Raw genomic sequence first — 56705 nt, 5'->3', positions numbered from 1 at the left:
GACCGGGCCGAGGCCCGACGGCTGGCCGCCGAGTTCGAGGCCCGCGGCCACAAGCAGATGTACTGGGTGGAAGCGGACGGGACGGCCCGGCCGGAGACGGCGGACGGGACGGTCCGCAACGCCTGAGCCCGTAGGGTCGGGCCCATGGACGCGACCGACGCCACCGGCACCACCCCCGCCGCCCACCCCGGGCCCGCCGCCCACCCCGGGCCCGCCGCCCCCGCCGCTCCCCGGATCGTCGTCGGCGGCGCCCTGGTCCGCCGCGGCCGGGTGCTCGCCGCCCGGCGCAGCGCGCCCGAGTCGGTGGCCGGGCGGTGGGAGTTCCCCGGCGGGAAGGCCGAGCCCGGCGAGACCGAGGCGCAGGCGCTGGAGCGGGAGCTGCTGGAGGAGCTCGGCGTACGGGCGCGCGCGCTGACCCGGCTGCCGGGCGCGTGGGCCGTGCGCCCCGGACTGGAGCTGCGCTTCTGGGCCGCCGAATTGCTGGACGGTGAGCCGCGCGCGCTCCAGGACCACGACGCGCTGCGCTGGCTGGGCCCGGACGAGCTGGACACGGTGGACTGGATCGACCACGACCGTGACGTGCTGCCGCACGTCGCCGGACTGCTGCTCACGGCGCGGCAGCCGACGCCCGTCGAGGGCGGGCAGGCCTCCGGCGGCACACCTCCCCCGGGCGACGCGCCGTCCGCCGAGTAGGTCAATCGGACAAGACGACCCGGCCGCCGGGATAGCCTGGATGCTGCTGGGTATGTCACTTTTCGGCACTATTCGTCACCATCGGTGAGCCGTCCCCAGCCGGCGACGCCGATCCCGACCAGAGCCGGAGGCCCAGTCGGTGTCGAGTACCGGGAACGGCGGCGGGGGAGAGCGGCGGGCGGGTTCCGCGGGGAGCGCCGCCGCCCGCGCCCGACTGCGCCACGCCGCCCGTCCGGCCGCCCCCCAGCCGCCGGCCGGCCGTCGTCGCGGCGGCGCCGTCGAGGCTCCCGACGCCGTACGGCCCGCCCAGCCGGCGCCGACCCTGGCGGTGTCCCAGCCGGGCCCCCGGTCCGACGGCGGCCCCCCGCCGGCGCCGGAGCACCGGTCGGAGGCGGGCCCCCGGGCCGGTCTGCGCGCCCGCCCCGGCAGACCGTTCCCCGGCGGGCCCGCCGACACCCCCGTGGGCCCCGGCAGGCCCACCGGCGGCAGCCTGCTGGACCTGCTCAAGGTCGCCATCGCGATCCTGGACACCGCGGGCCGGGTGGTGCTCTGGAGCCCGGCCGCCGAGGAACTGCTCGGCTGGCCGAACGAGCTGCTGGTCGGCCGCCGGATCGACGAGCTGATCCCCGACCCGGAGCAGGTCGCCCGGATCCGGGCCGCCATCCAGGACACCCTGCGGCACGGCCGCTGGGCCGGCCCCGCCGAGCTGCTCGACCGGGACGGCGCACCGGTCTCGGTGGACGCCCGGATCTCCCTCCTGGTGGACGGTGACGGCACCCCGTTCCTCCAGGTCAACATGGCCGAGGCGGCCGCCGTCCGAGCGGTCGAGCGGGACCTCGCGGTGCGCGACGCGCTGTTCGAGCAGTCCCCGCTGGGCATCGCCATCATGGACACCGAGCTGCGCTACACCGCCGTCAACCAGACCCTCGCCGAGATGAACGGCGTCGCCCTGGAGGACCACGTCGGCCGCACCACCGGCGAGACCCTGCCGGAGCGGGCCGCCGACGAGATCACCGCCATCCAGCGCCAGGTGCTGGCCACCGGCGAGCCGGTCATCGACGTCACCCTGGCCTCCCCGGTCACCACCCGGGCCGGCTACCGCTCGATCTCCTACAGCCGGATGACCGACCGCGCCGGCCGGGTGCTCGGCATCTCCGGCACCGTGATGGACGTGACCGAGCGCTACCGGGCCGTCGCCAAGGTCGAGCACGCCCGGCGCCGGCTCTCGCTGCTCAACGAGTTCGGCTCCCGGGTCGGCGACCTGCTGGACGCCTCCCGGATCGCCCAGGAACTCGCCAGCTCCGTCGTCCCCCGGCTGACCGACCACTCGGCGGTGGTCCTGCTCCAGGCGGTCGCGCACGGTGACGACCTGCCCCGGCACGGCCACGACCGGCGCACCTCGCTGCTCCAGCTCGGCACCGCCTCCGTCCAGGACGGCCCCGAGGTGGAGGTGATGCTGCGCCGCGGCGCGCGGATCACCTTCGCCGAGGACTCCGCCTGCGGCCGGGTGCTGCGCACCGGCGTGCCCGAGCTGCTCTCCGGCGCCGACCAGCTGGACGACGTCACCTACCCGGGCGACCCGAAGATGCAGGCCGCCCGGGACCTCGGCGTGCACTCGCTGCTGGTGGTGCCGCTGCGCGCCCGCGGCATCGTGATCGGCCTGCTGCTGGTCAGCCGGGCCGGCTACCGCGAGGGCTTCGACCGGGACGACCTGGCCTTCACCGTCGAGCTGGCCGACCGGGCGGGCAGCTCGCTGGACAACGCCCGTCTCTACGCCCGCGAGCGCACCGCCGCGCTCACCCTCCAGCGCACCCTGCTCCCGCAGCAGGTCCCGCAGCCCACCGGCGTCGAGGTCGCCTACCGGTACGTGCCGGGCAGCAGCGGCACCGAGGTCGGCGGCGACTGGTTCGACGTCATCCCGCTGCCCGGCGACCGCACCGCGCTGGTGGTCGGCGACGTGATGGGCCACGGCCTGCGGGCCGCCGCCACGATGGGACGGCTGCGCACCGCCGTCCGGGTGCTGGCCGCCCTCGACCTGCCGCCGGACGTCCTGCTGCGGCACGTCCACGAGCTGGCCGACGACCTCGCCCAGGGGCCGGACGAGGCGTTGCTGGCCACCTGCGTCTACGCGGTGTTCGACCCGGGGACGGCCCGGCTGACCGTCGCCAAGGCCGGGCACATCCCGCCGGTGCTGGTGGTGCCGGGCGGGCAGGCCCCGGAGCCCACCCACGAGGGCGGCCCGCTGCCCGGCGGCGCCGGCCGGATCCTCGACCTGCCCTCCGGGGCCCCGCTGGGCGTGGGCGGGGTCCCGTTCGAATCGGTCGAACTGAAGATCCCGGAGGGCAGCCTGCTGGCGCTGTGCACCGACGGCCTGGTCGAGTCCCGGGACAAGGACCTGGACGTCGGCCTCGGCCGGCTGGTCAGCGTGCTCCAGGAGCCGCACGCCTCCATCCAGGCCGCCTGCGAGGCGGTGCTGGACACCATGGAGCAGGGCCGGGAGCCGGACGACGTCGCCCTGCTGCTGGCCAGGCTCGGCCACGGCCGGGCCGGCACCCCGACGGCGGGCTGGACCCTGCCGGCCGAGCCCACCGCCGTCTCCCGGGCCCGCCGGCTGGTCCGCGCCACGCTCGTCGAGTGGGGCGTCGAGGAGCTCACCGACACCGCCGAGCTGCTGGTCAGCGAGCTGGTCACGAACGCCGTCCGGTACGCCAGCGCCCCCATCGGGGTCCGGCTGACGCTCGGTGAGACGCTGCTGGTGGAGATCTCCGACCCGCTCCCCGACCCGCCCCGGGAGCGGCACGCGGCCGAGGCCGACGAGGGCGGGCGCGGTCTGGAACTGGTCCACCGGCTGGCGCTGCGCTGGGGCGCCCGGGCCGAGGGCATCGGCAAGGTGGTCTGGTTCGAACAGGCGCTGCCGGGTAATGAGCCCGACGGATCGTGATCACAGCGGACAGCAGGAGAGCGGGGCCGTACATGCCGACAGGCGCTCAAGGGGAGCGCGCGCTCCGGCAGGGGGCGCGAGCGTGGCATTGTGGTTGCGCGGGCGGTAGGACAAAAACCTTCGCCCGATCTGATGTTGTGATGTTGAGGGCGTGTGAACGTACCCCTCGATGATGAATACTCGGTCTTCTCGACATCCGGACGGTCGCGGGTTGGAGGGGTCGGTCCGTTGAACAGCACTCCGGCGCGGAGCGCGCGTAGCAGCAGCGGTCATGCCGCCGTGCCCGGGCAGGCCGGTTCCCCCCACCTGCCCGTGAGGGACGGCGGGGCCGGCAGCCGCGGCCACCACCCGGCCGCCGCCGAGGAGCGGTCGTGGAGCGGCGGCGACCCCGGCACGATCTACGACTACATCCGGGTCGCCACCTTCGCGATCGGCCCCGACGGGCGGATCAGCCAGTGGAGCGAGCGCGCCGCCGACTTCTTCGGCATCCCGGCCGCCGAGGCCGTCGGCGCCGACCCGATCACCACCTTCGTGCCCCGCGAGCTCTGGCGGCGCGGCCGGTCCCGGCTGGAGCGCACCCTGGCGGGCGAGGAGTGGGTCGGCACCACCCCGTACCGGGACGCCACCGGCGGCGAGGGCCTCGCCGAGCTCTACCTGATGCCCGACAGCTCACTGCCCGCGTCGGGCGCCACCTGCCTGGCCGTCGACCTCGGCCGGCTGCGCCGGATCGAGACCGACCTGGCCGCCTCCGAGGCCGTCTTCGGGCAGACGCCGACCGGTTTCGTGCTGTTCGACGACCGGCTGCGGCTGCGGCGGGTCAACGACGCCTTCGCCTCCGGCATGGGACTGGTCCCCGCCGACCTGGAGGGCCTCACCCCGCACGACCTCTTCCCGCCGTCCGAGGCGGACCGGCTCAGCGCCGCCCTGCGCAAGGTCCTGGCCACCGGGGAGCCCGTCTTCGACCTGCGCTTCCACGGCGCCGTCCCCACCCGCGAGGGCAACCGGCTCTGGGCCGTCTCGCTGTACCGGCTGAACGGCTCCGCCGGGCAGACCACGGGCGTGGCCGGGCAGGTCTCCGACGTCACCAGCCGGCACGTCGCCGAGCGCGAGGCCGACGGCGTGCGCCGCAACCTCGCGCTGCTCAACGAGGCCAGCGCGCACATCGGCTCCACGCTCGACCTGGAGACCACCGCCAAGGAACTGCTGGACGTCGTCGTCCCGCCGTTCTGCGACCTCGCCACCGTCGACCTGTACACCGCGCTGCTCTCCGGCGAGACGGTGCCCAGCGCCGGCCGGCTCGGCGACACCGTGCTCACCGACGGCAGCGGCGAACTGCGCCGGGTCGCCGTCTCCAGCGTGGTCGGCGGCGCCTCCTCGGTGCTCGGCTCGGTCACCGGCCTGCCGATCGCCGAGGCCGGCGGCACCCTCTGTTACCCGCGCCGCTCCCCGCACGCCCGGGCGCTGCGCACCGGCCGCAGCGTCGTCCCCGAGCCCGGACCCGACCCGTTGCTGCGCTCCACCCTGATCGTCCCGCTGGTCGCCCGCGACCAGGTGCTCGGCCTCGTCCAGCTCTCCCGGGCGATCGGCAGCGAGCCCTTCGACGCCCGCGACGTCGCGATCGCCGAGGAACTGGTCGCCCGCGCCGCCGTCTGCATCGACAACGCCCGGCTCTACCGGCGCGAGCACGAGCGCGCGCTGATCCTTCAGCGCAGCCTGCTGCCCCCGGGCAACCCGGCCGCCAGCGGCCTGGAGATCGCCTGCCGCTACCTGCCCAGCAACAACAACACCGAGGTCGGCGGCGACTGGTTCGACGTCATCCCGCTGCCCGGCAACCGCACCGCGCTGGTCATCGGCGACGTGATGGGCCGCGGCCTGCGTGCCGCCGTCGCGATGGGCCAGCTGCGCACCGCCGTCCGCACCCTGGCGATGCTCGACCTCGACCCGGCCGAGGTGCTCACCGCCCTCGACGAGATCGCCCGCGGGCTCGGCGGCGACACGGTGCCGGCCGGCCCGCCCACCCCGTACGGGCGGCTCACCTCGACGGCCGACGAGGAGGCCCGCGAGGTCTACCTGGCGACCTGCGTCTACGCGGTCTACGACGCCGTCACCCGCCGTTGCGTCTTCGCCAACGCCGGCCACCTGCCGCCCGTCCTGCTCAGCCCCGGCGAGAGCGCCCGGATGCTCGACGTGCCGCCCGGGCTGCCGCTCGGCGTCGGCGGCGAGCCCTTCGAGGAGGTCGAGCTGACCCTCCCGGACGGCGCCGTGCTCGCCCTCTACACCGACGGCCTGGTGGAGAGCCGCAAGCACCAGCTGGACGAGGGCCTGCACGCCTTCCGCACCGCGCTCTCCGGCGAGGGGAAGGGCCTGGAGGACCTCTGCGACCACGTGCTCGGTGAGCTCAACCCGCACCACGGCGAGGACGACATCGCCCTGCTGATGGCCAAGGTGCACGCCTTCCCCGAGGACGCCGTCGGCAACTGGTTCCTGCCGCCCGAGCCCACCTCGGTGGCCAAGGCCCGTGAGCTGGCCTGCAGCTGGCTGCTCTCCCGGGGGCTGGAGGAGCTGGTCGACACCACCGAGCTGCTGGTCAGCGAGCTGGTCACCAACGCGCTCAAGCACGGCCGGGGCGAGATCCGGCTGCGGCTGCTGCGCGAGCGCGGCCTGGTCTGCGAGGTCTGGGACGACGGCTACGCGCAGCCCCGGCAGCGGCGCGCCCAGGAGACCGACGAGGGCGGGCGCGGCCTCCAGCTGGTCAGCCTGCTGGCCGAGCGCTGGGGCAGCCGGCGCACGCCGAAGGGCAAGATCGTCTGGTTCGAGCTGGCGCTGTAGCAGCCGGAGGCGGTGGGCCGGACGGGTGCAGTCGCCCGGCGGCCCGCCGTGTCGGGGCGGGTCGGAGCCCGGGGCGGCGTTCGATGGCCGCCATGCGCGTCCGCCAGCTCACCACCGCAGCCGTCGCGCTGCTGCTCGCCGCCGGCCTCGGCGGCTGCTCCGACGACCCGGGCCCCGCCCGCGCCCCCGCCCCCGCGCCCGCCACGGCCGATCCCACCGTCGGCACCGGGGACGTCCGGCCCGTCGACCGGGCCGGCGTCCGGGACGGCGGCACGCTGCGCTGGGCGCTGGACGGCGTCCCGGCCACGCTGAACGTCTACCAGGGCGCGGCGAGCGCCGACTCGGCGCTGCTCGCCCACGCGCTGTACCCCTCGCTGTTCCGGCCCGACGAGCACGGCCGGCTCGTCCCCGACCCGGACTACCTGGAGGACGCCGAGACCACCCCGCCCGGGCAGCAGCCCCAGGTGGTCACCTACCGGCTCAACCCGCAAGCCGTCTGGAGCGACGGCACCCCGCTCTCGGCCGCCGACCTCGACGCGCAGCGGGCCGCGCTGTCCGGCCGGGACCCGGCCTACCGCGGCGCCCGCCCGGCCGGGTACGACGCCGTCGAGTCGATCACCCAGGGCGCCGACCCGCACGAGGTGCGGGTGGTCTTCCGGCGGCCGTACGCCGAGTGGCGCTCGCTGTTCGGGCCGCTCTACCCGGCCGCCGAGACGGCCACCCCGGCCGCCTTCGCCGGGGCGCTGACCGACGAGGGCCGGCCGAGCGCCGGGCCGTACGTCCTCTCCCGGTACGACGCCGAGCGCGGGAAGGTCACCGTGGAGCGCAACCCGCTCTGGTGGGGCGACCCGGCGAAGGCCGACCGGATCGACTTCCTCGCCGTGGCACCCGAGCGGCGGCTGGACGCGCTGGACCAGGACCGGCTGGACGTCGCCACGCTCACCGCGGCGGTGGACCGGGCACAGCCGGTGCCCGGCGCGTCCGCCCCGGCGCCGCCGCCGCCCGCGGCCCCACCCGAGGCGGTACCGGAGGCCGCCCCCGAGGCGGCCGCGACGGAGCTGCGGCGGGCCGAGTCGCTGCCCGGCGTCACCGTGCACCGGGCCGCCGCGGCCTCGCTCACCCAGCTCACCCTCAACGCCACGCGCGGGCCGCTGACCGACCCGCTGGTGCGCCGCGCCCTCACCCGGGCCGTCGACCGGCGGCGGATCGCCGACGCGGCGCTCACCCCGCTGGGCCTGCCCGCCGCGCCGCTGGGCAGCCACCTGCTCGCGGGCGACCAGGAGGGCTACCGGGACAACAGCGGCGCGGCCGGCCCGGCGGACGCGGGGAGGCTGCTGGACGAGGCGGGCTGGATGCGGCCCGCCGACGGGGGCACCCGGGCCAAGGGCAGCACGCCGCTCGCCCTCTCCCTGCTCGTCCCGGCCGGTTCGGCGACCGCCAAGCGCACCGCCGACGCGCTCACCGCCGGCCTCGCGGAGTCCGGGATCGCGGTGCAGCAGGTGGCCGCGCCCGCCGAGTCCTTCGTCGGGGACCGCCTGACGGCCGGGGACTACGACCTCGCGCTCTTCTCCTGGCCGGCCGGGCCCAGCCCGGCGAGCGAGCAGCGCCCCGCGTACGCCAAGCCCCGTCCGGACGCCGACGGCACGCCCGAAGCGGGCAGCAACTTCGGCCGCGGCGGCACCGAGGAGATCGACCGGCTGTTCGACCGGGCGGCCGCCGAGCTGGACCCGGTCGCCCGGCTGGACCTGCTCCAGGAGACGGACGTGCGGATCTGGCAGCTCGGGCACTCGGTGCCGCTCTACCAGCGGCCGGAGCTGGTCGGTGTCCGGGCCGGGGTGGTCGGCGCGGGGGCGTACGGCTTCGGCTGGCCGCGCTTCCAGGACGTGGGCTGGAGCGGCTAGGGAAGCCGGACAGGACCCAGGGAAACCGGGCCGGGACGGCCGGGGAAGCCGGGCGGGCGCGGCGTCGTCGGATCACGAACGGACGGGGTCGGGAACGCGGCCGCCGGGTGAAGGGTGTGTGACCCACCTGTGATCTTGATCCCGCCCGACCTGCTCGTTTCCGCCCACCTCGGCGCTTCCCCGTACGATAGGAGGAAGCCGAGGCATGGCCATGTGCCCGGCGGGTGGACCGGTAGTAGCAGGCGGAACGGGCGGCGGCGATCGAATGGGATCGCAAGTGCGCGTCACGCAGCCGGGCGCCGTAACCCACGATTCCGGGAGAATCCGCTAGGCATGCCCACGCGCAACGACATCCGTAACGTCGCCATCGTCGCCCACGTCGACCACGGCAAGACCACCCTGGTCGACGCCATGCTGAAGCAGGCCGGCGCCTTCGCCGCCCACCAGCACCTCGACGACCGGATGATGGACTCCAACGACCTGGAGCGCGAGAAGGGCATCACCATTCTCGCGAAGAACACCGCCGTCAAGTACCACCCCAAGGACGGTGGCGCGCCGATCACCATCAACATCATCGACACCCCGGGCCACGCCGACTTCGGTGGCGAGGTCGAGCGCGGTCTGTCGATGGTGGACGCGGTCGTCCTGCTGGTCGACGCCTCCGAAGGCCCGCTGCCGCAGACCCGCTTCGTGCTGCGCAAGGCGCTCACCGCCCGCCTGCCCGTCATCCTCTGCATCAACAAGACCGACCGTCCGGACTCCCGGATCGACGAGGTCATCAACGAGACCTACGACCTGTTCCTGGACCTGGACGCGGACGAGGACCAGATCGAGTTCCCGATCGTCTACGCCTGCGCCCGTGACGGCGTCGCCTCGCTGACCAAGCCGGAGAACGGCACCGTCCCGGCCGACAGCACCAGCCTGGAGCCGTTCTTCTCCACCCTGCTGGAGCACGTCCCGGCCCCCAGCTACGACGAGGCCGCGCCGCTCCAGGCCCACGTCACCAACCTGGACGCCGACAACTTCCTCGGCCGCATCGCGCTGCTGCGCGTCGAGCAGGGCGAGCTGCGCAAGGGCCAGACCGTGGCCTGGATCAAGCGTGACGGCTCGATCCAGAACGTCCGCATCTCCGAGCTGCTGATGACGGAGGCGCTCACCCGCAAGCCGGCCGAGGTGGCGGGCCCCGGTGACATCTGCGCCGTCGCCGGCATCGGCGAGATCATGATCGGCGAGACCCTGGCCGACCCGGAGAACCCGATCGCGCTGCCGCTGATCACGGTGGACGAGCCGGCCATCTCGATGACCATCGGCACCAACACCTCCCCGCTGGTCGGCCGTGGCGGCAGCGGCAAGGGCGCGGACGCCAAGGCCGCCGGCAAGGTGGACCGCAAGGTCACCGCCCGCCAGGTGAAGGACCGCCTGGACCGCGAGCTGATCGGTAACGTCTCGCTGCGCGTGCTGGACACCGAGCGTCCGGACGCCTGGGAGGTGCAGGGTCGCGGTGAGCTGGCGCTGGCCATCCTGATCGAGACCATGCGTCGCGAGGGCTTCGAGCTGACCGTCGGCAAGCCGCAGGTGGTCACCAAGCAGGTCAACGGCAAGACCCACGAGCCGGTCGAGCGCCTCACCGTGGACGTGCCGGAGGAGCACATGGGCGCGGTCACGCAGCTCATGGGCATCCGCAAGGGCCGGATGGACAACATGTCCAACCACGGCTCGGGCTGGGTCCGGATGGAGTTCGTCGTGCCGTCCCGCGGCCTGATCGGCTTCCGCACCGAGTTCCTCACCAACACCCGCGGCACCGGCATCGCGCACTCGATCCACGAGGGCCACGAGCCGTGGTTCGGCAACCTGACCACCCGGAACAACGGCTCGCTGGTCGCCGACCGGGCCGGTGTGGTCACCGCCTTCGCGATGACCAACCTCCAGGAGCGCGGCGTGCTCTTCTGCGAGCCGGGCACCGAGGTGTACGAGGGCATGATCGTCGGCGAGAACTCGCGCGCCGACGACATGGACGTGAACATCACCAAGGAGAAGAAGCTCACCAACATGCGGTCGGCGAACGCCGACGTGGCCGAGTCGATCGTCCCGCCGCGCAAGCTCTCGCTGGAGCAGTCGCTGGAGTTCTGCCGCGAGGACGAGTGCATCGAGGTGACCCCGGAGACGGTTCGCATCCGTAAGGTCGTCCTTGACCAGAAGGACCGCGGCCGCACCGCCTCGCGCGCCAAGAAGGCGTGATCCGGACGCGCTGAACGGCCATTGGCCGGAATGATTCGCCCCCCTTTCCCATGGAGAGGGGGGCGAACTTTTTCAACTACTCCAAGTTGTCGGGGCCGCTATTCACGGAATAGCGCTCATCACACCCGAGTGTCCGCTGAGCGGACGTGACAGTTCGTCATCCGTGACGACTGTCCGTTTGGTGCCTGTCTGGCTATGTCTCAAATGTCCGGTTTTCGAAACTTACCGACTGTTCATGTGACCTAATTGAGATCGTCACTGGTCACTTTCGTGTCCGTGCGTGACGGATAGTGGGTGCAGTCAGGCTCGGGTCAAGGGTGAACGCGCAGGGGTGCGCGCCGAAACCACGAGCGCGGACGGCACAGCGGGCCCGGTGGCAACCGTTCCGCAGTGCCCTCCTCGTTGCAACGTCGAATTCAGGAGGCACACCGATGCGCGGTGCGAGCCAGGCCAAGTGGGTTGTCGCAGCTGTTGCGGTCGCCCTCGCCGCGACTGCGTGCAGCAGCAGCAGCGACACCTCCGGGGGCAGCTCCGGCAACGGTGAAGTCAACGCCGGGGCCACCTTCAGCTACCAGAGCGGTGAGCCGCAGCGCCCGCTCCAGCCGGCCAACGCCAACGAGAACATCGGCGGCCGTATCGTCAAGGAGCTCTTCAAGGGCCTCGTCGACTACGACCCCGCGACCGGCGCGCTGCGCAACCAGGTGGCCGACAAGATCGAGACCACCGACGCCAAGAACTACACCGTCACGCTGAAGTCCGGCTGGACGTTCCACGACGGCACCCCGGTCACCGCGGCGTCCTTCGTGAAGGCCTGGAACTGGTCGGCCAACACGAAGAACAACCAGATCAACTCCTCCTGGTTCTCCGACATCGTCGGCTACTCCGATGTCCACCCGGAGAAGGGCGACCCGACGGCGACCGAGATGTCCGGTCTGAAGATCGTCGACGACACCCACTTCACCGTGCAGCTGACCGACCCGGTCTCGTACTTCACGTACAAGCTCGGCTACGCGGCCTTCTCCCCGCTGCCCGAGGGCTTCTTCAAGGACCCGGAGGGCTACGGCCAGAAGCCGGTCGGCAACGGCCCCTACCAGTTCGTCTCGTGGGAGCACAACAAGGCCGTCACCGTCAAGGCGTTCGACAAGTACGCCGGCACTGACAAGCCGAAGAACGGCGGCATCGTCTTCCGGAACTACAGCACCGGTGAGGCCGCGTACAAGGACCTGATGTCCGACACCCTGGACGTCCTGGACCAGGTCGACTCGACCGACCTGCCGAAGTACAAGGACGACCTGGGCAAGCGCGCCGTCGACCAGGCGCAGGGTGCCATCCAGAACGTCGGCTTCGCGCTGTACCAGGGTGACTGGAACGCCCCGGAGAAGGCCAAGGTCCGCCAGGGCATCTCGATGGCGATCGACCGCGACACCATCACCAAGACCGTCCTGAACGGCAACCGCATCCCCGCCGACTCGTGGGTCGCCCCCGGCGTCATGGGCTACAAGGCCGACACCTGCGGCGAGTACTGCAAGTACAACCCGGAGAAGGCCAAGCAGCTGATCACCGAGGGCGGCGGCGTCCCCGGCAACAAGCTCACCATCCTGTACAACGCCGACGGCAGCCACAAGGAGTGGGTGGACGCGGTCTGCAACTCCATCCGCCAGGCGACCAGCATCGACTGCACCGGTGACCCGAAGCCGGACTTCAAGACCGTGCGTGACGTCGTCACCAACAAGCAGGTCCAGAGCATGATGCGTACCGGCTGGGTGCAGGACTACCCGCTGAACGCCAACTTCCTGCGTGACGTCTACGGCACCGGCGCCTCGTCGAACGACAACCAGTACTCCAGCCCGGAGTTCGACAAGCTGGCCAAGGAGGCGGACGCCGCCACCTCGGTCGAGAAGACCGCCGAGCTGTACCAGCAGGCCGAGGCCCAGCTGGCGAAGGACATGCCGTCCATCCCGCTCTGGTACTACAAGACCAGCTCCGGCTACTCCAAGAACGTCCAGAACGTGAAGTTCGACTCCTTCGGCGACCCGGTCTTCACCGACGTCGAGGTCAAGAAGAAGTAATCGGTCGGCACCGCCTGACCCGGTGACAACGGCCGGTGCCCGTCCATCCCCACAAGGGCGAGGACTGGCACCGGCCGTTGGCACGCCGACTTATCTCTTGCCGGGTTGACGGGCCCGGCAGAGCCATACATGGAGGCACGATGGGGCGCTTTGTCGCGAGGCGACTGCTCCAGATGATCCCGGTCTTCTTCGGAACGACCCTGCTCATCTTTTTGATGGTGCACGCGCTGCCGGGTGACCCGGTGGCCGCGATGTGGGGCGACAAGGCGCCGGACCCGGCGCAGGTCGCGGCCCTGAAGCACACGATGGGTCTCGACAAGCCGATGCTTCAGCAGTACCTCGACTACATGGGGAACCTGCTGACCGGTGACTTCGGAAAGACCCTGGCCCAGCGACCGGTGCGCGACGTGATCACCGAGGCGCTGCCGGTCACGGTTCGGCTGGCACTGCTCGCGTTCCTCATCGAGATCGTGCTGGGCATCGGCATCGGCCTGCTCGCCGGTCTGCGCCGCGGCAAGGCGTTCGACAAGGGCGCCCTGGTCTTCACCCTGCTGCTGATCTCGATCCCGATCCCGGTCCTCGGCTTCATCTTCCAGACGATCTTCGCGGACAACCTGCACTGGGTCACGCCGACCGTCCAGGACTCGAACGACATCACCCAGCTGATGCTGCCGGCCATCGTGCTCGGCTCGGTGTCGCTGGCCTACGTGGCGCGCCTCACCCGTACCTCCATCGCCGAGAACATCAAGGCCGACTACGTCCGCACCGCGACGGCCAAGGGCCTGCCGCGGCGCAAGGTGATCGGCACCCACCTGCTGCGCAACTCGCTGATCCCGGTGGTCACCTTCCTCGGCACCGACCTGGGCGCCCTGATGGGCGGCGCGATCGTCACCGAAGGCATCTTCAACGTCAAGGGTGTCGGCAACGCGCTCTTCCACGCGATCAACCTGAAGGAGGGCTCGACGGTCTCCGGCTTCGTGGCCTTCCTGGTGATCGTGTACCTGGTTGCTGGCCTGCTCGTCGACCTGCTTTACGCGGTCCTGGACCCGAGGATCCGTTATGCCTGACCTGACCGAGAAGAAGACGGCCGAGGAGATCCCGGCCCAGGCCGCCACCGCGGCCGCCAAGCCGGAGAAGGCCCGCAGCCTCGGCTCCGACGCCTGGCACGACCTGCGCCGCAAGCCGATCTTCGTGCTCTCCGCGCTGCTCATCGTGCTGCTGGTCGTCATCGCGATCGCACCGGGCCTGTTCACCTCGGTGGACCCGCGGGCGGGCGACCTGCGAGCGCACTACCTGACGAAGCCGAACTACAGCCACCTCTTCCAGCCGGACTGGTTCGGTTACGACCTCCAGGGCCGCAGCATCTACGCGCGCGTCATCTACGGCGCCCGGGCCTCGGTCGTGGTCGGCATCTGCGTCACCGTCGGCGTGACCGTCCTCGGCGGCATCGCCGGCATGGTCGCCGGCTACTTCGGGGGCTGGGTCGACACGATCATCTCCCGCGTCACCGACATCTTCTTCGGCATCCCGCTGCTGCTCGGCTCGCTGGTGGTCCTCAACGCCTTCACCACCCGCACCGTCTGGAGCGTGGTCTTCGCGCTGTCGGCCCTGGGCTGGACCCAGATGACCCGTGTCATGCGCGGCTCGGTGATCACGGTCAAGCAGGCCGACTTCGTGACGGCGGCCAAGGCCCTGGGGGCCAGCACCAACCGGATCATGTTCAAGCACATCCTGCCGAACGCGGTCGCCCCGGTGATCGTCGTCGCGACCATCGCGCTCGGCGGTTACATCGCCACCGAGGCCACGCTGAGCTTCCTCGGCATCGGTCTGCAGGACCCGACCATCTCCTGGGGTATCGACATCAACTCGGCCCAGAAGGTGATCCGTACGGCGCCGTTCGCCCTGTTCTTCCCCGCCGGCATGCTGAGCCTCACCGTGCTGGCCTTCATCATGCTCGGCGACGCGGTGCGCGACGCCCTCGACCCGAAGCTCCGTTGAGAGAAGAGGTGACGACCCGATGACCACCGTGATCGAGAACAGCCAGAAGAACGAACGTCTCGAAGTTGGCACCCCTCTCCTGGAGGTGAAGGACCTCCACGTGGAGTTCCACACCCGGGACGGGATCGCCAAGGCCGTGAACGGCGTCAACTACTCCGTCGCGGCCGGCGAGACGCTCGCCGTGCTCGGCGAGTCCGGCTCCGGCAAGTCCGTGACGGCGCAGACCATCATGGGCATCCTGGACATGCCCCCGGGCAAGGTGACCCAGGGCGAGATCCTGTACCGCGGCCAGGACATGCTCAAGATGAGCAACGAGCAGCGGCGGCAGATCCGCGGCCGGAAGATCGCGATGATCTTCCAGGACGCGCTGTCCGCGCTGAACCCGGTGCTCAGCGTCGGCTACCAGCTCGGCGAGATGTTCCGGGTGCACCAGGGCGCCTCCAAGAAGGAGGCGAAGGAGAAGGCCATCGAGCTGATGGAGCGGGTGCGCATCCCCGCGGCCAGGCAGCGGGTGAACGACTTCCCGCACCAGTTCTCCGGCGGCATGCGCCAGCGCATCATGATCGCCATGGCGCTGTCGCTCCAGCCCGACCTGATCATCGCCGACGAGCCCACCACCGCCCTGGACGTGACCGTCCAGGCCCAGGTGATGGACCTGCTCGCCGAGCTCCAGGCCGAGTACAACATGGGTCTGATCCTGATCACCCACGACCTCGGCGTGGTCGCCGACGTCGCGGACAAGATCGCCGTGATGTACGCGGGCCGGATCGTGGAGACCGCCCCGGTGCACGACCTGTACGCGAACCCCGCGCACCCGTACACCAAGGGCCTGCTCCGTTCCATCCCGCGCCTGGACCAGAAGGGCCAGGAGCTGTACGCGATCAAGGGCCTGCCCCCGAACCTGCTGAAGGTTCCGGCCGGCTGCGCGTTCAACCCCCGCTGCGACGTCGCCACCGACCTGTGCCGCACCGAGACCCCGGCGCTGCACCACGTGACGGACAAGGACGGCAAGGAGCTCACCGGCCGCCGCAGCGCGTGCCACCTCTGGAAGGAGACCCTCCATGGCTGAGACCATCCTGGAGGTCAAGGACCTGGTCAAGCACTACCCGCTGACCCAGGGCATCCTCTTCAAGAAGCAGGTCGGCGCGGTCAAGGCCGTCGACGGCATCTCCTTCGAGCTGAAGAAGGGTGAGACGCTCGGCATCGTCGGCGAGTCCGGCTGTGGCAAGTCCACGCTGGCCAAGGTGCTGATGAACCTGGAGCGTGCCACCTCCGGCCAGGTGCTGTTCAAGGGCGAGGACATCTCCACGCTGCAGGGTTCGGCCCTCAAGGCCGTCCGCCGCAACATCCAGATGGTGTTCCAGGACCCGTACACCTCGCTCAACCCGCGGATGACGGTCGGCGACATCATCGGCGAGCCGTTCGAGATCCACCCCGAGGTGGCGCCCAAGGGCGACCGCCGCAAGGCCGTCCAGGACCTGCTGGACGTCGTGGGTCTGAACCCGGAGTACATCAACCGGTACCCGCACCAGTTCTCCGGCGGCCAGCGCCAGCGCATCGGCATCGCCCGCGGTCTCGCGCTCAAGCCGGAGATCATCATCTGCGACGAGCCGGTCTCGGCGCTGGACGTGTCCGTCCAGGCGCAGGTGATCAACCTGCTGGAGCAGCTCCAGGGCGAGTTCGGCCTCTCCTACATGTTCATCGCCCACGACCTCTCCATCGTCCGGCACATCTCCGACCGGGTCGGCGTGATGTACCTGGGCAAGATGGTCGAGATCGGCTCGGACGAGGAGATCTACGAGAACGCCACCCACCCGTACACCCAGGCGCTGCTCTCCGCGGTGCCGGTGCCGGACCCGACGGCGCGCGAGACCCGGGACCGGATCGTGCTCGCCGGCGACATCCCCTCGCCGGCCAACCCGCCGTCCGGCTGCCGCTTCCGCACCCGCTGCTGGAAGGCGGAGGAGCGGTGCTCCCAGGAGATCCCGCTGCTCGCGGTGCCCTCGGTGCTGGAGGGCCCGGCCGCGCACGAGTCGGCCTGCCACTTCCCCGAGGTCCGGGAGCAGGCCGCGGCCTGATCCCCGGTGGTTCCAGGAAGGGCCCGCGGCGTTCGCGCCGCGGGCCCTTCCCGTGTTTCGGCCGGTCCGCACCGGTCCGGCGCCCCGTCAACTCCGGGCGAGGTCCACGCACCCGTCCGAGTGCACTTGACGCGCGCCGTCGCCGGGCCGCGCTTCTCATGGGGTGTGATGCGACACACACCCTGAGGAGGGACCTCCATGCCCGTAGCCGTCCGTGCCCGTTGGGTCCTCGCCGCCGCGACGTCCGTGGTCCTGGTGGCCACCGGATGCGGCGACAGCGGGGGAGGGAGCAGTAGCAGTTCGTCGGACGCGAGCAAGACGTTCAGCTACCAGAGCAACGAGCCGCAGAACCCGCTGCAGCCCGCCAACGCGAACGAGGTCGGCGGCGGCCGCATCATCCAGAACCTCTTCAAGGGGCTCGTGGACTACGACCCGAGCAACGCCAAGATCCGGATGCAGGTCGCGGACAAGATCGACACCAGCGACTCGCAGACCTTCGACATCACGCTGAAGGACGGCTGGAAGTTCCACGACGGCACCCCGGTGCACGCCCAGAACTTCGTCGACGCCTGGAACTGGGGCGCCAACCCCGCCAACAACCAGATCAACAGCTCCTGGTTCTCCGACATCGAGGGCTACCAGGACGTCCACCCGGCCTCCGGCTCGGCGAGCACGGACAAGATGTCCGGGCTGACCGTCACCGACGACCTCCACTTCACCGTCAAGCTGATCCACAAGGTCTCGTACTTCGAGTACAAGCTCGGCTACATCGCCTTCTCGCCGCTGCCCGAGGGCTTCTACAAGGACCCGGCCGGATACGGGCAGAAGCCGGTGGGCAACGGCCCGTACGAGTTCGTCAGCTGGGCGCACAACAGCCAGGTGGTGACCAAGAGCTTCCCGGACTACCAGGGCGCGGACAAGCCGAAGAACGGCGGCATCGTCTTCAAGATGTACACCACGGCCGAGGCCGCGTACGCGGACCTCCAGTCCAACAACCTGGACGTGGCGGACCAGGTGCCGCCGTCCGCGCTGGCCACGTACAAGAGCGACCTCGGCGACCGCGCGGTGGACGAGCCGCAGGGCGCCATCCAGAACATCGGCTTCACGCTCTACCAGGGCGACTGGTCCGGGCCGGAGAAGGCCAAGGTGCGCCAGGGCCTGTCGATGGCGATCGACCGCGACACCATCACCAAGACGGTGCTCCAGGGCTCCCGCAAGCCCGCCACCGCCTGGGTCGCCGAGGGCGTCGAGGGCTACAAGGACGGCACCTGCGGCGACAACTGCAAGTTCGATCCGGCCAAGGCCAAGCAGCTGATCGAGGAGGGCGGCGGCGTCCCCGGCAACAAGCTGATGATCACCTACAACGCGGACGGCGGCCACAAGGAGTGGGTCGACGCGGTCTGCAACTCGATCCGGCAGAGCACCGGGGTCGACTGTCTGGGCGACCCGAAGCCCGACTTCAAGACGGCGCGGGCCGCGATCACCGGGCACCAGATCAACGGCGCCTTCCGCACCGGCTGGGTGCAGGACTACCCGCTGAACGCCAACTTCCTGGCGGACGTGTACCGCACCGGCGCCGCGTCCAACGACTTCGGCTACAGCGACCCGAAGTTCGACGAAGCCGCCACCAAGGCCGACGAGGCGGGCAGCGTCGCCGACACGGTGACCGGCTACCAGCAGGCCGAGGCGGTGCTGCCGAGCGGCATGCCGGCCATCCCGCTCTGGTACTACCGCACCAACTCCGGCTACTCGACCAAGGTGCAGAACGTGAAGTTCGACTCCTTCGGGAACCCGGCCTGGACCCAGGTCGAGGTCAAGGGCTGAGCCCCGCCCCCTCGCGCCGGCCCCGCCCTCCCCGCGCGGAGGGCGGGGCCCGGTCTCGCGGCCGACGGCCGGCCGGAACCCGGCCGGACACCTAGGAAGGAGGCCCGGATGGGCAGTTACGTGCTGCGGCGGGTGCTGCAGATGATCCCGGTGTTCTTCGGCGCCACACTGCTGATCTTCCTGATGGTCTACACGCTGCCGGGCGATCCGGTGGCGGCACTGTTCGGCGAGAAGGCCGCCGACCCGGCCGTGGTCGCCAGCATCAAGCACACGTACTACCTGGACCAGCCGATCTGGAAGCAGTACCTGCACTACATGGGGAACCTCTTCCAGGGGGACTTCGGCACCAGCTTCACCGGCCGGCCGGTCACCGACATCATGGCGGGCGCCTTCCCGGTCACCATCCGGCTCGCCCTGCTGGCCTTCGTCTTCGAGATGGTCGCCGGCCTCGCCCTCGGCCTGGTCTCCGGCCTGTGGCGCGGCAGCATCGCGGACACCCTGGTGCTGATCCTCACCCTGGTGGTGATCTCGATCCCGGTCTTCGTACTGGCCTACATCGCGCAGACGGTGTTCGCCACCAACCTGGGCTGGGTCACTCCGACCGTCCAGGACAGCTACGACCTGACCCAGCTGGTGCTGCCGGCCATCGTGCTGGGCTCGCTCTCGCTCGCGTACGTCGCCCGGCTCGCCCGGACCTCGATCGGCGAGAACCTGCGGGCCGACTACATCCGCACCGCGGTCGCCAAGGGCCTGCCGCGACGGACCGTCATCACCCGCCACCTGCTGCGCAACTCGCTGATCCCGGTGGTGACCTTCCTCGGCACCGACCTCGGCGCGCTGATGGGCGGGGCGATCGTCACCGAGGGCATCTTCAACGTGCAGGGCATCGGCAACGTCCTGTACCGGGCGATCAACCAGAAGGAGGGCCCCACCGTGGTCGGCATCGTGACCGTCCTGGTGATCGTCTACCTGGTCGCCAGCCTGCTCGTCGACCTGCTCTACGCGGTCCTGGACCCGAGGATCCGCTATGCCTGACATCCACGACGAGGACTCGTACGAGCCGCACCCCAAGCCGGGGGTGTCACGCCTCGACTACGCGGGGGAGCAGGGCATGGCGGTCGAGCAGGAGACCTTGGTCGAACCGGACGTGGTGAAGCGCGAGGAGGCCCGCAGCCTCTGGGCGGACGCCTGGCGGGACCTGCGCCGGCGGCCGATCTTCCTGATCTCGGCGGTGCTCATCCTGCTGCTGGTGGTGATGGCGGTCTTCCCCTGGGCGTTCACCGGCGCCGACCCGCGCCACGCCGACCTGGTGAACAACTACCTCAGACGGCCCAGCTGGGGCGACGTCTTCGGGGCCGGCTGGTTCGGCTACGACGCCCAGGGCCGGTCCATCTACGCCCGGGTGGTGTACGGGGCCCGGGCCTCGATCACCGTCGGCATCTTCGTCACCGCCGCCGTCACCGTGCTCGGCGGACTGACCGGGATGGTGGCCGGCTACTTCGGCGGCTGGATCGACGCGGTGCTCTCCCGGATCACGGACATCTTCTTCGGCATCCCGCTGCTGCTCGGCGCGCTGGTGCTGCTGAACGCCTTCGCCACCCGCACGGTGTGGAGCGTGGTCATCGCGCTGGGCGTGCTCGGCTGGACCCAGATCGCCCGGGTGATGCGCGGCGCGGTGCTGACCGTCAAACAGTCCGACTACGTGGTGGCCGGGCGGGCGCTCGGCGCCGGCACCGGCCGGCTGATGTTCCGGCACATCCTGCCGAACGCGCTCGCGCCGGTGATCGTGGTGGCGACGATCGCGCTCGGCGGCTACATCGCCACCGAGGCGACGCTGAGCTTCCTCGGCATCGGACTCCAGGACCCGACCATCTCCTGGGGCATCGACATCTCCTCCGCGCAGAAGGTGATCCGGACCGCGCCGTACGTGCTGTTCTTCCCGGCCGCGGCACTCTCGATCACGGTGCTGGCCTTCATCATGCTGGGCGACGCGGTGCGCGACGCCCTCGATCCGAAGCTTCGCTGAGCGAGGGGAGCGCGTCGTGAGCACAGCGCTGGACACCACCGGGCACGAGCGGGAGGCGCCGTTCCCGGGGCCGCTGCTCGACGTCCGGGACCTGCACGTCGAGTTCGTCACCCGGGACGGCGTCGCCCGGGCCGTGAACGGCGTCGACTACTCCGTCTCGGCCGGGGAGACGCTGGCGGTGCTGGGGGAGTCCGGCTCCGGCAAGTCGGTCACGGCGCAGGCGATCATGGGCATCCTGGACATGCCGCCGGCCCGGATCCCGCGCGGCGAGATCCTCTACCGCGGCCAGGACATGCTCACGATGGGCAAGGACGAGCGGCGGCGGATCCGCGGCCGGAAGATCGCGATGATCTTCCAGGACTCGCTGTCCGCGCTGAACCCGGTGCTCAGCGTCGGCTACCAGCTCGGCGAGATGTTCCGGGCCCACCGGGGGACCTCCCACAAGGAGGCGCGGGAGAAGGCCGTCGAGCTGATGGAGCGGGTCCGCATCCCCGCCGCCAGGCAGCGGGTGGGCGACTTCCCGCACCAGTTCTCCGGCGGGATGCGCCAGCGCATCATGATCGCGATGGCGCTGGCCCTGGAGCCCGATCTGATCATCGCGGACGAGCCGACCACCGCGCTGGACGTGACCGTCCAGGCCCAGGTGATGGACCTGCTCGCCGAACTCCAGGCCGAGTACAACATGGGCCTGATCCTGATCACCCACGACCTGGGCGTGGTCGCGGACGTCGCGGACAAGATCGCCGTGATGTACGCGGGCCGGATCGTCGAGACCGCCCCGGTCCACCAGCTGTACGCCCGCCCCGCGCACCCGTACACCCGGGGGCTGCTGGACTCGATCCCCCGGCTGGACCAGAAGGGCCAGGAACTCTACGCCATCAAGGGCCTGCCGCCCAACCTGCTGCGCGTCCCCGAGGGCTGCGCCTTCAACCCGCGCTGCCCGCGCGCCCAGGACGTCTGCCGGGCCGAGGTGCCGGAGCTGTTCCCGGTCGCCGAGGAGGACGGGGCGCCGACGGAGGGACGCGGCAGCGCCTGTTTCTTCTGGAAGGAGACCCTCCATGGCCGCTAACGGGTCCAGCGCCCTGGGCGCGGCGGTGCCGGAGGAGGCCGTCCTCGCGCGGGAGGTGCCGCGCGGCGAGCCGATCCTCGAAGTCCGGGACCTGGTCAAGCACTTCCCGCTGACCAAGGGCGTCCTCCTCAAGCGGCAGGTCGGCGCGGTCAAGGCGGTGGACGGGGTCACCTTCGACCTGATGCAGGGCGAGACGCTCGGCATCGTCGGCGAGTCCGGCTGCGGGAAGTCCACACTGGCCAAGGTGCTGATGAACCTGGAGCCCGCCACCGGGGGATCGGTCCGCTACAAGGGGGAGGAGATCTCCCGGCTCTCCGGCGGGGCGCTGAAGGCCGTCCGCCGGAACATCCAGATGGTGTTCCAGGACCCGTACACCTCGCTCAACCCGCGGATGACGGTCGGCGACATCATCGGCGAGCCGTTCGAGATCCACCCCGAGGTGGCGCCCAAGGGCGACCGCCGCAAGGCCGTCCAGGACCTGCTGGACGTGGTCGGACTCAACCCCGAGTACATCAACCGGTACCCGCACCAGTTCTCCGGCGGCCAGCGCCAGCGCATCGGCATCGCACGGGGGTTGGCGCTCAAGCCGGAGGTCATCATCTGCGACGAGCCGGTCTCGGCACTGGACGTCTCGGTACAGGCACAGGTGATCAACCTGCTGGACAAGCTGCAGGGCGAGTTCAACCTGTCGTACATGTTCATCGCGCACGACCTCTCGATCGTCCGGCACATCTCGGACCGGGTCGGCGTGATGTACCTGGGGAAGATGGTCGAGATCGGCTCGGACGAGGAGATCTACGACCACGCGACGCACCCGTACACCCAGGCGCTGCTCTCCGCGGTGCCGGTGCCGGACCCGACGGCGCGCGAGACCCGGGACCGGATCGTGCTCACCGGCGACGTGCCCTCACCGGCCAACCCGCCGTCCGGCTGCCGCTTCCGCACCCGCTGCTGGAGGGCCCAGCAGCGGTGCGAGGTCGAGGTGCCGCTGCTGACCGCGCCGTCCTGGCTGGACGGGGCGGCGCGGCACGACTCGGCTTGTCACTTCGCGGCGGAGCGCGAGATCGGGCAGAGCGCGGCGGAGCGCGAGATCGAGCAGAGTGCGGCGGAGCGCGAGATCGGGCAGGGCCCGGCGGAGCGCGAGGGCGGCGAGGCCGCGGGCTGAGGGGTCGTGACGGAAAAGAGATCTGCCACGGGCTCGCCAAGTACTCGCTGTTCCTTGATAGTTGCTCTGCGCCCAACGGTGGACGCCGCTGTGCCGAGGAGGGCTGCTCTCATGGACGCGGTGGAGGTGATCGGCGGTGGTCGGGGGAGCCTGGAGCCCGGTACGCCGTTGCTGGAGGTCGACGACCTGCACGTGGAGTTCCACACTCGGGACGGCGTGGCCAAGGCCGTCAACGGGGTGAGCTACTCCGTCTCGGCCGGGGAGACGCTGGCGGTGCTGGGGGAGTCCGGCTCCGGCAAGTCGGTCACGGCGCAGGCGATCATGGGCATCCTGGACATGCCGCCGGGGCGGATCACCGCGGGGCGGGTCCTGTTCCGCGGCGAGGACCTGCTGACCATGCGCGAGGGCGCCCGGCGGACCGTCCGGGGCGGGCACATCGCGATGATCTTCCAGGACTCGCTGTCCGCGCTGAACCCGGTGCTCAGCGTCGGCTACCAGCTCGGCGAGATGTTCCGGACGCACCGGGGGGCCACCCGCAAGGAGGCGCGGGAGAAGGCCGTCGAGCTGATGGAGCGGGTCCGCATCCCCGCCGCCAGGCAGCGGGTGGGCGACTTCCCGCACCAGTTCTCCGGCGGGATGCGCCAGCGCATCATGATCGCGATGGCGCTGGCCCTGGAGCCCGATCTGATCATCGCGGACGAGCCGACCACCGCGCTGGACGTGACCGTCCAGGCCCAGGTGATGGACCTGCTCGCCGAACTCCAGGCCGAGTACAACATGGGCCTGATCCTGATCACCCACGACCTCGGTGTGGTCGCGGACGTCGCGGACAAGATCGCCGTGATGTACGCGGGCCGGATCGTCGAGACCGCCCCGGTCCACCAGCTGTACGCCCGCCCCGCGCACCCGTACACCCGGGGGCTGCTGGACTCGATCCCCCGGCTGGACCAGAAGGGCCGGGACCTGCACGCCATCAAGGGCCTGCCGCCGAGCCTGCTGCGCATCCCGGAGGGCTGCGCCTTCAACCCGCGCTGCGACCGTGCGCAGGACCGCTGCCGCACCGAACTCCCGGTGCTGGTACCGGTGACGAGCGAGCACGGGACGGAGCTGGTGGGCCGCCGCAGCGCCTGCCACTACTGGCGCGAGACGCTGCACGGCTGAGGCCCGCCGGCCCCCGCAGGGCCGCTCCGGTCGGCTACTTCAGGAAGCCGACGTTCTCCCAGACGATGTCGGACAGGCCCTGGGCGCCGATGTTGGCGAGGTCGGCGCGGGCTCCGAACAACTGCGGGCGCTGGTAGAGCGGCAGGACGCCGGCCACCTTCCAGAGTTCGCCGTCGGCCTGGTTGACCGCCTCGGAGACGGCGGCCGCGTCGGTCGCGGCGGCGGCCCGGTCGAGCGCGGCGTCCGCCGCCGGGCTGCCCGCGCCGACGCGGTTGGTGCCGCCGTTCTGGGCGAAGTTGGCACGGTTCCCGCTGGCCGGGAAGGGGGTGCCGATCAGGGAGTAGGCGGCGATGTCGAAGTCGTCGCGGTTGACGTACTTGTCGAAGAACTCGTTGAGGGGGGCGGTCACCGTGGTGACCTTGATGCCGACGTCCTTGAGCATCCTGGTGGCGTTGGCGGCCTCGGTCTGGGCCGGGGTGACGCCGGCCGGGACGACCATCCGCAGGTTCAGCTCGCGGCCGTCCTTCTTCCGGACGTCGCCGTCCGTCTTCCAGCCGGCCGAGTCCAGCTTGCGGGCGGCCTCGGCCGGGTCGTAGCGGGCCAGGCCCAGGGAGTTGTCGCGGTAGCCGTTCTGGTTGGTGACCAGCAGGTGGTTGTTGAGCGGGACGGTGGGCCAGTCCAGGCCGCTGAGGTCGGCGCGGATCACCGCGTCCCGGTCGATCGCCTGGAAGACGGCCTGGCGCACGGTCGCGTCGCCGAGCGCGGGGGTGCGGGCGTTCAGGGTGAGCTGACGGAAGTCCGGCCCGCCGGCCCGGCGGACCACGGCGCCCTTGGTGCTCTTGATGAGCTGGTAACCGGCCACGTCCGGGCCGTTGTTGACGAGGTCGAGCTCTCCCTTGGCGAAGGCGGCGGGCATCGCGGAGGGCAGCATCGCGTGGAAGACGATCCGGTCCAGCACCGGTTTGTCGCCCCACCAGGAGGGGTCGGCGACCAGTGTGACGGTCTGGGCGGTGCGGTCCAGCCGCTCGACCCTGAACGGGCCGGATGTGACCGGGAACCCGTCCAGGTAGGCGGTGTTGAACAGCTCCGGGGTGGAGATCCGGGTGGCGGGCAGCAGCGGGGCGTTGCTCGCGCTGTTGAACATCGACTGCCACTCGGAGAACGGGCGGTCGAAGGTCATCACGGCCTGGAAGTCGTCCTTGCCGCGCTCGACCGAGGAGACCAGTTCGAAGCCGGTGTTGCTGGAGGACTTGTACGCCGGGTCCTTCCCGTTCAGGGCGCGCCAGTTGGCCTCGATGTCGCGCCAGGTGATCGGGGTCCCGTCGGACCAGTGGGCCTTCGGGTTGAGGGTCCAGGTGACCACCTGCCGGCCGTCCCTGAGGTCGGCGTGGGCTTCCTGGAGGTAGGCCGGGTTGGGGGTCTGGGTGCCGGCCGCGTCCGAGCGGAAGAAGGTCGGCAGCAGCGGCTTGCTGACCATGACGGTCGTGGACTCGGCGCCGTCGGCGTGGATCGGCGACCACTGGTGGGAGAACTGGGCGATCGCCAGGTTCAGGGTGCCACCCTGGCGCAGCCGGGCCCGGTCGTGCGGGTTGATGTCGATCGAGGTGAGTTTGGGCGACGAGGGCGCGGAGGGTAGCGCGTCGCCGCCGGCACCGCCCTGGCCGGTGGTGCAGGAGCAGAGGGCCAGCGAGAGGGTGAGGGCGGTGAGACCGGCGAGCAGGGCCGTCCCGTGGTGCTGGAGGCGGCGGCGCATCGGCGTGCTCCCCGGGGTGGATGTGACGGATGGTGTGGCGTCACATCTTGCTGACCGGGAGGGGCGTTGTCGAGCGGCGGCGCGGAGGGCAGGGAGAAGGGGCGGGCCCGGGTGCGGGCCCGCCCCTTTCGAGCGCGGGTTCTTCGGCCGCGGAGGTGTCAGACCGCGAACTTGAAGGTGCGGTCCTTGTCGCCGGTCTTGTCGAACACCGAGGCGACGCCGTCCGCGACGTCCTGCGGGGTGATCGCGGCGAGCTGGCCGTTCTTCTTGACCTTCACCTTGTCGAACGCGGTGCCCAGCTGGCCGGAGAGCGCGTCGAGGTCCCACTTGGGCACGATCTTGCCGGAGGCGTCCGGGACCAGGGTGAGCGCCTTGGCGGCGGTCCTCGGGCCGAAGTCCCAGGTCTTGGCGCCGGCCGTGACGTGCACCTTGCCGGAGGCCACCTGCTTGCCGAGGCTGTCGGCGGCGGCCTGGAGGGCCTGGGCGGAGACCTTCGGCTGGGCGGCCGCGACGGCGAGGGCGATCGGCTGGTCGGGCTTGCCGTCGGCGCGGTCGCGGTAGGCCTGCTCGATCACGTCCAGGGCGCTCGCCGAGTCCACCGCCTGGCCGGCCCGGCCGGGCACGACGATCGGCTCGCCGTTGTCGCCGAACTTGACGTAGCCCTCCTGGAGGCCCGCGCCGGAGCCGCCGGCCAGGGAGTCGAGGGCGGCCTTGAGCTTGGCCCGGTCGACCTTGACCTCGGGGGCGACGGCCTTGGTGCCGCCCTGGAGCGACTTGATGACGTCGACCGGGTTGTAGCTGTGCTGGGCCAGGCCGTCCACGGTGGCGGTGGTGTCGAAGCTCAGCCCGGCGACCGTCGGGTCGAGGTCCACGGCCTGGTCGCCGATCTTCAGCTTGAGCGGCTGCTGGCCGGCCTTGCCGATCGACTCGTCCAGCTGGTGGATCGCCTGGTCGCGGCTGCTGCCGCCGATCTCGGCGCCGAGCACCACGGTGCCCTTGGGGACGTCGGACTGGTTGAGCATCAGACCGGTGCCGTACGCGGCGGCGCCGAGGAACAGCACCGCGCCGATGCCGTAGACGCCCAGCTTGACCAGCTTCTTGCCGGGGCCGCCGCGCTTGGCCTTGGCGGGAGCGGCGGGCCCGGCCTTCGCCTTGGCGGGGGCCGGCGCCGGTGCGTCCTTGGCCGCCTCGGGCCGGGGGCCGGGGGCCGGGGTCGGCAGCGGGGTGAGCTCGGTGGCCTCGGGGTCGCGGCCGGCCTGCTCGGGGCCGCCGGGCCGCGGGGCGGGGGTGGCACTGGGCACGCCCGGGAAGAGGGCGCCGGGGCCGGCCGCGACGGCGGGGTTCTCCTGGCCGGGGGCGGTCGGACGCTGGGTGGCGAACGGGTCGGTGCCGGTCGGGGCCGAGGCGAACAGGCCGGGCTGCGGAGGGCCGTCGGTGCCGTGCGGGACGCCGTTGTGGGGCAGTCCGGGTATCGCGGCGGGCGGCGGGGTGTGGTCGCGGATCGGTGCGAAGCCGTCGACCGAGGTGTCCTCGGGGTTCGCCTCGGCGGCCGGCCCGGCCTGCGGGTGCGGCGCGGGGGCCGGGTTCCCGTTCGGCTGGAAGCCGTTCTGCGGGCCGGGCTGCTGACGGTCGCGCTGCCGGCCGCCGCGCGGGCGGCCGTTGGGCTGGGAGCCGTTGGGCTGGAAGCCGTTCTGCTGGGGCCGGCCGGCGTCCGGGACGGAGGTGCCGAACGGGTCGGCGACCGGGGGGAACGGCTCGGCGGCCGGGGCGAAGGGGGCGGCGGCCTCGTACACGCCGGGCTCCTCCACCGCGGCCTCGGCGCGGTACGGCGCGGCGGGCGCGGCAGGGTCGGGCTGCTTGCCCTGGGACGGCACCGAACGGCCGTTCACGGCGCCCTCGGCACGGGCGGCCCGGCCCGCGGCCGGGCGGGCGGCCTGCGGGCGCGGTTCGGCGGCGGCCGGCGCGGCCGGGGCCTCCACCGTGCCCGTGGCACCGGCCGGCACCGCGGCCGGCACGGTCTCGACGGCCGGGGCCTTCTTCTGGCGCGGCCGGAACCAGGCGCCGGTGGACTCCGACTCGGAGGTCGCCGCCGGGATCGGCGGGACCGCCGGCATCTCCCACTCCGGCGGCAGGCTCGGCGGGGCGGCCGCGCGCCCACCGTCCTCCATCACACCGAGGACGGGCGAGGCCGGCGCGGAGCGGTGCCGCGGGCCGCCCGGCTCGGGCGCGGCGGCCGGGGCGTCATCGCCCGGGCCGTCCTCGTTCTTGACGGCGCTGCGGACGACGACCGGCGGGATCGGACGCGAGCCGGGGATGTTGATCCGGACCCGGGTGGTCAGGGTGGTCTCGGTCTTCGGACCGTCGTCCTCGCCGCCCGACGCGGAGCCCGAGCCGGCCGCGGCCCGGTCGACGCCGGGGCCCGGGGTGCCGTAGGGCGGGGTGCCCGACGGGTAGGCGTCCGGACCCGTGCGCCGGGGCGTCGGGTGGGCGTTGTCAGATTCGCGGCTGCTCAATGCTGCTCTGCTCCGGGTTCGCGGGCGGGCCGTGCGGCGCGACCGCGGTTCGTGGTCGCCGGGCCTGGCTGGGGCGGGCGGCGGTCGGGTACGGCGTTCTGCGGGACCACCATACTGGGAAGAACTGAGCGGCGAACGGCTTCGGACAGATCCTGATACGTCCGGTTCCTCCGGTATGAGAGTAAGGCCGCCCGCTCCTGACTGCGCGTCGTACGAGGTACCGTACGCCGTGCACGACCCGGGTCAGCGCGGGGGGCCGGGCACCCCCGGGAACCAGCCGGCGCGGGTGGGCAGGGTGGCGCAGATCACGCCCAGCACCGAGCCGGCGAACAGCCAGGCCAGCGAGGTCGCGTTGGACCACAGCACGTTGTCGCCCTCGGGCCGGGGCACGATCAGCAGCAGCATCGCCAGGAACCAGCCGGCCGCGGGCGCGCCCGCGCCGAGCCGGGTGCCGGTGACCCGCAGGCCGCCGTAGAAGGTGGCGGCGGTCGCGGCGAGCGCCAGCAGGACCCCCACCGGCGGCCACAGGGCCTGCACGAAGGATCCGCAGACCGACACCGCGACGCCCAGCAGGAAGAACAGGACGTAGGACGCGATCCGGGCGAGGCGCGGGGGCTGGGACTCGGCCAGCCGCTCCTCGCGGGTGCCGAGGACGGCGGCCGGGAACGAGCGGCGCGGCGGCTGGGGGGCGGTCCTGCTCATCGGACGACCTCCTCGGCGTGCGCGGCGTCGGGGACGAGGCCCGCGAACAGGTCGTCCTCCGGTTCGCCCGGCCCGGCCTGGCCGCGTACCAGCTGGTAGTACTCGGTGGTGAACAGCGGCTGGGCGAGGTCGTTGGAGAGCGCGAAGAACGCGTCGTCCACTGTGATCTGGGTGGCGTGCGCGGTCAGCGCGGCGGCCTTGGGGGCGGCGTACCCGGCGCCGTCCAGCACCGTGGTGACGACCTCGTCGTCGACCACGCCGGGGATGTCGGCGGGCTCGGCGACACCCGGGAAGGACGCCTTGGCGGCGGCCTCGGCGAGGCCGGCCCCGATCACCGAGCGGGGCATCCGGTTCCAGTACACCTTGGCGACCCGCCAGGCCGGGCCCAGCGCCGGACGGAACGCCGGATCGGCGGCCAGCTCGTACGCGCGCATCGCGACCCGGTGCGCCTGGATGTGGTCCGGGTGCCCGTAGCCGCCGTTCTCGTCGTACGTGACCAGCACCTGCGGCCGCGCCTCGCGGATCACCGCGACCAGGTGACCGGCCGCCTCGTCGACGTCCGCCCGCCAGAAGCAGCCGGGCGCGTCGTTCTCGGGCACGCCCATCATCCCGGAGTCCCGGTAGCGCCCCGGACCGCCGAGGAAGCGGAAGTCGGTGACGCCGAGGGCGCCCATCGCCGCGGTCAGCTCGCCGATCCGGTACGCGCCGAGGGTGTCGTCCCGATCCGCCGTCAGGTGGGCCAGCTCCGGGGGGATCACCTCGCCGCCCTCGCCGAGGGTGCAGGTCACCAGCGTGACCCGGGCGCCCTCGGCGGCGTACCGGGCCATGGTGGCGCCGTTGCCGATCGACTCGTCGTCGGGGTGCGCGTGGACCAGGAGGAGGCGGCGGCGGCCGGTGGTCGAGGTCATGGGAGGAAGCCTAGGGCCTGTCTTCGGACTCCCGTCGTCCGCCCTCGGCCCGCGGGCGCGAGTTCGGAGACGGGCCCTGACGACCGCGGTGGCGCGGTCAGAGTCGCAGGCCGTTGATCATTCCGGCGAGGTTGCTGGTGACCTGGCTGATCGACGGAGCGATCGAGCTGGAGGCCAGGTAGAAGCCGAGCAGCGCGCAGACGATCGCGTGCGCCAGCTTCAGGCCGGACCGGCGGATCAGGATCACCACGATCACCAGCATCAGCACGGCGGCGGAGATGTTCATGGCCATGTCGGCACACACCCCATTCTCGGGCGCGCCGCCTCCGGGGGGAGGGCGGCGGGGGACTGGAGGCTGCGGGTGGCCGCGGCCCGGGACGGGGGCCGGCGATCACTCGCCGGACAAGTCATACCCGATGGGTGAGGGGGTCATCACACTCAGTGAGTCCGCGCGCGCCGGGGCATCGTGGCATCCGAGGGGCGCGTAGGCCGGTCGGAGGCGGTTTGGGCCCCTTTGGGGCGTACTTCGGCGCGATACTCCGAACGAGTGATCAACGTGCCTCCGGGGGTGGTGGTCCGGCGTCATAAGGTCTGGTGCCATGACCTCCCACACCTCTGAGGACACCTTCCCGCGGCAGTACGCGCGGACCCTGCGCTACACCGTCGGCGCACCCCGCTCCTTCTCCGTCGCACCGGACGGCTCGCGGGTCGTCTTCCTCCGCTCGCGGTCGGGCCACGACCGGGCCAACCTGCTCTGGACCCTCGACACCGCCACCGGCGAGGAGCGGATCGCCGCCGACCCGGCCGCGCTGCTCGGCGGCGGCGAGGAGGACCTCTCCCCGGCCGAGAAGGCGCGCCGCGAACGCAGCCGCGAGGGCTCGGCCGGCGTCGTCGGCTACGCCCTCGACGCGGCCGGCGCGCTGGCCGCCTTCGCCCTCTCCGGCCGGCTGTTCACCGCCGACCTGGCCACCGGCACCACCACCGAACTGCCCGCCGAGGGCCCGCTGTTGGACCCGCGCCCGGCCCCGGACGGCGCCCACGTCGCGTACGCCAACACGGCCGGCGAGCTGCGGCTGACCCGGACCGACGGCAGCGGCGACCGGGTGCTCGCCGAGCCCGACGGCCCGAACGTCACCTGGGGCCAGGCCGAGTTCATCGCCCAGGAGGAGATGGGCCGCGACCGCGGCTTCTGGTGGTCCCCGAAGGGCGACCGGCTGCTGGTCGAGCGCGCCGACGACAGCCGGGTGCGCCGCTGGTGGATCGCCGACCCGGCGAACCCGGACCGCGAGCCCGCCGAGGTCGCCTACCCGGCGGCCGGCAGCACCAACGCCGAGGTCGGGCTCTGGCTGCTCGACCTGCACGGCGGACGCACCGAGGTGGTCTGGGACCGCGAGGCCTTCCCGTACCTGGGCCGGGTGCACTGGTCGAAGGGCGGCGTCCCGCTGCTCCAGGTCCAGTCCCGCGACCAGCGCCACCAGCGGATCCTCGGCCTGGACGTGGCCACCGGCGCCACCGAGTCGCTGCACGAGGAGAAGGGCGGCCCCTGGCTGGAGCTGTTCGCGGGCGTCCCGGCCTGGACCCCGGACGGCAAGCTGGTCCGGATCTCGGACGAGGGAGGGACGCGGGCGCTGGTGATCGGCGACCGCGCCGTGACCGGTGCCGACCTGCACGTGCGGTCGGTCGTCGCGGTCACCGAGGACGAGGTGTTCTTCAGCGCCTCCGGCGGCGTCGAGGAGACCGACCCCGAGCCGGGCTGGGTCGCCGTCGGCCGGATCAGCCACGACGGCAAGCGGCTGGGCTGGGAGTCCGCCAACGGACGGCCGTTCACCTCCGTCACCAGCGCGGTGCACGGCGGCGGCATCACCGTCCGGGCCACCGCCGAGCCCGACCTGCCCGGCACGCTGGTCCAGGTCGCCCGGGACCTGCCCGAGGGCCTGGCGGTCGACGACGTCGCCACCATCGCCTCGCACGCCGAGACCCCGGTCATCACGGCCCGTCCGGTCTTCCGCTTCGCCGGCGAGCGCCGCATCCCGGCCGCCGTCTTCCTGCCCACCGGCTACGACCGCGAGCGGGACGGCCTGCTGCCCGTCCTGATGGACCCGTACGGCGGCCCCGGCGGCCAGCGCGTCCACCAGGCGCACAACCCGCACCTCCAGTCGCAGTGGTTCGCCGACCAGGGCTTCGCCGTGATCGTCGCCGACGGGCGCGGCACCCCCGGGCGCGGGCCGGCCTGGGAGAAGTCGATCGCCTTCGACTTCGCCGGATCCACCCTGGACGACCAGGTGGACGCGCTGGCGGCGCTCGCCGGGGAGTTCCCGCTGGACCTCGACCGGGTCGCCATCCGCGGCTGGTCGTACGGCGGCTACCTCTCCGCGCTGGCCGTGCTGCGCCGCCCGGACGTCTTCCACGCGGCGGTGGCCGGCGCGCCGGTGACCGACTGGGAGCTGTACGACACCCACTACACCGAGCGCTACCTGGGCGACCCGGCCGAGCGGCCCGAGGTGTACGCCGCGAACTCGCTGAGCGGGTACGCGGCCGGGCTGGAGCGCCCGCTGATGATCATCCACGGGCTGGCGGACGACAACGTGGTGGCCGCGCACACCCTGCGGCTGTCCTCGGCGCTGCTCGCCGCCGGGCGCCCGCACACCGTGCTGCCGCTGTCCGGCGTCACCCACATGACCCCGCAGGAGGAGGTCGCGGAGAACCTGCTGCTGCTCCAGGTCGACTTCGTGAAGCGCTCGCTGGGGATGTGAGGCCACCCCGGTCCCGCCCCTGACCAGCCCTTCCGCGGCCGGTACCCCGTGACCGGGGTACCGGCCGCAGCCATGACATCCGTCATGCCGAAGGCACGACGGCGGACACTGCCGCCGGTACCCGTCCCCGCGGGAATCTGAGGTGGTGCGAACAGCACCGGACACCGTCAGGGGAGAGGAGCAGGACGATGGTTACCGAGGTGGCCGCCTTCCGCGGCGTGGGCAAGAGTTACGGGCGGGTGCGCGCCGTCGACGGGCTGGACCTGGTCCTGCGACCGGGGGAGACGGTGGCGCTGCTCGGGCCGAACGGCGCCGGGAAGTCCACCAGCCTGGACCTGCTGCTCGGCCTGCGCGAGCCCGACCAGGGCGCCGTGACCCTGTTCGGCGGGGCTCCGCGGGCGGCGATCGCGGCCGGGCGGGTCGGCGCGATGCTGCAGAGCGGCGGGCTGATGTCCGATGTCAAGGTGCGCGAGCTGGTACGGCTCGCCTGCGACGTGCATCCGCGCGGTCGGTCGGTCACGGGGGTGCTGACCGACGCGGGGATCACCGAGCTGGCGGAGCGACGGGTCGACAAGCTGTCCGGCGGCCAGGAGCAGCGGGTGCGCTTCGCCCTGGCCATCGCCGGAGACAGCGACCTGATCGTGCTGGACGAGCCCACCACGGGCATGGACGTCAGCGTGCGGCAGTCGTTCTGGGCGAGCATGCGCGCCCAGGCCGACGCCGGGCGCACGGTGCTGTTCGCCACCCACTACCTGGAGGAGGCCGACTCGATCGCCGACCGTGTCCTGGTGCTGCACCGGGGCCGGCTGATCGCCGACGGCAGCTCGGCGGAGATCAAGGCGCGGGCCGGGGCCCGCCGGGTCGCCTTCGAGCTCCACGACGAGGACGGGCCCTTCGACGAGGCGGTGCTGCGCGCCCTGCCCGGCGCGCGGTCGCTGGACGTCACCGCACGGGTCCCCGGGGTGCGCACGGTGCGGATCCGAACCGCGGACGCCGACGCCAGCGTGGCCGGGCTCTACCGGGCCGGCCTGTACCCGCGCGGACTGGAGGTGACCGGGCTGGGCCTGGAACAGGCCTTCCTGACCATCACCGGCGAGCAGGACCGGAACGACGCGTCCCTGGAGAGTGCGCGATGACCACCCTGATCAAGCTGGAGATCCTGCGGACCCTGCGCAACCGGCGCTACCTGCTCCTCACCCTCGCCTACCCGGCGCTGATGTACGTCTTCTTCATCAACGCCTACGGCTCCAGCCCGCTGGCCGGCGGGCTGCCGGTGAAGACCTACTTCATGGTCTCGATGGCCACCTTCGGCGCGGTCGGCGCGGTGCTGACCGGCAACGCGCAGCGGATCTCGCTGGAGCGCAAGAGCGGCTGGACGCGCCAGCTGCGGCTGACCGCGCTGCCCGGCCGGGCGTACACCGTCGGGAAGATCGCGGCGAGCGCGGTGACCACGCTGCCGGCGATCCTGGTGGTCTTCGCGGTCGGCGCGAGCCAGGGCGTCTCGCTCACCGCGGCGCAGTGGCTCGGACTCGCGGCGGCGCTGTGGCTGGGCAGCTTCGTGTTCGCCGCGCTCGGGGTGGCGCTCGGGTACGCGGCGGCGCCGGACGCGGTGCAGACCATCGTGATGATCACCTACATGGCGATGGCGCTGCTCGGCGGCACCTGGTTCCCGGTGACCGGCTCGCTGGAGAAGTTCGCCCGGCTCAACCCGGTGTACCTGTACAACCGGCTGGCCGGCTTCACCCGGCCGGGACACTCCCTGGACACCGTCGCGGTCGCCGGGCTGGCCGGCTTCCTGGTGGTGTTCGCCGCCGCCGCGGCGGCGCTGTACCGCCGCGACACCCGCCAGGCATGATGATCGACATGAGCAGCACACGTCACACCCACCGCCCCGACGAACCTCCGGAGGTGGGTGTGGCGCGCGCGTCGTTCCTGAACGTGCCCGGCTCCCCGATCGAGAGCCGACGGCAGCTGCTGGTCAAGGTCGCCTGGATGACGCTGTGGATGCTCTACCTGGCCTACCCGGCGAGCGACCTGCTGCACGGCCGCCACGGCACGGCCGGGACGGCGTTCGGCTGGTGCTGCCTGGCGACGTTCATGGTCGCCTACGTCCTGCTGGTGATCTTCCGCTCGCAGGCCGGGATGCGGCCGCGGGCCTGTCTGGTGATCGTCACGACGATGATCGGGCTGGCCGTCGCCGCCTCGGTCGTCCTCGGCGGCGCCTTCCTCACGCTGTTCATCTACGCCTCCGTCTGCGTCGCGATCATCGCCCCGGCCCGGTACGCGCTGCACGCGCTGGTCGCCATGGCCGCGCTCACCGCCGCGGTCGGGGCGGGCATCGGGGCCGGCGCCGACGACATCTCCACCTTCGCGCTCAGCGCCTTCCTCTCCGGCGTCGCGATGACCGGCCTGCAACGGCTCGTCGCCACCATGAAGGAACTGCGCGAGGCCCGGGCCGCGGTCGCGCACCTGGCCGCCTCCGAGGAGCGGCTGCGCCTCGCCCGCGACCTGCACGACCTGCTCGGGCACTCGCTGTCGCTGATCACCCTGAAGAGCGAGCTGGCCGGACGGTTCATGGACGCCGGCAAGGACGAGGCGGCGCGGGCGCAGGTCGCCGACATCGAACAGGTCGCCCGGCAGTCGCTGATCGACGTCCGGGAGGCGGTGACCGGCTTCCGCCGCCCGACCCTGCCGGTCGAGCTGGCCGCCGCCCGCACCGCGCTGGGCACCGCCCAGGTCCGGCTGGAGGCCGCGCCGGAACTGGTGGACAGCTGGCCGTCACTGGCCGACGAGGAGTCCGGCGCGCTGGCCTGGGCGCTGCGCGAGGCCGTCACCAACGTGGTCCGGCACGGCGAGGGCGCCACCGTCTGCACGGTGACGGCGGACGAGCGCTGGGAGGCGAACGGCGAGCGCTACGCCGTCCTGGAGATCACCGACAACGGGCGCGGGCCGGGCAAGTCGCAGCCGGGCAACGGCCTGTCCGGGCTGGAGGAGCGGCTGGCGCTGGTCGGCGGGCGGCTGGAGACCGGCCCGGGGGAGCGCGGCAAGGGCTTCCGGCTGCGGGCCTCGGTGCCGCTGCGAACGGTGTCGGCCCCCAACCCGCTCTAGGTCCCAGGCCGTCGGCGGCTCGCCGGCTCAGGCCGACGGCAGTACCAGGACGAACCGGGCGCCGCGCGGCGCGTGGACGGCCCGCAGGCTGCCGCCGTGCCGGGTGGCGATGTCCGCCGCGATGGCCAGGCCCAGGCCGCTGCCGCCGGCGTCCCGGCTGCGCGCCTCGTCGAGCCGGGTGAACGGCTCGAAGATCCGCTCGCGGTCCTCCGCGGGCACGCCCGGACCGTCGTCCCGGACCTCCAGGACGGCGCCGTACGCGGTCCGCCGGGTGGACAGCACCACCTCGGCGGCCGCGTGCCGCTGGGCGTTGTCCAGCAGGTTGCGCGCCAGCCGGTGCAGCCGGATGCGGCTGCCGAGCACCGGCACCGCCTCGGGCGCGTCCACCCGCAGGGCGAGCCGGGCGCCGAGGACCGGACGGTACTGGTCGGCGAGCTCGCGCAGCACGGCGGACAGGTCGACGGCGGTGAACTGGCCGGCCGCCGCCCGGTCCGAGCCCCGGGCCAGGAACAGCAGGTCCTCGGTGAGCTGCTGGAGGCGCTCGACCGAGGTGAGCGCCTCACCCGTGGCCGCCGGCCAGTCGGTGCGCTCGGGGTGCGCCAGCGAGACCTCCAGGTTGGTGCGCAGCGCGGCGATCGGGCTGCGCAGCTCGTGCGAGGCGTCCGCGACGAAGCGCTGCTGCTGGACGGCCGAGCGCTCCAGCCGGTCCAGGGTGGCGTTGGTGGTCCGGGCCATCCGGGCGATCTCGTCGTCGGAACGCGGCACCGGGACGCGGCGGTCCAGCCGGTGCTCGCCGATCTCGGCCAGCTCGGCGCGGATCGCGTCCACCGGGCGCAGCGCCCGGCTGGTCGCCGCCCAGGCCGTCAGCGCGACCAGCAGGGCGGCGAGGGGCACCCCGGCCAAGAGCACCGGGTCGATGGTGCGCAGCGAGGCCTCGGCAGCGAACGGGGTGGCCAGCACGTACACCGTGAACGGGCCGACCACCGGCTTCGTCTGGTCGCCGTCCTTGCGCAGCAGGGGGCTCCAGCTGCCCATCGCGGTGAAGGTGCGCCCCGAGTAGCGGTTGGCCGCGGCCGCGCCCGCGGGGCCGATGGTGATCCGCTGGACCGACTGCCAGTTGTCCGGCGCCAGGTGCGGCACGGCGGCCGGCAGCTGCCCGGCCAGGTGCTGGGTGGTCAGCGTGCCGCCGGTGAACAGCACCTGGCCGTCGCGGTCCAGCACCACGTACGGCAACTGCCAGTCGTCCACCACCTGCTGGCCGATCTTGAAACCGTTGCTGATCCCGTGGGACTGCGCCCTCGCGTCCGCCTCGGCGGCCTCCAGCTGGGCGTCGTACAGGTGCCCGCGCAGCCACCAGGCACCGCCGCCGAGCAGCAGCAGCGCCGTCAGGCCGGCCGCCAGCGAGGTGCGCAGACGGGTGGAGAGGCGGCTGAGCACGGTCAGGCCTCCAGGCGGTAGCCGGCGCCGCGCACGGTGGTGATCGAGCGGACGCCGAACGGGGTGTCCACCTTGCGGCGCAGCATGCTGATGTACACCTCGACGATGGACTCCTCGCCGTCGAAGGCGATGTCCCACACCTCGTCGACGATCCGGCGCTTGGAGAGCAGCTCGCCGGGGTGCTCGGCCAGGCAGCGCAGGACGGCGAACTCCCGCTCGGTGAGGGTGATCTCGGCGCCGCCCCGGCCGCAGCGGCGGCCCGCCGGGTCCAGCCACAGGTCGCCGACCCGCAGCAGCGGGCCCGGGGTCTGGCTGCGGCGGATCAGGGCGCGCAGGCGGGCCAGGAAGACCAGGTAGGAGAACGGCTTGGTGAGGTAGTCGTCGGCGCCGGTGTCCAGGCCCTCGGCCTCGTCGTACTCGCCGTCCTTGGCGGTCAGCATCAGGATCGGGGTGGTGACGCCGTCGGCGCGCAGCGCCTCGCACACCTTGTAGCCGTTCAGGCCGGGCAGCATGATGTCGAGCACGATCGCTTGGTAGGCGTGCCGCCGGGCCAGGCGCAGGCCGGTCAGGCCGTCCGGGGCGAGGTCGACGGTGTAGCCCTCGGCCTCCAGGCCGCGCCGTACGGCCGCCGCGACCTGGGCGTCGTCCTCCACCACCAGAATCTCCATGCGGATCAGGATGCCACCGGCGCCGGATCCGTTCCTTAAGCGGTCTTCAGCTTTCTCAGCCTGGCTTCAGGGGCTTTGGCGCATGCTCTCGCGGGTTCCGCCGATCCGTTCGGGTCGGCGTGTGAGGCGGAAGGGGCCGGCGGATGTCCGTTGTCGAGGTCCCGGGCGTGTCCGCCCGCCACCGAAGACCGCGGCGGGCCCTGCCGCCGAGCCTGGTGATGGCGGCGGGGACGGTGGTGTCCCGGGCGACCGGCTTCGTCCGCTCGGCGGTCCTGGTGGCCGTCCTCGGCTCGGGGGTGCTCGCGGACGGCTACAACGTCGCGAACACCGTGCCCAACATCCTGTTCGTGCTCCTGATCGGCGGCGCGCTGAACACCGCGCTGGTACCCCACCTGGTGCGGGAGGCCGAGGAGTCGGCGGACGGCGGCGCCGCGCACGTCGACCGGCTGGTGACGGTGCTGGTGGTCGCCCTGCTGGTGCTGACGGCGGTGGTGGTGCCGGGCGCGCCGTACGTGGTGCGGGCGTACACCTCGTACGGGGGCGGGCAGTTGGACCGCACGGTGCTGCTGGCCTACCTCTGCCTGCCGCAGGTGTTCTTCTACGGGCTGTTCACGGTGCTGGGCCAACTGCTCAACGCCCGGCGGCGGTTCGCGCCGATGGCGTGGGCCCCGGTGCTGAACAACCTGGTGGTGATCGGGGTGTTCGGCTGGTACCTCGGACGGCGTTCCCTCGACGCCGGTGACCTGGCGGTCCTCGGGGCCGGGACGACGGCCGGTGTGGTGGCGCAGAGCCTGGTGCTGCTGCCCTGCCTGAGGGCCGCCGGGGTGCGGCTGCGGCCGCGCTGGGACTGGCGGCGGGCCGGGCTCGGCGAGCCGCTGCGCGCTGCCGGGTGGACGCTGCTGCTGGTGCTCAGCGACCAGGTGGGCTACTGGGTGGTGACCAGGCTGTCGACCGTGGCCGGCGCCCAGGCCGCCGAGGCCGGACTGCCCGGCGTCGGGTACACCGCGTACAGCAGCGCGTACCTGCTCTGGATCGTGCCGCACGGGGTGGTCACGGTGTCGGTGGTGACGGCGGTCGTGCCCGCGCTGAGCGCGGCCGCCGGCTCCCCGCGGGCCGTGCGCGCCCTGCTGTCCCGCAGCATCCGCACGATCGCGGTGGTCAGCGTCCCGGCGGCCTGCGCGTTCGCGGTGCTCGCACCGCAGCTGTGCGACCTCGCCTTCGGGCACGGGCGGACCGGCTCCGCCGACGTCCTGGCCATCGCCGGGATGCTGACCGCCTTCGCGCCAGGCCTGGTCCTCTACTCGGCCTCGTACGCGCTCACCCGGACCTTCTACGCGCTCGGCGACAGCCGTACGCCCTTCCTGCTCAACCTGCTGCCGGTCGCCGCGACCGCGCTGGGGGCGGTGCTCTGCCACCGGCTGCTGCCGCTGCGCTGGGCCGTCACCGGGATGGCCGGCTGCTACGGGGGATCGTTCCTGCTGACCGTCGTCGCCGCCTCCGTGCTGCTGCGCCGGCGCCTCGGGCCGCTGCGGGTCCTCGGCGACCACGTGAAGGTCCTGCTGGCGGCCCTCCCGGCCGCTGCCGGCGCCTGGTGGGTCACCCGGTACGGCCTGCTGCCGGCCGCCGCGACCCTCGCCGTCGGCTACCTCCTGCTCGCCCGCCTCCTCCGGATCGACGAACTGTCCGCCCTCACCACACGATTGCGCAGACGCTGATGACTCTCCTCCCCGCCGATGTCGCCCACGTCCTCGACGTCCTCCTCCCCGAGGGCCACCCCCTGCGCGCCCAGCTCCCGCACCTGCGCGTCGAGTCCCGCTGCCGGTGCGGCTGCAGCACGGCCCTCTTCGCCGGCGTCGAGGACGGCGCCCGCTCCGACGTGGTGGCCGAGGCGGCGATCGGCTCCGACGGCGAGGTCTTCCTCTTCGCCGAGGACGGCCGGCTCTCCTGGCTGGAGGTGTGCTCCTGGACCGACCCCAAACTCACCCTCGCCGACGCCGCCCGCTTCCTCGGCGGGGAATCCTCCGACACCGACTGACGTACAGTCAGGCATGCGCACAGTCCTCATCCTCGGCTTCGACCCGCACACCGTCCCCGGTGTGGACGGCGATGCCGTGCAGGCCGTCCTCGACCGCGAACTCACCCGGTTCGCGGAGCACGGCATCCACGTCGCCACGGCCCTGGTCGCCCCCGACGACACCGCCGAGCCTGCCGTCGTGGCGGCCCTGGCCGACCGGGACTGGGACGTCGTCGTCATCGGCGGCGGCATCCGCAAGCCCGAACCGGCGCTGCCCTTCTTCGAACTCGTCGTCAACCTGGTCCGCCGCCACGCACCCAGGGCCGCCCTCGCCTTCAATAGCGGCATCGCGGACAGTCTCGAATCCGCCCGGCGCTGGCTGCCGGAGCAGGAGGGCGGAGCCGGAGAGCGGAGTGGGTGGCCGGAGCGGGAAGTCGGGGTGGGAGGTCGGGGTGGGAAGTAGGCCGGGCCGACCTCCTAGTCCGTGAGGTCGGCCAGGGAACGGCGGTAGGCGAGGGCGGGGCGGTCGCCGAGCAGGAACTCGCGGTCGAGCCGGAAGCCGTTGCGGGCGAGGACGGCCCGGGAGGCCGGGTTGTCGACCGTGGTGACGGCCGTGAGCGCGGTCAGCCCGTAGGCGGTGGCGGCGAGGCGGCAGGCCTCGGTGACCGCGGCGGTGGCGATGCCGCGGCCGGCGGCGGACTCGGCCACCCGGTAGCCGAGTTCGGCGCTGCCGTCGGCGAGGTCGACCAGGTTGACCCGGCCGACCAGCTCGCCGGCCGGGTCGCGGACGACGTGGAACCGGCAGGTGCCCTCGGCCTGCTCGGCGAGCAGGGCGGCGTGGCGGTCCGCGAAGCCGGCGAAGTAGGCGTCGCCGCGGTCCGGGATGCTGCGGGCGAAGTACCCGCGGTTGGCGCGTTCGAAGGCCAGCAGGGCGTCGGCGTGGTCGGGGCGCAGCGGTTCCAGGGTGGGCATCACGCCAGTCTGGCGCGCAGGGCCTCGGTGAACCACCGGAATACCCCGGCCAGGCTCTCCGGGACGGGCCAGCCGTTGACGGTGGCCGGCAGCTGCCAGTAGCGCTCGGCGCGCGGGTCCTCGGCGTAGGCGGCGGTGACCAGGTCCAGCCGGGCGAGCGCGTGGACGTCGTACCGCCGGTAGCCGGCGGCGCTGCGGCCGGTGGGCGGCACCAGGCCGGTGTCGGCGTAGAACCGGATGGTCTTGACGGTGAGTCCGGTGCGCCGGGCGAGGTCGCCGATCGAGTAGAGCGTGTCGCTGCCGTCCATGGGACCACCTTGGCGTCTCCCCCTACGGGAGACTCAACTCCGCCCGCCGGACCGGGCGCGCTCGGAACGCCCCGGGGCACCCCCTAAGGTCGTGGCCATGAACGACACTGACAACGTGGCCTCGATCCGGGTCCTCCTCGCCGAGGACCAGGGGATGGTCCGGGAGGCGCTGGCCGCGCTGCTCGGGCTGGAGGGGGACATCGACGTCGTCGCCCAGGTCGGCCGCGGCGACGAGGTGGTGGCGGCGGCGCTCGCGAACGACGTGCAGGTGGCCGTGCTGGACATCGAGATGCCGGGGATGACGGGCATCGAGGCAGCCGCGGAGCTGCGCCGCCGGGCGCCCCGTACGAAGGTCGTCATCGCGACGACCTTCGGCCGCCCCGGCTACCTGCGCCGGGCGATGGAGTCGGGGGCGGACGCCTTCCTGGTGAAGGACGCGCCCGCCGCCGAGCTGGCCGAGGCGATCCGCCGGGTGCTGCGCGGCGAGCGGGTGATCGACCCGGTGCTGGCCGCCGCCGCCCTGGCGGAGGGCGCCAACCCGCTGACGGCGCGCGAGCGGGACGTGCTGGGCGCGGCCGCCGACGGCGCGGTGAACGCGGACATCGCCCGGCGACTGCACCTGTCGGAGGGGACGGTCCGCAACTACCTGTCGATGGCGATCCAGAAGACCGAGGCCCGCAACCGCACCGAGGCGGTCCGGATCGCCCGGGAGAAGGGCTGGCTCTGACGGGGCTCAGTTGAGCCGGTGCCGGGCTGCCCGGGCCTCCTGGCGGACCTTGGCCGCGGTGTCCGGGTCGAAGGCGTCCAGGATCTGCGCGTAGGCGTCCATCTCCGCCGAGCCGCCGAGGAAGTCGCCGGTGCGGACGAGGAGTTCGGCCCGCTCCAGGCGCAGCTGGGCCGGGTGCCGGGGCAGCAGCAGGGCGAGTTCGGTGGCCCAGAGCTGGGTGCGGGCGTGTTCGGGGCGGTCGGCGGCCCAGGCACGGATGTTGCCGAGCACCCGCAGCACGATCTCCAGCGGCTGGGCGGGGGTGAGCAGGGCGGGGGTGAACTCCTGGCCGGCCGCGGCGACCAGCCGCTCGGCGTCCTCCTGGCCGAGCAGGCGGCCGCCGTGGAACGGGTCGGCCAGGACGTACTCCTCGCCGTCGGCCGGGCCGCCCACGGCGACGATGAAGTGGCCGGGCAGTGCGATGCCGTGGACGGTCAGCCCGGCCCGCCGTCCGACCGCCGTCCAGACCAGCGAGAGCATGATCGGCAGTCCGCGCCGCCGCCGCAGCACGTCGGGCAGCAGCGAGGACTCCAGCCGCCGGTAGTCCGCCTGCCGCCCGTGGAAGCGCTCCTGCCCGCCGAGCACCGCGGCGAGCAGGGCGGCGGTCTCCTCCGGTCCGGTGGGCGCCCGCTCGGCGACCGCCCGCCGGACGGCCGTCGCGTGCCGCTCCAGCGCGGCTTCGCAGGCGGCGAGCAGCGCGTCCACCCCCGGCGGCTCCCCGGGGTCGCCCGGGTCGGGCACCATGCCGTGCTCGGCGGCGGCGAGCACGCACAGCAGCACCGGGTCGGGCTGCTCGGCGCGGGCGGCGGTCCGGAAGCGGTCTCTGCTCTGCTCGGTCACGGTGACGGCGACGGCTTTCGTACGGCGGACGGACAAGACGGCGGACAAGACGGCGGACGAGCGGACGAGCGGACGGACGGAACGGGCCGGCCGCTACTCCTGGGGGAGGAGGGCGTAGTGGTAAGTGTGACTGGTCGTGAAGCCGAGCCCGTCATAGAGCGCGTTCGCCCCCGCGTTCCCCGTCTCGACCTGGAGGTACCCGCCGCTCGCCCCCTCCTCGGCCGCGCGTGAGGCGAGCACCGCCATGACGGCGGTCGCCAGCCCGGCCCGCCGGGCGTACGGCTGGACCTCGATCGCGCCGAAGCAGGCCCAGGGGCCGTCGATGACGCAGCGTCCGATGGCCAGCGGCGGCTGCCCGGCCGCGCCCGGCACGGTGGCGAACCAGACCGAGGGGCCGCCGTGCAGCACCTGTCGGGCGGCCTCCTCCACCGCCGGGTCGTCGCCCACCCGCCGGTACATCGAGGTCCACTCGGTGTCCGCCGTCCGGGACAGCCGCACGCTCCCCCAGCCTCCGGCCGGGGGTGCCCCCGTCGTTCCGGAGCCGGCCCGGGCGAGCGCGGCCAGCGGCGCGGTGCGGACCCGACAGCGCCCGTGCCCGGGCCCCAGCCGGTCGAGCTCGGCGACCAGCGGCTCCGGCGAGCCGGGGGAGACCACCTCGACGTACGCGGGCAGCCCGCGCTCCGCGTACCAGGCGCGGACGGCCGCCAGCGCCTGAGGCAGCGCCATCCCCGGCTCCCCGAGGGCCTGGACGGAGTTGGCCCGCCGGGTGAACCCGGCCGAGGCGCGCAGCGTCCACTCGCCGAGCGGCTCCTGCTCGACGGCCGGCCAGCCGCGCCCCGCGATCCGCTGGAGCCCGGCCGCGGTGGCGGCCGGCAGCGGAGCGCGCCGGGCCGGGAACGGCGGCACGACCTTCCCCGCGACCAGGCGCTTCTCCGGGAAGGACACCGGTTCGCCCGAGCGGGGGGCGACCGTCAATCCAAGATCGTCCCACGATGTGAGCACGCCGATCGAATCCCGGAACACCGGCCGGTCGTCCACGAACTCCGCGAGGCGCCGGACGGACACACGTCGTCCCACGTCAGAGCGGTCTATCCGGACTTCCGGACGGTCGCCGGGCGGGTTCTCGATCGGCATCTGGCCACCTCCTGTGCATTTGCGGGCTCCGACCCGCGATACTAGGGGCGGGCATCGACGACGCCGCGCTCACCGCGCACGGCAGCAGAACAGAACGGGCCGCGAGGCCCTTCCGAGGAGGAACGACAGCGTGACCTACGTCATCGCGCAGCCTTGTGTCGACGTGAAGGACAAGGCGTGCATCGAAGAATGCCCGGTTGACTGCATCTACGAGGGCGAGCGATCGCTCTACATCCACCCGGATGAGTGTGTCGACTGCGGCGCTTGCGAGCCGGTCTGCCCGGTCGAGGCGATCTTCTACGAGGACGACACTCCGGAGGAGTGGAAGGACTACTACAAGGCGAACGTCGAGTTCTTCGACGACCTGGGTTCGCCCGGCGGCGCCTCGAAGCTCGGCCTGATCGAGCGTGACCACCCGTTCATCGCCGCTCTGCCGCCGCAGAACGCCGACCACTGACGATCGGTGGCACATCAGCTGTGAGCACCAACAGCACGCACGCGCCGTTCCCGGGCCACCCGGGGGCGGCGCGCCGCGTTTCGGACCGGCTCCCCGTGTTCCCCTGGGACAAGTTGGAGCCGTACAAGAAGACCGCCCTGGCCCACCCCGGCGGCCTCTGCGACTTCTCCGTCGGCACCCCGGTGGACCCGGTCCCCGAGGTGATCCGGAAGGCGCTGGCCGCGCACACCGACACCCCCGGCTACCCGACCGTCTGGGGCCCGCTGGAGCTGCGCGAGGCGATCGCCGGCTGGCTGCACCGCCGGCTCGGCGCGGAGCTCGGCCCGCAGGCCGTGCTGCCGACCGTCGGCTCCAAGGAGCTGGTGGCCTGGCTGCCGACCCAGCTCGGCCTCGGCCCCGGCGACCAGGTCGCCTACCCGCGGCTGGCGTACCCGACGTACGAGGTGGGCGCCCGGCTGTGCGGCGCCGAGCCGGTCGAGTACGACTCGGTGGACGAGCTGGACGGCTCCCGGGTGCGCCTGCTCTGGGTGAACTCGCCGTCCAACCCGACCGGCCGGGTGCTGGGCGCGGACGAGCTGCGCCGCGCCGTCGAGTGGGCCCGGGAGCACCGGGTGCTGCTGGTCAGCGACGAGTGCTACCTGGAGCTGGGCTGGGAGGCCGACCCGGTCTCCGTCCTGCACCCGGACGTCTGCGGCGGCGGCCACGAGGGCCTGCTGGCCGTCCACTCGCTCTCCAAGCGCTCCAACCTGGCCGGCTACCGCGCCTCCTTCGTGGCGGGCGACCCGGTGGTGGTCAAGGAGCTGCTGGAGGTGCGCAAGCACGGCGGCATGATCGTGCCGGCGCCCGTCCAGGCGGCGACCGTCGCCGCGCTCGCGGACGACGCCCACGTGGCCGAGCAGCGGGAGCGGTACGCGGCCCGGCGCTCGGCGCTGCGGGCGGCGCTGGAGGCGTACGGCTTCCGGATCGAGCATTCCGAGGCGAGCCTCTACCTGTGGGCGACCCAGGACCGCCCGTGCTGGGAGACCGTGGCCGAACTGGCCGGGCTGGGCATCCTGGTCGCGCCCGGCGACTTCTACGGGCCGGCCGGCGACCGCTTCGTGCGGGTCGCCTTCACCGCGACCGACGAGCGGGTCGCCGCGGCCGTGGAACGGCTGGGCGCGGCGCGCTGACCGTTCCCGGCGGACCGTACGGAGAAGGGGGCCGGTGTCACGGACACCGGCCCCCTTCGGGGTTCCCGTCGGAACGGGGCCGCGGCGGAGGGGGACTACAGCGGCAGGCCGCTGAGGCTGCCGCCGTTGAGGCCGCCGCCGCCCAGGCTGTTCAGCACGCCGCCGAGCGGGCCGAGGGCGCCGGTGAGGCCGGACAGCGGGTTGTTCTGGCCGAGGTCGGCGCCGCCGAGGCGGTTGGCCGACCCGTGCTCGGCCAGGCCGAGCACGTCGGTGGCGGGCACGTCGGACGGCAGGGCGCGCTCGACCGCGCCGAGCGGCAGCGCGCGCTGCACCGCGCCGACCGGCAGCGCGTCGGCGACGGCGGTGCCGCCGGGGACGGCGCCGGTGAGCGTGCCGGTGGCCGGCAGGGCCGAGGTGACCGAGCCGCTCTGGGTGAGCCCGTCGAGCGGGCCGGTGGCGGCGTCGGCGCTGCGCGGGGCGGTCCCGCTCTTGCCGGTGACGGCCTCGCCGAGCTTGCCGGCCAGCGTCGAGGCGACCTTCGGGGTGACCGAGGACAGCTCGCCCGCGGTGGCCGCGGTCTGGTCGACCGGGGCGGTCAGCGAACCGGCCTTCTCGTTCGCCTCGGGGAGCTGCTGGGCGACGATGTTGCCCGCGGCGTCGGCGGAGGCCGGTACGCCGGCGGCGACGGTGGCCGCGCCGGTGCTGCCGGCCGCCTGGCCGAGCTGATGGGTGGTGTGCTGCAGGGTGGAACCGGTGTCGGTGTTGGTCAGCTGGCCCAGCGGTGCCGCGAGGTCGCTCTTGGGCAGCAGGGCGTCCCCGCCCAGGGCGGACGCGGAGCCGGCCGCGACCAGCGGGGTCGCTCCGGCGGCCACGATGAGCGCGGCCTGGGCGATCCGGCGCGTGAGGGGGTGAGACATGGGGCTCCTCGAAGGGGGTCTGGGTCCGTCCCGTTCACCCGGGAGGCCTGGCGTGGCCGACCGGGCGGACGACGTTGTTACCGCTTGAGAAGCCAGAAGGTTTCGGCCGGTGCAAGGAAGACGCCCAGCCGATGATCGGATCGTGTGACTGCAACAGCTGCGCCCATGGGGTCGGCCGGGTATCACCGAAGCGGCCCCGGCCATGGGAAGTGACGGTTCTCCACCCGGGTTCGCCGGAACGGGCGGTCGGTCCACCGGAGTTGACCGGAATCACCCGTTCGGCGGCAACCCGAACACCTGTGCGTCAGCCCTTGTCGACCGGTGCCAGGGTGACCTGGACGAGCTTGGTCGAGGTGCCCGAGGTCTGGGCCTGCCAGCCGTCCTCGGACTTGGACTTGCGCCAGATCTTCCCGTCGTAGGCGACCGTCGCGATGCCCAGCTGCTGGGCCTGGGCGACCGCCCAGTGGGCGACCCCCCAGCCGCCGGCCCGCTCGGCACCCACCCCGCCGTCCGCCCCGGCGTCCGAGGAGGAGGTCAGCGCGGCGGCGGCCGGGTCCGGGGTCAGCGAGACGGCGTTCTCGGCGCCCTTGATGGTCGAGGCGTAGCCGGCCGCCGGGGTCACCGTGCGGCCGAACTCCCGGCGCACCCGGTCGGACAGCACCTGGGTCCGGTCCGGCACTGCGGCCACGGCGGTGGCGCCCGCGGTGGGGGAGGCACCGGGGGTGGCGGTCGGGGAGTCCGCCGGGTCCGGCTTGGCGTAGTCGTGCACCACGCAGGAGAACGAGGCGGGCTCGCGGCCGGCCAGCGCCGAGGTGAGCAGCGTCGCCTTGGTCTCGTGCTTGGCGTAGGCCTGCGGGTAGCCGCTCTTCTGCACCGCCTGCGCGGCGTCCGTCAGCGGCAGCCGGGTGTAGCCGGAGACCTTGACCAGACCGTCCAGGAACTTGTTGGTCGCGTACACCGGGTCCGAGATCTGCGCCGGGGTGCCCCAGCCCATCGACGGCCGCTGCTGGAAGAGGCCGATCGAATCCCGGTCGCCGCCCGCCAGGTTGCGCAGCTTGGACTCCTGCATGGCGGTCGCCAGCGAGATCGTGGTGGCCCGGTCCGGCAGCCCGCGCGAGCGCGCCACCGCGGCGATCGTCGCGGCGTTGGCGGCCTGCGGCAGCTCCAGCGTGCCGTTGCCGGCCGCGGTCTTCACCGTGCACTCCTCGGAGACGCCCGGCTTGAAGCCGAACCACCAGACGCCGACCACGGCCAGACCGGCGACCAGGGCGAGGCCGAGCAGCCCCACGATCACCATCAGCAGGGCGCGCAGCGGCCCGCGGCGACGAGGCTCCGCCCCGTCACCCGGTTCCTCGCCGCTCCTTCTCCTGGCCACCGTCGCCCCTCTCGCGCCTGCACCTTGATCCGACACCGTACCCACTCGGACGGATGTGCGGCGCGTCCCGGTTGCCGAACCGGGGCCGATCCGTGTCACAGGCCGACCACACCGGGCGGACGCGCCGCGGATTAGGCTGGCACCCATGAGCAGCACGAACCCGACGCCCCTGGACCTCACCCTCGACGGCGGCACGCTGACCGCCCGGCTCGTCGACATCCCCTCGGTGAGCGGCGACGAGCAGGCGCTCGCCGACGCCGTCGAGACGGCGCTGCGCGGCTACCCGCACCTCACCGTGGACCGCCACGGCAACAACGTGGTCGCCCGGACGAACCTGGGCCGTGCCGAGCGCGTCGTCCTGGCCGGCCACCTGGACACCGTGCCGATCGCCGACAACCTCCCCTCATGGGTCGAGGGCGACCTGCTCCACGGCTGCGGCACCACGGACATGAAGTCCGGCGTGGCCGTCCAGCTGCGCATCGCCGCCACCGTGACCGAGCCCAACCGCGACCTCACCTTCGTCTTCTACGACTGCGAGGAGGTGGAGGCCCACCGCAACGGCCTGGGGCACCTCGTCAGGGACCGCCCGGAGTGGCTGGCCGGCGACTTCGCGGTGCTGATGGAGCCCAGCGGCGGCATGGTCGAGGGCGGCTGCCAGGGCACCCTGCGGGCGCAGGTGCGGCTCACCGGCACGCGCGCCCACTCGGCCCGCAGCTGGCTCGGGGACAACGCCATCCACCACGCCGCCGAGGTGCTCACCCGGCTGGAGAATTACCAGCCGCGCCGGGTGGAGATCGACGGCCTGGAGTACCGCGAGGGCCTGAACGCGGTGCGGATCGACGGCGGCGTGGCCGGCAACGTGATCCCGGACGAGTGCGTCGTCACGGTCAACTTCCGCTACGCGCCGGACCGCGACGAGGCGGACGCGGAGAAGCACGTGCGCGAGGTCTTCGACGGCTTCGAGCTGACCGTCACCGACTTCGCCGCGGGTGCCCTGCCCGGACTCTCCCAGCCGGCCGCCCAGGCCTTCCTGGCGGCCACCGGCGGCCAGGCCCGGGCCAAGTTCGGCTGGACCGACGTCGCCCGGTTCAGCGCGCTCGGCGTCCCGGCCGTCAACTACGGCCCCGGTGACCCGAACCTGGCGCACAAGCGCGAGGAGTACTGCTCGCTGAGCGCCATCGCCGAGGTCGAGGACCGGATGCGCGCCTGGCTGACCAGCTGAGCCCGGTCCGACGCCGCCGGTCCGATCAACAGCCGAACGCCACCTTCCGGATGCCCAACCGACCTTCCCCCGTTGGCTGAAAACGGGGGAAGGCGGGCGTAGGGTTCCGTCATGACAGGCACAGGAGACGAGAAGCAGTACGGCCACGGCCCCGAGCAGGTCGGGGTGCCGCGGAAGAAGAAGGCCTGGCCCGAGAAGCAGAAGGGCCCGGTGCTGGTGCGCCGGGACCAGGTCGGCACGAGCACCACGGACCAGCGCCTGCTGGACACCACCGGTCCCACCGACTGGCTGCACACCGATCCGTGGCGGGTGCTGCGGATCACCTCCGAGTTCGTCGAGGGCTTCGGCGCCCTCGCCGAACTCCCGCCCGCGATCAGCGTGTTCGGCTCCGCCCGGACCCCGGTCGACTCGCCCGAGTACCAATCGGGCGTCGCCATCGGCCGGGCCCTCGCGGAGGCCGGCTACGCGGTGATCACCGGCGGCGGCCCGGGCGCGATGGAGGCCGCCAACCGCGGCGCCTCCGAGGCCGGCGGCCTCAGCGTCGGACTCGGCATCGAGCTGCCCTTCGAGCAGGGCCTCAACGAGTTCGTCGACCTCGGGCTGAACTTCCGTTACTTCTTCGTCCGCAAGACGATGTTCGTGAAGTACGCGGAGGGCTTCGTGGTCCTGCCCGGCGGACTCGGCACGCTGGACGAGCTGTTCGAGGCGCTCACCCTGGTGCAGACGAAGAAGGTCACCCGCTTCCCGGTGATCCTCTTCGGCAGCGCCTACTGGGGCGGCCTCTACGAGTGGCTCAAGAACACCCTGGTCGCGCAGGGCAAGGCGGCCCCGCACGACCTGGAGCTGTTCCACATCACCGACGAGGTCGACGAGGTCATGAAGATCCTCGCCGACGCCCGCCGGCCCGCCGACGGGATCTGACGGCGGTCCCTCACGCCAGCCCCCGGCGGGCGACCGCCGGGGGGCGGGTGCCCCGGATCGAGGCGACCATGTCCAGCACCTGGCGGGTCTCCGCGACCTGGTGCGCCCGGTAGACGCGGGCGCCCAGCCAGGCCGAGACCGCCGTGGTGGCCAGGGTGCCGAGCAGCCGCTCGTTCACCGGCCTGTCCAGGGTCTCGCCGACGAAGTCCTTGTTGGAGAGCGAGACCAGCACCGGGAACCCGGTCGCGGTCATCTCCGGCAGCCGCCGGGTGGCCTCCAGCGAGTGCCGGGTGTTCTTGCCGAAGTCGTGCCCCGGGTCGATGATCACCGCGTCCCGCCGCACGCCCAGCTCCACCGCGCGCTCGGCGAGCCCCACGGTGACCCGCAGGATGTCCGCCATCACGTCCTCGTACCCGATCCGGTGCGGCCGGGTGCGGGGCTCGGCGCCGCCCGCGTGGGTGCAGACCAGCCCGACGTCGTGCCGGGCGGCCACCTCGGCGAGCTTCGGGTCCACCCCGCCCCAGGCGTCGTTCAGCAGGTCGGCGCCCACCTCGCAGACCGCCTCGCCGACCTCGTGCCGCCAGGTGTCCACGCTGATCACCGCCTCGGGGTGGCGCTTGCGCAGCTCGGCCACGAAGGGCACGGTGCGCCGCAGTTCCTCCTCGACCGTGACCTCGTCGCCGGGCCCGGCCTTCACCCCGCCGATGTCCAGGATCGCCGCGCCCTCGGCCATCGCCCGGTCGGCGGCGGCGAAGGCGGCCTCGTCCGCGAAGGTCGCACCCTTGTCGAAGAAGGAGTCCGGTGTCCGGTTGACGATCGCCATGATCACCAGCTCGTCGTCACCGAATTCCCGCGGTCCCAGGCGCAGTGCCACCGATGTCTCCTCCAGAGCTCCTGCGGGTGCGATGATGGCCCCCGGCCTCACTAAGGGACCATGCTGTCATGATCAGTGTGGTTACCTGCCACCACATAGCGGACCGGCCGGGAGTTCGGGAGGACAGCTCGTGTTCTGGGTGATCGTGGTCGCCATGGCCGTGGTGGTCGGAGGGGCCGCCCTGGTGGCGCTGGGCGGGGGCGGCTCGATGCCGGAGGCGGCACCGGACCGCATCTCCGCGCGACTGCCGCAGGACCGCCCGCTGGGCAAGGCGGACGTGGACGAGCTGCGCCTGCCGATGGCGGTGCGCGGCTACCGGATGGACGAGGTGGACGACGTCCTGGACCGCCTCGGCGCGGAACTCGCCTACCGTGACGCGCGGATCGCCGAGTTGGAGGCCGCGGCCCAGCTGCGCGGCGCGGTCGAGGCGACCGGCACCCCCGACCCGGCGGCCGAACCGCTGCCCGGCCTGGAGCAGTTCGCCCAGGTGGTCGAGCCCGCCGTGGCGCTCACCAAGCAGTCGGCCGCGGAGCCGGCGCCGGAGGACGCGAAGCCGGGGCTGGAGCGGTGACGGACGGCGCGGTGCTCGGCGCGGACGGCCTGCGCCGCTGCGGCTGGGGCGAGTCCACCGACGACTACCGGGTCTACCACGACACCGAGTGGGGCCGCCCGGTGCACGGCGACGACGCCCTGTTCGAGCGGGTCTGCCTGGAGGCCTTCCAGTCCGGACTGTCCTGGCTGACCATCCTGCGCCGCCGCGAGGGCTTCCGGGCCGCGTTCGCCGGCTTCGAGATCGCCAGGGTCGCCGAGTTCGGCGAGGCGGACAAGGAGCGGCTGCTCGCCGACACCGGCATCATCCGCAACCGGGCCAAGATCGACGCGGCGATCGCCAACGCGCGGGTCGCCCGCGATCTGGAGGGCGGCCTGGACACGCTGATCTGGCAGTTCGCCGCCGACCCGGACCGGCCGGCCCCCCGTACCCTGGGCGAGGTGCCGGCCGTCACCCCCGAGTCGACGGCACTGGCGAAGGCGCTGAAGAAGGAGGGCTTCCGCTTCGTCGGCCCGACCACCGCCTACGCCCTGATGCAGGCCTGCGGACTGGTCGACGACCACCTGGCGGACTGCCACGTCCGCACCGGCGCGAAGCGCTGAGCCCCGGCGGCCGGCCGCCGGGCCTCAACGGCGGGGCGCCACGGCCTCAGCGGCCCAGGTACTTCGGCCTCTCCTTGGCGATGAAGGCGCGCACCGCGATCCGGTGGTCCTCGCTCTCGCCCGCCAGCGTCTGCAACTCGTCCTCCTTGTCCAGGAGTTCGTCCAGCGAGTGGGAGGCGCCGTAGGCCAGCGACTCCTTGATGGCGCCGTAGGCGACGGTCGGTCCCTCGGCCAGCTCCCGGGCGAAGACCCGGGCGGTGGCGGCGAGCTCCTCGGCCGCGACCACCTTGGTGGCCAGGCCCAGCTCCATCGCCTCGGCGGCCTTCACCGTCCGGGGCAGCATCAGCAGCTCGGTGGCCTTGGCGTGCCCGACCAGCCGGGGCAGCGTCCAGGAGGCGCCGGAGTCGGCGGTCAGCCCGATCCCGGCGAAGGCGGTGTTGAAGCCCGCCCGGTCGGAGAGGACGCGGAAGTCGCAGGCGAAGGCGAGCGAGGCGCCCGCGCCGGCCGCCACCCCGCCGACCGCGGCGACGGTCGGCTTGCGCATCCCGGCCAGCGCCCGCACCAGCGGGTTGTAGTGCTCGGCGACGGTCCGCAGCGCGCCCTCGCCGGTCTCCTCGGCCCGCTTCAGCATCGCCAGGTGCTCGTTCAGGTCCTGCCCGACGCAGAACGCCCGCTCGCCCGCGCCGGTCAGCAGGACGGCGCGCACCGCCGGGTCGGCGGCCGCGGCGGTCATGGTGTCGCGCAGCGCGATCTTGGTGGCGATGTCCAGGGCGTTCATCGCCTCCGGGCGGTTGATGGTGATGACGGCGAGGCCGCCGTCCAGCTCGTACTGCACGGAATCGGACATGGGTGAGGGCTCCCGGAGTCGTGGCGGTGTCGGTGCTGTGTGTCAGGATGCCGGAGCACGCGGGGGCCTGGGGAGTGTGAGGTATCGCACCCTCCGGTGGTGTCCGTGCCGCCGCCACGCCGGGGCTTATGGCGCGGTTTGCGGCGGTTGGGTGCGGTCCGGTCGTGGTTGCACCGAGAGTGATGTTGGTCATCAGCCCGTGGCATGCGGGATAATGGCTTCCGATCAATGCGTTCGATACCGGCGGTGGACGGACTGCCGGTGCGTAGCTGAGCGGTTGCAGGAAGGGGAACGAGCATGGCGGCCATGAAGCCGCGGACGGGTGACGGCCCGCTCGAAGTCACCAAAGAGGGGCGCGGCATCATCATGCGTGTTCCGCTCGAAGGCGGCGGGCGCCTTGTGGTGGAGCTCACGCCTGACGAGGCCGACGCCCTCGGCGAGGCCCTGAAGAAGGCCTGCGGCTGACCGCAGCAGGTGCTCGCCATCTCCTGGAGATGTGCTGCCGGGCCCGGGTACGACGTCATGTCGGCCCGGGCCCGCGCGTTTTCCGCGCTCCGCCGCGGCCGGACCGCTCAGCGCTTGATCGCGCAGAGCAGCCCGTCCGACACCGGCAGCAGCGCCGGCAGCAGGGCCTCGCTCTCCCGCACGTCCCGGACCAGGTCCCGGACCGCGCCGGTCCGCGCGTCCTGGAGGTCCGGCTCGGCCAGCCGGCCCTCCTGGAAGACCCCCTCGAAGCAGACCATCCCGCCGGGCCGCAGCAGCCGCAGTGCCTCCAGCAGGTACTCGCAGGACTCGGCCGGGTCGCCGTCGCAGAACACCAGGTCGTACTGGCCGTCGGCGAGCCGGGGCAGCACCTCCAGCGCCCGGCCCGGTATGAACCGGGAGCGGTTGGCCGCGAACCCGGCCGCCTGGTAGGCCTCGCGGGCCAGCTGCTGGCGCACCGGCTCGGAGTCGACCGTGGTGAGCACGCCGTCCGGCCGCATGCCGCGCAGCAGGTAGACCCCCGACACCCCGGTGCCGGTGCCGATCTCGGCCACCGCCTTGGCGTCGAGCGCGGCTGCCAGTAGTCGCAGACAGGCCCCGCCGCTGGGGCCGATCGCCCGTATCCCGGTCCGCGCGGACTGCGCCCGGGCGTAGGTCAGCACCGCGTCCTCGCCCACGTAGGTGTCGGCGAGGGCCGCGCGCGCGGGCCCGAACTCGCTGATGGCTGCCTCTTTCGGAGCCCCGGGCGGCGGCCCGGTGCCGGAGGATGTCGATATTTCCTGGCACAGATTACTGGCCGACCGGGAACCGCGTACGGCGGCGGGCCGTTGTCAGGACGGACTGGGTGCGAGATACCGCCCGGGCACTTTTATCCGGGCTTGACGGGTGAGGTGGATATGGTGGTGGCCCTGCTGGGCAGAAGAGCCGACCGAGGAGGTGTGGCCGAGGGCGACGTCCCTGTGCGGCGGCACTCCCGCGGCACCGCGTCGACCCGTACGCCGAAGCCCGTGATGAACCAGCCTGCGCACACCGACCTGGACCAGCCCGCGGCCGCCGGTGCCACCGGGGCCCCCGCTCTCGCGACCTTCTCCGAGGGTCCCGACGCGCAGACCTGGACTCCGCCCACCTGGGAGGAGATCGTCGAGGCGCACAGCGCCCGCGTGTACCGGCTCGCCTACCGCCTGACGGGCAACCAGCACGACGCCGAGGACCTGACCCAGGAGGTCTTCGTCCGGGTGTTCCGATCGCTGTCCACCTACACCCCCGGCACGTTCGAGGGCTGGCTGCACCGGATCACCACCAACCTCTTCCTGGACATGGTCCGCCGCCGCCAGCGCATCCGCTTCGACGCGCTCGGCGAGGACGCGGCCGAGCGGCTCCCCTCCCGCGAGCCCAGCCCGGCGCAGCACTTCAGCGACACCCACTTCGACGCCGACGTGCAGCAGGCCCTGGACACCCTCGCCCCGGAGTTCCGGGCCGCGGTGGTGCTCTGCGACATCGAGGGCCTGTCGTACGAGGAGATCGCCGCCACGCTGGGCGTCAAGCTCGGCACCGTCCGCAGCCGCATCCACCGCGGCCGCTCGCACCTGCGCGCCGCGCTCAAGCACCGCGCCCCCGGCTCGGCCCCCGGCCGTGAGCGCCGCGGCGGCTCGGAGGAGCCGGAGGCGGTGCCGGTCGGCGTCGGTGCGGCCGAGGCCGCGGTCGCGCCCGGTGGGCGCGGACGGAGGCGATCGTGAGCGGAACCAGCCGGTCCGGTTCGGGCCGGTCGGACGCCTCCGACCGGCCCCTGACCCGACGGGGCTGGGCCCTGCCGGGCCGCCGCGGAGGCGACGAGCCCGGCGAGCCGGCGGTGGCGCTTCCCGCGGACACGGCGCTGCACGCGCTCCCGGTACGCCCCGCCGCCGCCGAGGAGCACCACCTCGGTGAGCGCCTCTCCGCCTTCGTGGACGGCGAACTCGGCCACGACTCGCGTGACCGCGTCCAGGCGCACCTGGCGACCTGCCCGCAGTGCCTCGCCGAGGCCGACGAGGACCGCGCCGTCAAACACCTGCTGACCGGCGCCGGCACACCCGGCCCCTCCTCCTCGCTGATGGCCCGCCTGATGGCCGTCGGCAACCTCCCCGAGGACGCCCCGGCGGACGGCGGCCGGCCCACCGGGCGCGGCCGCCGCGATGACGACGACGACCTGCCCGGCGGCGGGGTCGCGGCCACCGGCACGCTCGGCGGCAGCCGGCTCGACGGCGGCTCCTTCGGCCGCGGCGCCGGGGCCTCCTTCGGCGCGGGCGCGCTCGGCGCCGACTCCCCGGTCCCCGGGGTCGACCCGCGCGCCTTCGGGCGCGGCGCGGTGCTGCGGCCGCTGATCGGCCGGCGCTCCGCCCGCCCGGAGGCCACCGCCCCCGCCCGCCCGGAGGCCACCGCCCCCGCCCGCCCGCAGCCGGCCGCGGCCGCCCTCCGGTCCGCCGCGCGCGGGCGCCGGCTGGTGTTCGCCGCCGCGGGTGCCTTCTCCGTCGCCGCGGTGACGCTCGGCGGCGTCGGCGGGCTCAGCACCCAGGGCGAGGAACGCCACGGCACCACCGTCAGCCCGCCCGGCTCCGGCGCCGGACGCGGCGGCCTCGTCCCGATGACCGCGCAGGTCCCGGTGGACTTCGTCGGCCGCCCGGTCGCCGCGACCCGCGACGCGACCCCGCCCGGCTCCCCGGAGCGCTACGCCGCCGACATCGCCGCGCTGCGCCACCAGACCCGGTAGGGCGGCGCTCGAAGGACACCGGTGTCCCGCTCCGGACACCTCGGCTACCGGCAGGTCTTTACCACGGCTTCATCCCAGCGTGGACCAGGGACTCGCCGGTGGCCATTACCCTGATAGGAACCGTCGTCCGACGAGCTAGGGAGCAAAGGTGTTCAGCGACGTAGGTGGGCTGGAGCTCCTGACCCTGATCGTCATGGCGATCATCATCTTCGGTCCGGACAAGCTGCCCAAGCTGATCCAGGACACCATGGGCTTCATCCGGAAGATCCGTTCCTTCGCCGACACCGCGAAGGAGGACATCCGCAGCGAGCTGGGCCCGGAGTTCAAGGACTTCGAGTTCGAGGACCTCAACCCCAAGACCTTCGTCCGCAAGCAGCTCCTGGGCGACCAGGAGGACCCGCTGGGCCTCAAGGACATGAAGGACTCGCTGGACATCCGCTCCGTGCTGGACGACAAGCCCGCGGCGCCGGTCAACGGCCGCGGCGGCAGCGTCAGCTTCGAGAAGTCCGCCCCGGCGCCCGCCGCCGCCGGAGCCCCGCTGGCGCCCGGCGAGCGCCCCCCGTTCGACCCCGACGCCACCTGATCCGCGCCGCGTCCGGCGCCCCGGCGCCGCGCCACCGCCCCGCCCGGCCACCCGGCTGAGCGGGGCGGTGGCGCGCGCGCCGCTATTGTGC

At 72.9% G+C, this 56705-nt stretch carries 50 protein-coding genes and 1 pseudogene (1 of these 51 running past the window's edge); 35 read left to right on the top strand and 16 right to left on the bottom strand.

Going from position 1 to position 56705, the window contains the following annotated elements:
* The 17 genes from ACFRAR_RS06900 to ACFRAR_RS06820 all read left to right on the top strand — a co-directional run.
* Positions 1-126, top strand: partial view of an SPOR domain-containing protein gene (locus ACFRAR_RS06900; protein WP_380695569.1) — the 3' portion only. 66 nt of this gene lie to the left of the window's left edge; only the last 126 of its 192 coding nucleotides appear in the window; the start codon falls outside the window, past its left edge; it ends in the stop codon at positions 124-126.
* A gap of 18 nt (positions 127-144) precedes the next feature.
* Positions 145-693: an NUDIX domain-containing protein gene (locus tag ACFRAR_RS06895; RefSeq protein WP_380695567.1), complete on the top strand. Its 549-nt coding sequence runs from the start codon at positions 145-147 to the stop codon at positions 691-693.
* Between the two features lie 139 nt (positions 694-832).
* Entirely contained in the window at positions 833-3634 is a 2802-nt protein-coding gene (locus ACFRAR_RS06890) for a SpoIIE family protein phosphatase (RefSeq protein WP_380695565.1), read from the top strand.
* A gap of 228 nt (positions 3635-3862) precedes the next feature.
* Entirely contained in the window at positions 3863-6463 is a 2601-nt protein-coding gene (locus ACFRAR_RS06885) for a SpoIIE family protein phosphatase (RefSeq protein ID WP_380695563.1), read from the top strand.
* Positions 6464-6555: 92 nt separating this feature from the next.
* Complete coding sequence (locus ACFRAR_RS06880; RefSeq protein ID WP_380695561.1) at positions 6556-8364, top strand: ABC transporter family substrate-binding protein; 1809 nt, start codon at positions 6556-6558, stop codon at positions 8362-8364.
* Positions 8365-8697: 333 nt separating this feature from the next.
* Positions 8698-10602, top strand: a complete 1905-nt coding sequence (typA, locus tag ACFRAR_RS06875; RefSeq protein WP_380695559.1) for a translational GTPase TypA — start codon at positions 8698-8700, stop codon at positions 10600-10602.
* A gap of 431 nt (positions 10603-11033) precedes the next feature.
* Positions 11034-12671: an ABC transporter substrate-binding protein gene (locus ACFRAR_RS06870; protein WP_380695557.1), complete on the top strand. Its 1638-nt coding sequence runs from the start codon at positions 11034-11036 to the stop codon at positions 12669-12671.
* A 140-nt stretch (positions 12672-12811) separates the two neighbouring features.
* On the top strand, positions 12812-13738 hold the full coding sequence (locus ACFRAR_RS06865; RefSeq protein WP_380695555.1) for an ABC transporter permease: 927 nt from the start codon (positions 12812-12814) through the stop codon (positions 13736-13738).
* Positions 13731-14669 (top strand): ABC transporter permease, encoded by a 939-nt coding sequence (locus tag ACFRAR_RS06860; RefSeq protein ID WP_380695553.1) that lies wholly within the window; start codon positions 13731-13733, stop codon positions 14667-14669. The genes ACFRAR_RS06865 and ACFRAR_RS06860 overlap by 8 nt, the downstream gene beginning before the upstream one ends.
* 19 nt (positions 14670-14688) lie before the next feature.
* A complete protein-coding gene (locus ACFRAR_RS06855) occupies positions 14689-15738 on the top strand; it encodes an ABC transporter ATP-binding protein (RefSeq protein ID WP_380695551.1) in 1050 nt (349 codons plus the stop codon).
* Entirely contained in the window at positions 15731-16747 is a 1017-nt protein-coding gene (locus ACFRAR_RS06850) for an ABC transporter ATP-binding protein (RefSeq protein WP_380695549.1), read from the top strand. Before ACFRAR_RS06855 ends, ACFRAR_RS06850 begins: the two co-directional genes overlap by 8 nt.
* 198 nt (positions 16748-16945) lie before the next feature.
* Positions 16946-18571, top strand: coding sequence for an ABC transporter substrate-binding protein (locus tag ACFRAR_RS06845; RefSeq protein WP_380695547.1), 1626 nt, complete (start codon positions 16946-16948; stop codon positions 18569-18571).
* Positions 18572-18679: 108 nt separating this feature from the next.
* Complete coding sequence (locus ACFRAR_RS06840; protein WP_380695545.1) at positions 18680-19606, top strand: ABC transporter permease; 927 nt, start codon at positions 18680-18682, stop codon at positions 19604-19606.
* 76 nt (positions 19607-19682) lie between these two features.
* Complete coding sequence (locus ACFRAR_RS06835; RefSeq protein ID WP_380695673.1) at positions 19683-20597, top strand: ABC transporter permease; 915 nt, start codon at positions 19683-19685, stop codon at positions 20595-20597.
* A gap of 16 nt (positions 20598-20613) precedes the next feature.
* On the top strand, positions 20614-21666 hold the full coding sequence (locus tag ACFRAR_RS06830) for an ABC transporter ATP-binding protein (protein WP_380695543.1): 1053 nt from the start codon (positions 20614-20616) through the stop codon (positions 21664-21666).
* The gene (locus ACFRAR_RS06825) at positions 21656-22831 is read left to right on the top strand and encodes an ABC transporter ATP-binding protein (RefSeq protein WP_380695541.1); all 1176 of its coding nucleotides are present in this window, start codon (positions 21656-21658) and stop codon (positions 22829-22831) included. The genes ACFRAR_RS06830 and ACFRAR_RS06825 overlap by 11 nt, the downstream gene beginning before the upstream one ends.
* 111 nt (positions 22832-22942) lie before the next feature.
* Positions 22943-23992, top strand: a complete 1050-nt coding sequence (locus ACFRAR_RS06820; protein WP_380695539.1) for an ABC transporter ATP-binding protein — start codon at positions 22943-22945, stop codon at positions 23990-23992.
* A gap of 34 nt (positions 23993-24026) precedes the next feature.
* Here ACFRAR_RS06820 and ACFRAR_RS06815 read toward each other — a convergent pair whose 3' ends face one another.
* From ACFRAR_RS06815 to ACFRAR_RS06795, 5 genes are all read right to left on the bottom strand, one after another.
* A complete protein-coding gene (locus ACFRAR_RS06815) occupies positions 24027-25745 on the bottom strand; it encodes an ABC transporter family substrate-binding protein (protein WP_380695537.1) in 1719 nt (572 codons plus the stop codon).
* 158 nt (positions 25746-25903) lie between these two features.
* The gene (locus ACFRAR_RS06810) at positions 25904-28258 is read right to left on the bottom strand and encodes a hypothetical protein (RefSeq protein ID WP_380695535.1); all 2355 of its coding nucleotides are present in this window, start codon (positions 28256-28258) and stop codon (positions 25904-25906) included.
* A 243-nt stretch (positions 28259-28501) separates the two neighbouring features.
* Positions 28502-28960, bottom strand: coding sequence for a DUF6113 family protein (locus ACFRAR_RS06805; RefSeq protein ID WP_380695533.1), 459 nt, complete (start codon positions 28958-28960; stop codon positions 28502-28504).
* On the bottom strand, positions 28957-29868 hold the full coding sequence (gene mshB, locus ACFRAR_RS06800; RefSeq protein ID WP_380695531.1) for an N-acetyl-1-D-myo-inositol-2-amino-2-deoxy-alpha-D-glucopyranoside deacetylase: 912 nt from the start codon (positions 29866-29868) through the stop codon (positions 28957-28959). Before mshB ends, ACFRAR_RS06805 begins: the two co-directional genes overlap by 4 nt.
* A gap of 97 nt (positions 29869-29965) precedes the next feature.
* On the bottom strand, positions 29966-30160 hold the full coding sequence (locus ACFRAR_RS06795; RefSeq protein ID WP_049658010.1) for a DUF2304 family protein: 195 nt from the start codon (positions 30158-30160) through the stop codon (positions 29966-29968).
* A gap of 307 nt (positions 30161-30467) precedes the next feature.
* On the opposite strand from ACFRAR_RS06795, the gene ACFRAR_RS06790 reads away from it, so the two are divergent.
* From ACFRAR_RS06790 to ACFRAR_RS06775, 4 genes are all read left to right on the top strand, one after another.
* Positions 30468-32621 carry a prolyl oligopeptidase family serine peptidase gene (locus tag ACFRAR_RS06790; RefSeq protein ID WP_380695529.1) on the top strand — a complete coding sequence of 718 codons (2154 nt, stop codon included), beginning with the start codon at positions 30468-30470 and terminating at the stop codon, positions 32619-32621.
* 188 nt (positions 32622-32809) lie between these two features.
* The gene (locus tag ACFRAR_RS06785) at positions 32810-33757 is read left to right on the top strand and encodes an ABC transporter ATP-binding protein (RefSeq protein WP_380695527.1); all 948 of its coding nucleotides are present in this window, start codon (positions 32810-32812) and stop codon (positions 33755-33757) included.
* Complete coding sequence (locus ACFRAR_RS06780) at positions 33754-34476, top strand: ABC transporter permease (protein WP_380695525.1); 723 nt, start codon at positions 33754-33756, stop codon at positions 34474-34476. Before ACFRAR_RS06785 ends, ACFRAR_RS06780 begins: the two co-directional genes overlap by 4 nt.
* 8 nt (positions 34477-34484) lie before the next feature.
* A complete protein-coding gene (locus tag ACFRAR_RS06775; RefSeq protein WP_380695524.1) occupies positions 34485-35729 on the top strand; it encodes a sensor histidine kinase in 1245 nt (414 codons plus the stop codon).
* A 27-nt stretch (positions 35730-35756) separates the two neighbouring features.
* Here ACFRAR_RS06775 and ACFRAR_RS06770 read toward each other — a convergent pair whose 3' ends face one another.
* Positions 35757-37166, bottom strand: coding sequence for a sensor histidine kinase (locus ACFRAR_RS06770; protein ID WP_380695522.1), 1410 nt, complete (start codon positions 37164-37166; stop codon positions 35757-35759).
* A 2-nt stretch (positions 37167-37168) separates the two neighbouring features.
* A complete protein-coding gene (locus tag ACFRAR_RS06765; protein ID WP_380695520.1) occupies positions 37169-37834 on the bottom strand; it encodes a response regulator in 666 nt (221 codons plus the stop codon).
* Between the two features lie 143 nt (positions 37835-37977).
* Here ACFRAR_RS06765 and murJ point away from each other — a divergent pair, with 143 nt between their 5' ends.
* Genes murJ through ACFRAR_RS06750 form a run of 3 tightly spaced genes read left to right on the top strand, consistent with a single transcriptional unit; the run spans position 37978 to position 40311 of the window.
* Positions 37978-39549 carry a murein biosynthesis integral membrane protein MurJ gene (gene murJ / locus ACFRAR_RS06760; protein WP_380695518.1) on the top strand — a complete coding sequence of 524 codons (1572 nt, stop codon included), beginning with the start codon at positions 37978-37980 and terminating at the stop codon, positions 39547-39549.
* Positions 39549-39869, top strand: coding sequence for a hypothetical protein (locus ACFRAR_RS06755; RefSeq protein WP_380695516.1), 321 nt, complete (start codon positions 39549-39551; stop codon positions 39867-39869). The genes murJ and ACFRAR_RS06755 overlap by 1 nt, the downstream gene beginning before the upstream one ends.
* 13 nt (positions 39870-39882) lie before the next feature.
* Positions 39883-40311, top strand: coding sequence for a hypothetical protein (locus ACFRAR_RS06750; RefSeq protein ID WP_380695514.1), 429 nt, complete (start codon positions 39883-39885; stop codon positions 40309-40311).
* A 14-nt stretch (positions 40312-40325) separates the two neighbouring features.
* Here the strand turns inward: ACFRAR_RS06750 and ACFRAR_RS06745 are convergent, their stop codons facing one another.
* Complete coding sequence (locus ACFRAR_RS06745) at positions 40326-40820, bottom strand: GNAT family N-acetyltransferase (RefSeq protein WP_380695512.1); 495 nt, start codon at positions 40818-40820, stop codon at positions 40326-40328.
* Positions 40821-40957: 137 nt separating this feature from the next.
* Positions 40958-41128 (bottom strand): annotated as a pseudogene (locus ACFRAR_RS06740) (MerR family DNA-binding transcriptional regulator); the annotation flags it as partial.
* 97 nt (positions 41129-41225) lie between these two features.
* On the opposite strand from ACFRAR_RS06740, the gene ACFRAR_RS06735 reads away from it, so the two are divergent.
* Positions 41226-41855: a response regulator gene (locus ACFRAR_RS06735; RefSeq protein ID WP_380695510.1), complete on the top strand. Its 630-nt coding sequence runs from the start codon at positions 41226-41228 to the stop codon at positions 41853-41855.
* Between the two features lie 6 nt (positions 41856-41861).
* Here ACFRAR_RS06735 and ACFRAR_RS06730 read toward each other — a convergent pair whose 3' ends face one another.
* Positions 41862-42734: a transglutaminase family protein gene (locus ACFRAR_RS06730; RefSeq protein WP_380695671.1), complete on the bottom strand. Its 873-nt coding sequence runs from the start codon at positions 42732-42734 to the stop codon at positions 41862-41864.
* Positions 42735-42827: 93 nt separating this feature from the next.
* A complete protein-coding gene (locus ACFRAR_RS06725) occupies positions 42828-43811 on the bottom strand; it encodes a GNAT family N-acetyltransferase (RefSeq protein WP_380695508.1) in 984 nt (327 codons plus the stop codon).
* A gap of 187 nt (positions 43812-43998) precedes the next feature.
* On the opposite strand from ACFRAR_RS06725, the gene fdxA reads away from it, so the two are divergent.
* Both fdxA and dapC read left to right on the top strand, forming a co-directional pair.
* Positions 43999-44325, top strand: a complete 327-nt coding sequence (gene fdxA, locus ACFRAR_RS06720; RefSeq protein ID WP_030061559.1) for a ferredoxin — start codon at positions 43999-44001, stop codon at positions 44323-44325.
* Between the two features lie 20 nt (positions 44326-44345).
* Positions 44346-45494, top strand: a complete 1149-nt coding sequence (gene dapC, locus ACFRAR_RS06715) for a succinyldiaminopimelate transaminase (RefSeq protein WP_380695506.1) — start codon at positions 44346-44348, stop codon at positions 45492-45494.
* Positions 45495-45589: 95 nt separating this feature from the next.
* On the opposite strand, the gene ACFRAR_RS06710 is transcribed toward dapC, so the two are convergent.
* Together ACFRAR_RS06710 and ACFRAR_RS06705 are read right to left on the bottom strand one after the other, a co-directional pair.
* The gene (locus ACFRAR_RS06710) at positions 45590-46411 is read right to left on the bottom strand and encodes a hypothetical protein (protein ID WP_380695504.1); all 822 of its coding nucleotides are present in this window, start codon (positions 46409-46411) and stop codon (positions 45590-45592) included.
* A gap of 304 nt (positions 46412-46715) precedes the next feature.
* Complete coding sequence (locus ACFRAR_RS06705) at positions 46716-47786, bottom strand: hypothetical protein (RefSeq protein ID WP_380695502.1); 1071 nt, start codon at positions 47784-47786, stop codon at positions 46716-46718.
* Between the two features lie 145 nt (positions 47787-47931).
* Between ACFRAR_RS06705 and dapE the strand changes: the two genes are divergently transcribed.
* On the top strand, positions 47932-49008 hold the full coding sequence (gene dapE / locus ACFRAR_RS06700; RefSeq protein ID WP_380695500.1) for a succinyl-diaminopimelate desuccinylase: 1077 nt from the start codon (positions 47932-47934) through the stop codon (positions 49006-49008).
* Between the two features lie 111 nt (positions 49009-49119).
* Entirely contained in the window at positions 49120-49929 is an 810-nt protein-coding gene (locus ACFRAR_RS06695; protein WP_380695498.1) for a TIGR00730 family Rossman fold protein, read from the top strand.
* Positions 49930-49939: 10 nt separating this feature from the next.
* Here the strand turns inward: ACFRAR_RS06695 and folP are convergent, their stop codons facing one another.
* A complete protein-coding gene (folP, locus tag ACFRAR_RS06690; RefSeq protein WP_380695669.1) occupies positions 49940-50752 on the bottom strand; it encodes a dihydropteroate synthase in 813 nt (270 codons plus the stop codon).
* 181 nt (positions 50753-50933) lie between these two features.
* Here folP and ACFRAR_RS06685 point away from each other — a divergent pair, with 181 nt between their 5' ends.
* Positions 50934-51374: a DivIVA domain-containing protein gene (locus tag ACFRAR_RS06685; protein WP_380695496.1), complete on the top strand. Its 441-nt coding sequence runs from the start codon at positions 50934-50936 to the stop codon at positions 51372-51374.
* A complete protein-coding gene (locus tag ACFRAR_RS06680; RefSeq protein ID WP_380695494.1) occupies positions 51371-51955 on the top strand; it encodes a DNA-3-methyladenine glycosylase I in 585 nt (194 codons plus the stop codon). The genes ACFRAR_RS06685 and ACFRAR_RS06680 overlap by 4 nt, the downstream gene beginning before the upstream one ends.
* A 46-nt stretch (positions 51956-52001) precedes the next feature.
* On the opposite strand, the gene ACFRAR_RS06675 is transcribed toward ACFRAR_RS06680, so the two are convergent.
* Positions 52002-52802, bottom strand: coding sequence for an enoyl-CoA hydratase-related protein (locus ACFRAR_RS06675; protein ID WP_380695492.1), 801 nt, complete (start codon positions 52800-52802; stop codon positions 52002-52004).
* Positions 52803-53099: 297 nt separating this feature from the next.
* Between ACFRAR_RS06675 and ACFRAR_RS06670 the strand changes: the two genes are divergently transcribed.
* On the top strand, positions 53100-53267 hold the full coding sequence (locus tag ACFRAR_RS06670; protein WP_014137929.1) for a DUF3117 domain-containing protein: 168 nt from the start codon (positions 53100-53102) through the stop codon (positions 53265-53267).
* A gap of 107 nt (positions 53268-53374) precedes the next feature.
* Here ACFRAR_RS06670 and ACFRAR_RS06665 read toward each other — a convergent pair whose 3' ends face one another.
* Positions 53375-54007 (bottom strand): O-methyltransferase, encoded by a 633-nt coding sequence (locus tag ACFRAR_RS06665; protein WP_380695667.1) that lies wholly within the window; start codon positions 54005-54007, stop codon positions 53375-53377.
* Positions 54008-54295: 288 nt separating this feature from the next.
* Between ACFRAR_RS06665 and sigE the strand changes: the two genes are divergently transcribed.
* The 3 genes from sigE to ACFRAR_RS06650 all read left to right on the top strand — a co-directional run bounded on the left by sigE (position 54296) and on the right by ACFRAR_RS06650 (position 56614).
* On the top strand, positions 54296-55021 hold the full coding sequence (gene sigE, locus ACFRAR_RS06660; RefSeq protein WP_380695665.1) for an RNA polymerase sigma factor SigE: 726 nt from the start codon (positions 54296-54298) through the stop codon (positions 55019-55021).
* Positions 55018-56031, top strand: a complete 1014-nt coding sequence (locus ACFRAR_RS06655) for an anti-sigma factor family protein (RefSeq protein ID WP_380695490.1) — start codon at positions 55018-55020, stop codon at positions 56029-56031. The genes sigE and ACFRAR_RS06655 overlap by 4 nt, the downstream gene beginning before the upstream one ends.
* Before the next feature lie 148 nt (positions 56032-56179).
* Complete coding sequence (locus ACFRAR_RS06650) at positions 56180-56614, top strand: sec-independent translocase (protein WP_380695488.1); 435 nt, start codon at positions 56180-56182, stop codon at positions 56612-56614.
* Positions 56615-56705 lie beyond the last annotated feature (91 nt).

This window comes from Kitasatospora sp. NPDC056651, from assembly GCF_042792155.1.
In the GTDB taxonomy this organism is placed as follows: domain Bacteria; phylum Actinomycetota; class Actinomycetes; order Streptomycetales; family Streptomycetaceae; genus Kitasatospora.
The sequence above is the reverse complement of the archived record's forward strand: the minus strand, read 5'-3'. Positions and strand labels throughout refer to the sequence as shown.

What these genes read in the sequence shown, in the direction of transcription:
- ACFRAR_RS06895 (WP_380695567.1), top strand. Translation starts at nt 145, where the DNA reads ATGGACGCGACCGACGCCACCGGCACCACCCCCGCCGCCCACCCCGGG.
- ACFRAR_RS06880 (WP_380695561.1), top strand. Translation starts at nt 6,556, where the DNA reads ATGCGCGTCCGCCAGCTCACCACCGCAGCCGTCGCGCTGCTGCTCGCC.
- typA (WP_380695559.1), top strand. Translation starts at nt 8,698, where the DNA reads ATGCCCACGCGCAACGACATCCGTAACGTCGCCATCGTCGCCCACGTC.
- ACFRAR_RS06870 (WP_380695557.1), top strand. Translation starts at nt 11,034, where the DNA reads ATGCGCGGTGCGAGCCAGGCCAAGTGGGTTGTCGCAGCTGTTGCGGTC.
- ACFRAR_RS06865 (WP_380695555.1), top strand. Translation starts at nt 12,812, where the DNA reads ATGGGGCGCTTTGTCGCGAGGCGACTGCTCCAGATGATCCCGGTCTTC.
- ACFRAR_RS06860 (WP_380695553.1), top strand. Translation starts at nt 13,731, where the DNA reads ATGCCTGACCTGACCGAGAAGAAGACGGCCGAGGAGATCCCGGCCCAG.
- ACFRAR_RS06855 (WP_380695551.1), top strand. Translation starts at nt 14,689, where the DNA reads ATGACCACCGTGATCGAGAACAGCCAGAAGAACGAACGTCTCGAAGTT.
- ACFRAR_RS06850 (WP_380695549.1), top strand. Translation starts at nt 15,731, where the DNA reads ATGGCTGAGACCATCCTGGAGGTCAAGGACCTGGTCAAGCACTACCCG.
- ACFRAR_RS06845 (WP_380695547.1), top strand. Translation starts at nt 16,946, where the DNA reads ATGCCCGTAGCCGTCCGTGCCCGTTGGGTCCTCGCCGCCGCGACGTCC.
- ACFRAR_RS06840 (WP_380695545.1), top strand. Translation starts at nt 18,680, where the DNA reads ATGGGCAGTTACGTGCTGCGGCGGGTGCTGCAGATGATCCCGGTGTTC.
- ACFRAR_RS06835 (WP_380695673.1), top strand. Translation starts at nt 19,683, where the DNA reads ATGGCGGTCGAGCAGGAGACCTTGGTCGAACCGGACGTGGTGAAGCGC.
- ACFRAR_RS06825 (WP_380695541.1), top strand. Translation starts at nt 21,656, where the DNA reads ATGGCCGCTAACGGGTCCAGCGCCCTGGGCGCGGCGGTGCCGGAGGAG.
- ACFRAR_RS06820 (WP_380695539.1), top strand. Translation starts at nt 22,943, where the DNA reads ATGGACGCGGTGGAGGTGATCGGCGGTGGTCGGGGGAGCCTGGAGCCC.
- ACFRAR_RS06815 (WP_380695537.1), bottom strand. Translation starts at nt 25,745, where the DNA reads ATGCGCCGCCGCCTCCAGCACCACGGGACGGCCCTGCTCGCCGGTCTC.
- ACFRAR_RS06805 (WP_380695533.1), bottom strand. Translation starts at nt 28,960, where the DNA reads ATGAGCAGGACCGCCCCCCAGCCGCCGCGCCGCTCGTTCCCGGCCGCC.
- mshB (WP_380695531.1), bottom strand. Translation starts at nt 29,868, where the DNA reads ATGACCTCGACCACCGGCCGCCGCCGCCTCCTCCTGGTCCACGCGCAC.
- ACFRAR_RS06795 (WP_049658010.1), bottom strand. Translation starts at nt 30,160, where the DNA reads ATGGCCATGAACATCTCCGCCGCCGTGCTGATGCTGGTGATCGTGGTG.
- ACFRAR_RS06790 (WP_380695529.1), top strand. Translation starts at nt 30,468, where the DNA reads ATGACCTCCCACACCTCTGAGGACACCTTCCCGCGGCAGTACGCGCGG.
- ACFRAR_RS06785 (WP_380695527.1), top strand. Translation starts at nt 32,810, where the DNA reads ATGGTTACCGAGGTGGCCGCCTTCCGCGGCGTGGGCAAGAGTTACGGG.
- ACFRAR_RS06780 (WP_380695525.1), top strand. Translation starts at nt 33,754, where the DNA reads ATGACCACCCTGATCAAGCTGGAGATCCTGCGGACCCTGCGCAACCGG.
- ACFRAR_RS06775 (WP_380695524.1), top strand. Translation starts at nt 34,485, where the DNA reads ATGAGCAGCACACGTCACACCCACCGCCCCGACGAACCTCCGGAGGTG.
- ACFRAR_RS06765 (WP_380695520.1), bottom strand. Translation starts at nt 37,834, where the DNA reads ATGGAGATTCTGGTGGTGGAGGACGACGCCCAGGTCGCGGCGGCCGTA.
- murJ (WP_380695518.1), top strand. Translation starts at nt 37,978, where the DNA reads ATGTCCGTTGTCGAGGTCCCGGGCGTGTCCGCCCGCCACCGAAGACCG.
- ACFRAR_RS06755 (WP_380695516.1), top strand. Translation starts at nt 39,549, where the DNA reads ATGACTCTCCTCCCCGCCGATGTCGCCCACGTCCTCGACGTCCTCCTC.
- ACFRAR_RS06750 (WP_380695514.1), top strand. Translation starts at nt 39,883, where the DNA reads ATGCGCACAGTCCTCATCCTCGGCTTCGACCCGCACACCGTCCCCGGT.
- ACFRAR_RS06745 (WP_380695512.1), bottom strand. Translation starts at nt 40,820, where the DNA reads ATGCCCACCCTGGAACCGCTGCGCCCCGACCACGCCGACGCCCTGCTG.
- ACFRAR_RS06735 (WP_380695510.1), top strand. Translation starts at nt 41,226, where the DNA reads ATGAACGACACTGACAACGTGGCCTCGATCCGGGTCCTCCTCGCCGAG.
- ACFRAR_RS06710 (WP_380695504.1), bottom strand. Translation starts at nt 46,411, where the DNA reads ATGTCTCACCCCCTCACGCGCCGGATCGCCCAGGCCGCGCTCATCGTG.
- dapE (WP_380695500.1), top strand. Translation starts at nt 47,932, where the DNA reads ATGAGCAGCACGAACCCGACGCCCCTGGACCTCACCCTCGACGGCGGC.
- ACFRAR_RS06695 (WP_380695498.1), top strand. Translation starts at nt 49,120, where the DNA reads ATGACAGGCACAGGAGACGAGAAGCAGTACGGCCACGGCCCCGAGCAG.
- folP (WP_380695669.1), bottom strand. Translation starts at nt 50,752, where the DNA reads ATGGCGATCGTCAACCGGACACCGGACTCCTTCTTCGACAAGGGTGCG.
- ACFRAR_RS06675 (WP_380695492.1), bottom strand. Translation starts at nt 52,802, where the DNA reads ATGTCCGATTCCGTGCAGTACGAGCTGGACGGCGGCCTCGCCGTCATC.
- ACFRAR_RS06670 (WP_014137929.1), top strand. Translation starts at nt 53,100, where the DNA reads ATGGCGGCCATGAAGCCGCGGACGGGTGACGGCCCGCTCGAAGTCACC.
- sigE (WP_380695665.1), top strand. Translation starts at nt 54,296, where the DNA reads ATGAACCAGCCTGCGCACACCGACCTGGACCAGCCCGCGGCCGCCGGT.